This is a genomic window from Massilia sp. 9I, assembly GCF_902506415.1.
Classification (GTDB): domain Bacteria; phylum Pseudomonadota; class Gammaproteobacteria; order Burkholderiales; family Burkholderiaceae_D; genus Telluria.
Genome location: NZ_LR733275.1, coordinates 3,315,617 through 3,369,926, shown reverse-complemented (window position 1 = coordinate 3,369,926; position 54,310 = coordinate 3,315,617). Strand labels below are relative to the sequence as shown.

Here is a 54,310-nt window from a genome sequence, read left to right as displayed (position 1 = left end):
TAATCCCGCTGATTCATGTAATTACCACATCGTAATCTTCAGATCGCGCGGCGAGAAACTAGAACAATATGCTGCGCATCGTCTCCCTGCAATTGATGGCAACGGTAGTCGCAGGCGTCATCGCCGCACTGCTGGGGGGATGGTCTGCGATGTTTTCGGCAGTATTGGGCGGTTTGTGTTGTGTAGTGCCCAACGGCATCATGGCAGTACGGCTGTTCGCCAACGCGCATCGCGCGGGCGGCGCTAATCCTGCAGCATTCTTCATCTGGGAATTTGTAAAGATTGCACTGACGGTCGCGCTTCTGTTCGCGGTCGCAAAGCTGTACCACGAGTTGAACTGGCTCGCCCTGATCGGCGGCTTCATCGTGGCGCTGAAGAGTTACATCATCTTATTATTTAGGCACTGACAATGGCGAATCCAACCGTAGAAGGCGCAGCGCAGCACGCGCCCACCGCTTCAGAATACATCAAGCACCACCTGGGCCACCTGTCGAACCAGCACCAGCATGGTCCGGTTGACTTCTCCGTCATCCACTACGACACCCTTTTCTGGTCGATCGCCATGGGCGTCATCGGATGCCTGATCATGTGGATGGCTGCACGCAAAGCCACTTCGGGCGTTCCGGGTCGCTTCCAGGCTGCCGTCGAGATGCTCGTCGAGATGGTCGAAGACCAGTCGAAATCCATCGTCCACGGCGACCGCAGCTTCATTGCTCCGCTGGCGCTGACCGTCTTCGTCTGGGTCGCCCTGATGAACTCGCTGGACTTCCTGCCGGTCGACATGTTCTCCACCGCCTTCCGCTATCTCGGCCTGGGCGATCCGCATCATCGCGTGGTCCCGACCGCCGACCTGAACGGCACCATCGGCATCTCGCTGGGCGTCCTCCTCCTGATGTTCTACTACAGCATCAAGGTCAAGGGCCTCGGCGGCTGGATCCACGAATTGTTTGCAGCTCCGTTCGGCATCGCCATGGCGCCGTTTAACCTGCTCCTGAACATCATCGAATACGCAGCAAAAATGGTGTCGCTCGGTATGCGACTGTTCGGCAACATGTTCGCCGGCGAGCTGCTGTTCCTATTGATCGCTTTGCTTGGTTCGACCGCCACCGTCTTCGGTTTCGTCGGCCACGTAATCGCAGGCTCGATCTGGGCGATCTTCCACATCCTGATCGTGTTCCTGCAGGCATTCATCTTCATGATGCTGACGCTGGTGTATCTCGGTCAGGCCCATGAAGGCCACTGATCGGCGCCGCAAGCATCGAACAGATAGTGGTTGTAAAGAAGTTGTAGTTTTTAATCTAGTTTTTAAATTAACTTTTGGAGTTACACATGACTGACCTTTCTTTTGTTGCACTGGCTTGCGGTTTGATCATCGGTCTGGGCGCTATCGGTGCTTGCATCGGTATCGCACTGATGGGCGGTAAATACCTGGAAGCCTCTGCACGTCAGCCAGAACTGATGAACACCCTGCAGACCAAGATGTTCCTGCTGGCTGGTCTGATCGACGCGGCATTCCTGATCGGTGTCGGTATCGCCATGCTGTTCGCATTCGCGAACCCGTTCACCGCCTAAGACACACGTCTTGACGTATTGAAGAGCCGAACCGACACCGGTTCGGCATCCGTGTTTCTGTAATAAGGAAAAAACCGTGAACCTTAACGCAACGATGTTTGCACAGCTCGTGGTCTTCCTCATCCTGGCCGCCTTCACGATGAAATTCGTGTGGCCGCCGCTGATGAAAGCACTCGACGAGCGTGCTGAGAGGATCGCGAACGGCCTGGCCGCCGCCGACCGTGGCAAAGCTGACCTCGCCGCCGCCGAAAAACGCGTGCAGACCGAACTCTCCGGCGCCCGTGACGAAGTCCAGAAGCGTATTGCCGACGCTGAAAAGCGCGCTGCCCAGATCATCGAAGCAGCCAAGGCAACCGCCGCTGAAGAAGCAGCCCGTATCGTCGCCGCAGCACAGGCCGACGCCGAGCAGCAAGTGAACCGTGCCCGCGAAGAACTGCGTGGCCAGGTCGCCGCCCTGGCAGTGCAAGGCGCCGAGCAGATCCTGAAGCGTGAAGTGAACCCAGCGGTCCACGCCGACCTGCTGTCGAAACTGTCGACCGAGCTCTGATCATGGCTGAACTCGCAACCGTCGCCCGCCCTTACGCCGAAGCGCTGTACCGTGTTGCCCAGTCGGGCGACATGGCTGCCTGGTCGGCCGCTACTTCCGAATTGGGCCAGGTTGGCGCCAATCCGGACGTGCAGGCTTTCGCCGCCAACCCGAAGGTCACCGCTGCCCAGCTGGCCGACGCGATTGCGTCCCTGGTCAAGTCGCCGCTGAACGCTGAAGCGAAGAACTTTATCGCGATGCTGGCCGAAAACGGCCGCGTCAACCTGCTGCCCGAAATCGCCGCCCAGTTCGCGGCACTGAAGAACGCCAACGAAGGCGCCGCCGATGCGGACATCGTCAGCGCCTTCGAGATCTCGGGTGACCAGCTGGCCCAGCTGGTCGCTACGCTGGAAAAGAAATTTGGCCGCAAGCTGAACCCGTCGGTGACCGTTGATCCTTCGCTGATCGGTGGTGTGCGCGTGGTCGTTGGCGATGAAGTGCTCGATACCTCGGTACGCGCCAAGCTGCAACAGATGCATGTTGCGCTGGTGTCGTAATCGATCGGATCGATAGACACTCGCCAGCCACAGCGCCCTTGCCCTACGCATCAAAAACATTTGGAGTTAGCACTCATGCAACTTAATTCTTCTGAAATCAGCGAACTGATCAAGAGCCGCATCCAGGGTCTGGAAGGTTCGGCTGAAGTTCGCAATCAAGGCACGGTGATCTCCGTCGCCGACGGTATCTGCCGCATCCATGGTCTGTCGGACGTGATGCAGGGCGAGATGCTGGAATTCCCTGGCAACACCTTCGGCCTGGCGATGAACCTCGAGCGCGACTCCGTCGGCGCCGTCATCCTGGGCGCCTACGAGCACATCTCGGAAGGCGACACCGTCAAGACCACCGGCCGCATCCTGGAAGTGCCGATCGGTCCGGAACTGCGTGGCCGCGTGGTCAACGCACTGGGCCAGCCGATCGACGGCAAGGGTCCGATCAACACCGCCCTGACCGCACCGATCGAAAAGATCGCTCCGGGCGTCATCGCCCGTGAATCCGTCTCGCAGCCGATGCAGACCGGTATCAAGTCGATCGACGCGATGGTGCCGATCGGCCGTGGCCAGCGTGAGCTGATCATTGGCGACCGCCAGACCGGTAAATCGGCTGTCGCAGTCGACGCGATCATCAACCAGAAGGGCCAGGGCGTCACCTGCGTGTACGTCGCAATCGGCCAGAAGGCATCGACCATCAAGAACATCGTCCGCTCGCTGGAACAGCACGGCGCGATGGAGTACACCATCGTGGTCGCCGCTTCCGCTTCGGAATCGGCTGCGATGCAGTACATCTCGGCCTACTCGGGCTGCGCGATGGGCGAATACTTCCGCGACCGCGGCGAAGACGCGCTGATCGTCTATGACGACCTGTCGAAGCAGGCTGTCGCCTACCGCCAGATCTCGCTGCTGCTGCGCCGCCCACCGGGCCGCGAAGCATACCCGGGCGACGTGTTCTACCTGCACAGCCGTCTGCTCGAGCGCGCAGCCCGCGTGAACGCCGACTACGTCGAGAAGTTCACGGGCGGTGCCGTCACCGGCAAGACCGGTTCGCTGACCGCACTGCCGATCATCGAAACCCAGGCTGGCGACGTCTCGGCATTCGTGCCGACCAACGTGATTTCGATTACCGACGGCCAGATCTTCCTGGAGACCTCGCTGTTCAACGCCGGTATCCGTCCTGCGATCAACGCCGGTATCTCGGTGTCGCGCGTCGGTGGCGCTGCCCAGACCAAGGTCATCAAGGGCCTGTCGGGCGGTATCCGTACCGACCTGGCGCAGTACCGTGAACTGGCTGCGTTCGCGCAGTTCGCATCGGACCTGGACGAATCGACCCGCAAGCAGCTGGACCGCGGCGCCCGCGTGACCGAACTGCTGAAGCAGCCGCAGTTCTCGCCGCTGTCGACCTCGCTGATGGCCGCATCGCTGTTCGCCGTCAACAAGGGCTACCTGGACGATATCGAAGTCAAGAAAGTGCTGCCGTTCGAGCACGGCCTGCACAACTTCCTGAAGTCGAGCCACGCAGCCCTGCTGTCGAAGATTGACGAAACCAAGCAACTGGACAAGGACGGCGAAACTGCGCTGTCGGCTGCCATTGCTGATTTCAAAAAATCCGGCGCATATTAATCGTCGAGCCGGCGCCGTGGGAACACGGCGCCGGTGCGCGGAAGGAGTAAGGACTCATGGCAGTAGGCAAAGAGATTCGTGGCAAGATCAAGAGCGTAGAGAATACGAAGAAGATCACCAAGGCGATGGAAATGGTCGCCGCATCGAAAATGCGCAAGGCGCAGGACCGCATGCGCGCCGCCCGTCCCTACAGTGACAAGGTTCGTACCATCACCGCCAATCTGGCCGGCGCAAACCCGGAATACACGCACCCGTTCATGGCGCAAGCCAAGGACGTCAAGGCGAAGGCCGTGGGTTTCATCGTCGTCACGACCGACAAGGGTCTGTGCGGCGGCATGAACACCAACGTGCTGCGCCAGGTGACGCAGAAGGCGCGCGAGCTGGAGCAAGCAGGCAACACCGTCGAGGCAGTTGCCATTGGCAACAAGGGCCTGGGCTTCCTGAGCCGCATGGGCATGAAGGTCGTTTCGCAAGTGACCCAGATCGGCGACACGCCGCACCTGGACAAGCTGATCGGCCCGGTCAAAGTGATGCTGGACGCGTACCAGGAAGGCCGGCTCGATGCCGTCTACCTGTGCTACACCAAGTTCATCAACACGATGAAACAGGAACCGATGGTCGAGCAGCTGCTGCCGCTGCCGGCGAAACACCTGGAAAAAGATGCCGGCGGTATCAGCTGGGACTACATCTACGAACCGGAAGCGCAAGTGGTCATCGACGAGCTGCTGGTGCGTTACGTCGAAGCGCTGGTGTACCAGGCGGTTGCAGAAAACCTGGCGTCCGAGCAATCGGCACGCATGGTGGCGATGAAGGCAGCGAGCGACAACGCCGGTAGTGTCATCAGCGACCTGAAGCTGGTCTACAACAAGACCCGCCAGGCAGCGATTACCAAAGAACTCTCCGAGATCGTTTCCGGCGCAGCAGCCGTCTGACGATCAAAGCACAAGAATTTAACTATATCTGAAGGAACGAAAATGGCTGATGGCAAAATCGTTCAGTGTATCGGCGCCGTGGTCGACGTGGAATTCCCGCGTAACGCCATGCCGAAAGTGTACGACGCACTGAAAATGGAAGGTTCGGAACTGACCCTGGAAGTTCAGCAGCAGCTGGGCGACGGCGTGGTCCGTACCATTGCACTGGGCAGCTCGGAAGGCCTGCGTCGCGGCATGATCATCCAGAACACCGGTAACCCGATCATGGTTCCGGTCGGCACCCCGACCCTGGGCCGTATCATGGACGTGCTGGGCAACCCGATCGACGAATGCGGTCCGGTCAGCCACGAGCGCATGGCCTCGATCCACCGCGATGCACCCGCCTACGACGAACTGTCGCCGTCGACCGACCTGCTGGAAACCGGCATCAAGGTGATCGACCTGGTCTGCCCGTTCGCAAAAGGCGGTAAGGTTGGCCTGTTCGGCGGCGCCGGCGTCGGCAAGACCGTCAACATGATGGAACTGATCAACAACATCGCAAAAGCGCACTCGGGTCTGTCCGTGTTCGCCGGCGTGGGTGAGCGTACCCGTGAAGGTAACGACTTCTACCACGAGATGGCGGATGCCAAGGTCGTCGACCTGGAAAACCCGACCAACTCGAAAGTGGCGATGGTCTATGGTCAGATGAACGAACCGCCGGGCAACCGTCTGCGCGTCGCGCTGACCGGCCTGACTATGGCGGAAGCCTTCCGTGACGAAGGCAAGGACGTTCTGTTCTTCGTCGACAACATCTACCGCTACACCCTGGCCGGTACCGAAGTGTCGGCACTGCTGGGCCGTATGCCGTCGGCAGTGGGTTACCAGCCGACCCTGGCCGAAGAAATGGGCCGCCTGCAAGAGCGTATTACCTCGACCAAGACCGGTTCGATCACCTCGATCCAGGCCGTGTACGTTCCTGCGGATGACTTGACCGACCCGTCGCCGGCAACCACCTTCGCCCACCTGGACTCGACCGTCGTTCTGTCGCGTGACATCGCTTCGCTGGGTATCTACCCGGCAGTGGATCCGCTGGACTCGACCTCGCGCCAGCTGGACCCGCTGGTCGTCGGTGAAGAGCACTACAACACCGCACGCGCCGTGCAGGGCACCCTGCAGCGCTACAAGGAACTGCGCGACATCATCGCGATTCTGGGCATGGACGAACTGGCGCCGGAAGACAAGCTGGTCGTCGCACGCGCTCGTAAGATGCAGCGTTTCCTGTCGCAGCCGTTCCACGTCGCTGAAGTGTTCACCGGCTCGCCAGGCAAGTACGTTTCGCTGAAAGACACGATCAAGGGCTTCAAAATGATCGCGTCGGGCGAACTGGACCACCTGCCGGAGCAGGCCTTCTACATGGTCGGCACCATCGAGGAAGCGATCGAAAAGGCCAAGAAACTGGCTGCCTAAGCCGGCTTCTTCACCCTAGGGACAGACATGGCAAATACGATTCAAGTGGACGTGGTCTCGGCCGAAGAGCAGATCTTCTCCGGCCAGGCCGAATTCGTCGCGCTGCCGGGTGAAGCGGGTGAGCTGGGTATCTACCCACGCCACACCCCGCTGATCACGCGCATCAGGCCAGGTGCTGTACGGATCCAGGTAGCCGGCGGCGGCGAAGAGTTCGTCTTCGTCGCAGGCGGTATCCTCGAAGTGCAGCCGAACGGCGTGACCGTGCTGGCCGACACCGCAATCCGCGGTGGCGACCTGGACGAAGCGAAGGCACTGGAAGCAAAGAAGCAGGCCGAAGAGCTGATGCTAAACAAGGAATCGAAGATCGACTACGCGAAAGCCCAGGCCGAAATGGCCGCGGCAATCGCGCAGCTGGCAGCGATCCAGAAGCTGCGTTCGAAAGGACGCTAAGCATCCGCCTCGCGGAACAGAAAGGCAGCCTCAGGGCTGCCTTTTTTATTTGCAGTTGTTTTTGCGCAAGTTCCACGTCTTGCGAATGCAGCGCACAGTTAGCCAACGCACGGGGGCGCGTGCCTTTCCGGCTTAGTATGCTTTCTTCAGCATGCGAAACCGCCGGATCGGACCATGGCAATTCCTCCAGAACCTCGTGAACCGCAAGCCCTGCCGGCCGAAGCGCCGTTCGGCCAGACCCTATACCGTTTCCTCTTCTTCGACTGGCTGTTCCGCGACGTCAGCGCGGCCCGCGATCTCTACGAGCGCCACGCCGCGCACGAACACAACCGGCGCATGAGCCGTTACCTGCCGGTCTACATGCGGCGCTGGTCGGTGCTGGCCGGCTTCGATTTCGCGCTCGGCTTCCTGTTCGAGCGCGTGCTGTCCGCTACCTTGCTGTCGGCCCTGTTCTTTACGGGTTCCTGTGTGACCCTCACCGGGATTGTCGTGATGACGGTGACCTGGCTGTTTTTGAGCTACGCGAAGCTGTCCTGACGCTGACCAGGCCGAGCACCAAGAGACCTGCCAGCGCGAGCCTGCCCTGGGCTGGCTCTGGCACCAGGCTGATCACCTGCAGGCTGGAATAATCCACGCCACCCATCAAGCTGTTCCTGTTCGAATACGAAAGCTCGAAGCTGGTCCAGATGCCGTCGTCGGAATCGAGTTCACGCGGGATCAGCGGCTTGCCCGTGATCCTGTCGATGCCGGGGTAGGTACCCGTAATGCTGTACAGCCAGAGCCGGTCTTCGCCTAGCGCGATATCGACGCCATGATAAAAATACCGGCCGGTGGTGCCAGCATAGGTCCTGAGCGTCGGACCGGCATATTCGAAGGTCTGTCTGTCGATCATGAGCGTCAGGGAGACCTCTTGTCCGAAGGCCTCGAGTACGCCGAGGCTGTTTGCGCCCGGCAGCGAGGTATCGAGCAGCGAACTCATCGTGATCGAGTAAGGGACGTCGCGCGAGGAATCGCTCAAGTCGATGCCGAGGGCGGGAAACACTTGCCGATCCACCGACATCGAGCCCTGGTAGTGGGTGGCTACCCTGACCGGTTCGGCGTGCAGGGTGAGCGGCAACAGCAATAGGGCAAACCAGAGGCGCTTCAACAATGCGGGCATCGCAGGCTCCTTGGGGGTGTGTACATATGCCCGAGTATAGGAAAACGGACTCGGCAGGGCGCGCGCTTGCCTATTAGCATGTTAGGCAGCCGTCCCATTCGCCCCCGGATAGCCACCGCTTGACCCATCCGAACGACCACTGATCGGCTTCCGATTGCGGCGGGACTGGCCACGTACGTACAGTCGCGGCACTCCATAACAACAAAGGAATGCCGACCATGTTGATCCGACCCGCCATGTGCGCCGCCGTGCTGCTCCTGTGCCAGCCGCAGGCCGCTTTTGCCCAGGACAAGGCGCCCGCGACCCGCGGCGCCCAGGACCTCGCCACCCGCCTCGACGCCACCATCGCTCCCTACTTCCAGTCCGACGCCCCGGGCGCCACCGTCATCGTGGTCAAGGACGGCAAGACCGTGCTGCGTAAGGCTTACGGGATGGCCGACACTTCGAAGAACATCAAAATGACGCCGGAGATGGCGCTGCGCATCGGCTCGATGACCAAGCAGTTCACCGCCACCGCCATCCTGCTGCTGGCGGACGAAGGCAAGCTGTCGCTACAGGACGAGATCACCAAATTCCTGCCGGACTACCCGACCCAGGGCAAGAAGATCACGATCGAGCACCTGCTGACCCATACCTCGGGCATCGTCAGCTATACCGGCAAGCCGGGTTATCCACAGCGCGCGCCGCAGGACACCACGGTGGCCGCGCAAATCGACTCGTTCAAGAACGACCCGATGCAGTTCGAGCCGGGCAGCACCTGGCGCTACAACAACTCGGGCTATTACCTGCTGGGCGCCATCATCGAAAAAGTTTCTAGCCAGCCGTATCACACATTCCTCGAGCAGCGCATCTTCGTGCCGCTCGGGATGACGCACACCGCCTACGAAGGCTACGAGCGCAGCGCGTGGCCGACCGCGGCCGGGCATTCCCTGGGCGAGAAGGGCTTCGGACCGGCCCGCACGCTCGGCAAGAACCAGTCGTATGCCGCCGGCGAACTGGTGTCGACCGTGGACGACCTGGCACAATGGGATGCGGCCATCGCCGCCAACAAGCTGCTCAAACCGGCCACCTGGCAGCGCGCGTTCACCTCCTACCGCCTGAGCGACGGCAAGGACAGTAACTACGGCTATGGCTGGGAGATGACCCTGATCCAGGGCGAGCCGACCATCGGCCATAGCGGCTCGACCCGGGGCTTCCGCTCCTATGGCCTGCGCCTGCCTGCGCAAAAGGTCTACGTCGCCGTGCTGACCAACGGCGACAGCGGCACCGTGGTGCCGGACGTGGTGGCGAGAAGGGCGGCCGCCGTCGCCATCGGCAGGCCGCTCCCGGAATTCAAGGAGATTGCGCTGGATGCGGCCAGCCTGGATGCCGTGGCCGGCGTCTACACGCAGGACAAGGACACCCAACGCGTGCTGCGCCGCGACGGCGACTACCTCGCGCTGCAACGCGCGGGCCGCGGGCCGCTGGTGCTCAAGGCGATGTCGGCCAACGAGTTCTTCATCCCGGACACCGCCGACTGGATCGTGTTCCAGCGCGACGCGAACGGCAAGGCGACCGGCATGACGATGTACCAGGACGGCCGGACGCTGGTCCACACCCGCTCGGGCGAGGCGCCGGCCCCGCGCATCGTGGCGAAGATCGCGGACGCCGCTTTTGATGCCCACATCGGCCGCTACGAGATCCAGCCCGGCATGGTGCTGGAGATCCAGCGCGAGGGCAGCCGCTATTTCGTGCAGCCGAGCGGCCAGCGCCGCCTCGAGATCTTCCCGCTGAGCGAGACGCGCTTCTTCGCACGCGACGTCGACGCCGAAATCGCCTTCGAGGCCGCAGGCCTGACGTTCAAGCAGGGCAGCCGCAGCTTCACCGGGCGCAAGCTGTAAGCGCCGGCGCCCCCCTCCATGGTGATAGTTCCCATGGAGGGCAGGGCGGATAGTATGGACGGTACCGACAACGACAAAGGGATTCCGACCATGCTGCTCCGCTCCGCCCTGTGCGCCGCCGTGCTCCTGCTGTGCCACCCGAACGCATCCTTCGCCCAGGACGCTGCCAGGTCCGTGCTCGCCGAGCAGGGCCTGGCCGGCCGCATCGACGCGGCCATCGCTCCCTACTTCAAGGCCGACGCTCCGGGCGCCACGGTCATCGTGGTCAAGGATGGCAAGACCGTGCTGCGCCGCGCCTACGGCATGGCCGACACTTCGAAGAACATCGACATGACGCCCGAGATGGCGCTGCGCATCGGTTCCCTCACCAAGCAGTTCACCGCGACCGCGATCCTGATGCTGCTTGAAGAAGGCAAGCTGTCGCTCGACGACGACATCACCAGGCACTTGCCGGACTATCCGACCAGGGGCAAGAAGATCACGATCGAGCACCTCCTGACCCACACCTCGGGCATCGTCAGCTACACCAGCAAGCCAGGCTACGGCGCCGGCATGGCGCAGAACCTCACAGTGGCGCAGATGATCGACTCGTTCAAGAACGATCCGCTCGACTTCGAACCGGGCAGCCAGTTCCGCTACAACAATTCGGGCTACTTCCTGCTTGGCGCCATCATCGAGAAGGTGTCCGGCCAGAGCTACGCGTCCTTTCTCGAGCAGCGCATCTTCAAGCCTCTGGGGATGAACGACACCTATTACGAGGGCGTTGGCCGCAGCAAGGCGCCGGTGGCGGCCGGCCACACCCGTAGCGGCACCGGTTTCGGCCCGGCGAAACCGCTCAGCATGACCCAGCCCTACGCGGCCGGATCGCTGGTGTCGACCGTGGACGACCTGGCGCGCTGGGATGCCGCGGTCTCCAGTGGCAAGCTGCTCAAGCCGGCCAGCTGGCAGCGCGCCTTCACGCCCTACCGCCTCAGTGACGGCAAGCCGACCACCTACGGCTACGGCTGGGGGATCAGCCAGGTACAGGGTAGCGCCGCCATCGGCCACAGCGGCGGCATCAACGGCTTCTCCACCTACGGGCTGCGCCTGCCGGACCAAAAAGTTTACGTCGCGGTGCTGACCAACAGCGACGCCGGCCCGGCCAACCCGAGCGTGGTGGCGCGCAAGGCGGCCGCTATCGCCATCGGCAAGCCCTACCGCGAGTTCACGGAAGCGAAGCTGGACGCGGCGGCGTTGGATGCCGTCGCCGGCACCTACGAAGTCGAGAAGGGCGTGCAGCGCGTGTTCCGCCGCACTGCCGATGGCTTGGTCACCCAGCGCACCGGCCTGCCGCCGACGCCGGTCAAGGCCGCGTCGAGCACCGAATTCTTCCTGCCAGGTTCGCTCGACTGGTTCGAGTTCCAGCGTGGCGCGGATGGCAAGGTGGTAGCGGTGACGCATCACCAGGACGGCAAGCCGATCGTGAGTCCACGCATCGGCAACGCGCCGCCTGCGCGCCAGGCCATCAAGATCGCCAACGCCTCCTTCGACACGCGCGTCGGCCGCTACGAACTGGCGCCCGGCTTCGTGCTGGAGCTGACGCGCGAGGGCGACCGCTACTTTGCCCAGGCTACCAGGCAGGGCAAGCTCGAAATCTTCCCGATGAGCGAGACCGCCTTCTTCGCGGAGCGGGTCGACGCCGAGATCAGTTTCGAAGGACAGGACCTGGTGCTGAAGCAGGGCGGCCGCAACACGCCGGGCCGCAAGCTTTGATCACGCCGTATATTTGACCCGTAGGGTGGGCGGCTATGCCGCCCACGCGGTGATAGGTGAGCCGAGAGATGACGCCCAGGCTGATCTAGCCCGGTTTGAACGCGTGGGCGGGAAACCCGCCCACCCTACGGTGCGCGCCTGCTCTAGCGGTTCGCGGCCTGCTCACCGGCCAGGCGCAGCGCCACCTTGTGGCGGAAGTAATCCTCCTTCACGTAGCGGTACAGGTTCGCACCCGGGCACACGGTCTTGTCGGAGTGGTCGCGGTGGCTCTTGATGTCGTCCAGCGACACCTTGTACTTCCGTGCCAGCAGCGCCATCAGGTCGACCACGGCGTCGAGCTGCTGCTGGTTCGGTTCCACTTCCTCGAAATTGCCGACCACCTCGATCAGGGCATGCCCGGTGGGGTCGTATTCGGTGTTGGTGTCGCCTGCGAAGTCGATGTTGCGCGCCTCGTAGACGCGGCCATCGAGGTCGATCACGTAGTGGTAGGGGATGTCGAGCCAGCCTTTGGTGGTGCGCGACCAGGTCTGCAGGCGGCGCAGGTAGGCCTGCGGGTCGGTGCCGGGCTTGAACGGCTCGCCCTGGTGGTGCAGGGTGATCTGGCTGATGGTGTGGCGCTTGGCCTTGCTGGCGTCGGCCGGGGTGCCGCCCCAGCTGGCGACGGGAACGATGGCGCGTTCGACGGCGGCCAGCGGTTCGGCCGCGTGGGCGGACAGCGACAAGGCGAGGGCGGCGATGCAGGAGAGGACGGTGGCGCGCATGGAGAGTTTGAAAAGGGACGAGCCCGCATCTTTCCACGTTTGCGCGCGCGGCGCCAGCAGGGGCGCGGTACATGATGCAAATCTGATAAGCTAGTGTCGAACCCTGAATCCACCGAATCCATCATGAGAAGCATTGCCCAGATCCTCAGCGACAGCAAGACCATCGCCATCGTCGGCCTGTCGAACAAGCCCGACCGCGCCAGCTACGGCGTGGCCGAATACCTGCAGGGAGCCGGCTACCGCGTGGTGCCGGTGAACCCGAGCTATGCCGGCGACAGCATCCTCGGCGAGAAGGTCTACGCTAGCTTGCAGGAAGCGGCCGACGCCCTCGCCGCGGGCGGCCAGCCGATCGACATCGTCGACTGCTTCCGCAAGTCCGAAGACATCCCGCCGATCGCACGCGACGCGATCGCCGTGCGCGCCGGCTGCCTGTGGATGCAGCTCGACATCGAGAACCGGGCTGCCGCCGACCTCGCGCGCGCCGCAGGCCTGGACGTGGTCATGAACCACTGCATCAAGATCGAGCACCGCAGCCTGAACGGCTAAGGTCCCGGTCGCGCAGCAGGCTGACGATTTTTTCAGCAGCGTCTGCGTTACAATCGTGGCATTACAATTCAGGGGATGCCACGCCATGTTCAAGACCACCCTCCTGCTCGCAGCCCTAGCTGCCGCGAGCCTTTCCCAGCCGGCCGCCGCCCAGGCGACCAATGCAGCCAGCGCCACGCCGACCGCCGCCCGCGCGCCGGTTGCTTGCCCGGCCATCCTGCACCAGAACTTCAAGCGCCTGCAGGACGAGGCGCCGCAGGACCTGTGCCAGTATGCCGGCAAGGTGGTGCTGGTGGTGAACACGGCCAGCTACTGCGGCTTCACCAAGCAGTACGAAGGCCTGGAGAAGCTGTACGCCAAGTACAACGGCCGCGGCCTGGTGGTGCTGGGCTTCCCGTCGAACGACTTCGGCAAGCAGGAACCGGGCAGCTCGAAGGAGATCGCCGACCTCTGCTTCAACACCTACGGCGTCAAGTTCCCGATGTTCGCCAAGAGCGTGGTCACCGGTCCGGAAGCCAATCCGCTGCACGCGACGCTGACCAAGGCCACCGGCCAGGCGCCGAAATGGAACTTCACCAAGTATCTGATCGGCCGCGACGGCAAGGTCATCGAGCATTTCCCAAGCAAGGTGACGCCGGAAGATCCGGCCCTGGTCGGTAGAATCGAGCAGGCGCTCGCGATGTAACTAGCCTGGCCGCGGGTCGTCCAGCAGGACCGCCCGCAGCGGCCCGCGCAGGGCATTGCAGACGACCAGGTCGTCCGCGTCCTGCAGCATCGCGCGCGTGATCACGCGCTCGCTCGCGTTCCACGCCGGCGCGGCGAGTAACACGCCGCGCATCACCCCCGGCAGCACGCCGCAGGACAGCGGCGGCGTGTACCAGGCCGCGCCGAAGCGCACGAACACATTGCTGCGTCCTCCCTCGGTCAGCTCATCGCGCTCGTTGAAGAACAGGGCGTCGAAGGCGCCTTGCGCCTCGGCGGCGCGCCAGGCCGCGTCGTAGCGGCTGCGGATGCTCGTTTTATGGCGCAGGAAGACGTCGTGCGAGTCCGTCCTCTCCTGCGCCAGCAGCACCAGCACCGGTTCGGCCAGGGGCGCCAGCGGCGCCGACTGCAGGCCCAGCTGGCCGTTCTGGTCCACCGACAGGCGCAGCCGATGCAGCTGGCCGGGCGGCAGGGCCAGGCAGGCCTCGTTCAGCGCCACGCGTGCGGCACCGTAATCGAATGGGTGCCCGAAAAAGCGGCAGGAGGCGGCGAGGCGGTCGAGGTGCTGCTCGATGTGGCGGCAGCCGTCGTCCCAGCTGGCGCGCAGGGTCTCGAAGATTTCCAATTCGTTTACCAGGCCGGTGAGGAAGCGCGCCTTGAGTTGGCATTCGGCGAATTCGGATGCCGCATCGCTGTCGTAGACGATGCCGGCGCCGACGCCCAGTTCTCCCTGGCGCGTGCCGCCTTCCGAGGGCCCGAGGGCCAGGGTGCGGATCGGGACCGACAGGCAGAAGTCCCCGAATGCCTCACCTGCCGGGGGCGGATCGAACCAGCCGATCGCGCCGGTGTAGATGCCGCGCGCCGCGGGTTCGAGTTCGTGGATGATCTCCATCGTGCGGCGCTTGGGCGCGCCCGTGATCGAGCCGCAGGGGTAGAGCGCGGCGAACACCTGTTCCAGCGTCGTGTCCTGGCGCAGGCGCGCCTGCACGGTGGAGGTCATCTGCAGCACGCTGCCGTAGCGCTTGACCTCGAACAGCGCCGGCACCTCGACGCTGCCGGTCTGCGCGACCCGTCCCAGGTCGTTGCGCAGCAGATCCACGATCATCAGGTTTTCGGCGCGGTTCTTGGTGTCCGCAGCCAGCGCTTGTGAGCGTTCGGCGTCGAGCGCATCGTCGCCGCTGGCCGGCGCCGTACCTTTCATCGGACGCGCCAGCAGAACGCCCGCCTCATGACGCATGAACAGCTCGGGCGAGAACGACAGCAGCGCGCCGCCGTCGGGCAGGGCGATCAGGGCGCCGTAGGGCACGCGCTGGCGCGCCCGCAGCCGCGCGTACAGGGCAAGCAATGGGCCGTAAGCGGCGAAGTGCAGGCGGTAGGTGTAGTTGACCTGATAGGTGTCGCCGGCCGCGATGTACTCGCGGATGCGATTGATCGCCTCTGTGAACGCGGCTTCGTCGACGTTGGCGGTAATGCCGGCTACGCCGGCCAGGCCACCGGCCGGCGCACGGGTGGCGATCCAACCCTCGACCTGGCTTGCGTCCAGGTGTTCGCACTGCTCGAACAGCAGCACCTGCGCCAGCGGGCCGTCCATCGCATGGGCGGGCAATCCCTGCAGGTGCGCCCCCAGTTCGTAGGTCAGCAGCGGCACCGCGTACAGGCCGCGTCCCAGCGCCTCCTGCATCTCGCGCAGCAGTTGAGGCCAGCCCGCAACGTCCGTGCAGCGCAGCGTGCCCGCATGGCGGCTGTACAGGCGCGAACGGGCTTCGCCAGCGGCGCCGGCGTCGTCCAGCAGCGCGAAGACTTCCTGGGTATCCATGATGCGGCTATGGGCCCTTTATGCCGCGAGCAGCAGCGACAGCTGCAGGGCCGTGCCTTCGGCCGGGTTCTGTTTGAAGCCGCTCTTGGCGAAGCGGTGCCAGCGTCCGGTCACGTAGCTCACCAGGAGGCTGGCGCGCGCCGCGACGTCGGCTTCCTCGCCATGGCCCTGGGTGACCGCCACACGCAGGGCGCCCTTGAAGGCCATCTCGACCTTGTCGTAGAACTGGTTCATGCGCAGCTGCAGGCGCTCGTCCTCGCCCACCAGCGCGTCGCCGATCAGGACCCGGGTCATGCCCGGGTTGTTGCTGGCGAAGGAGAGCAGCATCTGCAGCATCGCGTGCGCCTGGTTGACGCCACCGTCCTCGCGCTCGGCGATCTGGTTGATCAGGCCGAAGACGCTGGACTCGATGAACTCGATCAGGCCTTCGTACATCTGGGCCTTGCTGGCGAAGTGGCGGTACAGCGCCGCTTCCGATACCGACAGGCGCGCCGCCAGCGCCGCCGTGGTGATCTTCTCGCCCTTGGGCTGCTCGAGCATCGAGGCCAGGGCCTGGAGGATTTGCAGCTTGCGCTGGCCCGGCTTGGTTGCCATGTGATCCCTAGTAGACGGGAACCTCGAGAAACCTACTGCGCGTTGTAATCTCGACCTGCGATGCTCGCTGTACTCTCGTACAGCTGCGCTTCTCGGTCAAGCTTACTGCCGCTCGCGACGGTTTTCGAGGCCCCCTTGGTGTTGTTGGTTTTCTTAGCGCAGCCGGTGCAGTCGCGCCGGTAGCTGCCGCACGGATTTTACTTTGACATCGACGTAACGGGGGCGTTTCAGGGTCCGCGGCAAGGGGGCTTTGCCAATCGGGTCGCTCATGCGCAGGTATTGCGTGACCCAGACCGTGCGCAGCCCCAGGCGGCTGGCGCTTTTCAGGTTGGCCAGCGTGTCCTCGACCAGGATGCAGCGGCGCGCCGCCACGCCGTGCTTGCGCAGCAGGCGGCGCAGCATCAGGCTCGATGGCTTGGGACGCAGCCGGCGGTGCACGTGCATGTGCTCGATCGCGACGTGGTGCGCGAAGTGGCGGCTCAGGCCAAGGTGGCGCATCACGTCGGTGGAGTAGCGCGTCGGGGCGTTGGTGAGCAGGATCTTGCGGCCCGGGAGGCGACGCAGCAGGGTACCCAGGCCTTTTTCGGCGCGCATCAGTTTGTCGAGGGCGCCGAGGTCGTGGGTGACGTGCAGGAAGTCGGCGGCCGACACGCCATGGTGGCGGATCATGCCGAGCAGGGTGGCGCCGTAGCGCCTCCAGTAGCCCAGGCGCGCCGCGTCCACCTGCGCCTGGGTGGCGGGCGTGCTGCCGTCGCCCAGCACGCGCGCGATATAGGTGTTCATGTTGGCGCTAATCGCCGGGAAGATCGCGTGCGAGGCGTCATGCAGGGTGTTGTCGAGGTCGAAGAGCCAGACGGGAGAGGGCAGGGTATGATTCGGCACGGTTCGGATTACAACGGAGGGTGAATGCGACGTCCGATTATAGTGGTGTTCCTCAGCTTGTTCCTGCTGGCCTTCCAGGCGCTGGCGGCGGAACGCGGCGCCCTCTTCAAGCTCAGCGGTAGCGGGCACTCACTTTACCTTTACGGCACCATCCACGCCGGCCGTCCAGATTTCTATCCGCTCGAGCCGCGCATCCGCCAAGCCCTGGCGCAGGCGCCCACGCTGGCGCTCGAAGTCGACACCGCGCGCGACCCAGCGGCGATGACGGCGGCCCTGCAGCAGCACGGCATGTATCCGGCCGGACGTCCCGGCCTGGCGAGCCTGGCGCCCGAGCGCCGCCAGCGCATCGAGGCCGGCCTCAAGAAGCAGGGCCTCGACCCGGCCGCGGTGGGCCAGCTGAAGCCCTGGATGATCGTGATGACCCTGGCCGTGATCGACGCCGCCAAGATGGGCTACGACCCGCGCCTCGGCGTCGACAGCCACCTGGCGGAGCAGGCGCGCGCCGGCGGCAAGACCCGCATCGCCGAACTCGAATCGATCGGCTACCAGGCCGCGCTGCTCAATCGCCTCAAGGACGAGGAGCAGTGGGCGCTGCTGGAAGAAACGCTGCAGAACATGGCGTCGGGCCGCCAGCTGCACGAAGCGCGCGAACTGTTCGAAGCCTACGAAAAGGCCGACCAGGCGGCGCTGGAACGCATCGCGCAGCGCCTGGAAGAAGACGACAGCTTGAGCGGCAGGTTCACGCGCGAACTCCTGATGGACGAACGCAACGGACCGATGGCCGACAAGATCGTGTCGCTGCTGGCGCGCGAAAACAATGCGGTGGTGGCGGTGGGATTACTGCACCTGGTCGGCAAACGCGGCGTGCCGGAGCTGCTGCGCAAGCGCGGCATCAAGGTGGAGCGGATCTACTAAGGGGAGGGGTACTGCGGGAAGAGAATGGTGCCCTTGACGTGGATTGAACACGTGGCCTCTCCCTTACCAAGGGAGTGCTCTACCACTGAGCTACAAGGGCATCTTGTGTTTAATGTGGCGGAAGGTCCGCCACAAAAAATCAGTGAGACCGGATCATAGTGCCAAACGCCTGTTCGGTCAAGACTTCCAGCAACAAACTGTGTTCGATACGCCCATCGATGATGTGGACGGTATTGACGCCCGACTTCGCCGCATCGAGTGCCGACGAAATTTTCGGCAGCATGCCGCCCGAAATCGTGCCGTCTTCGAACATCTCGTCGATCTCGCGCGCCGACAGGTCGGTGACCAGCTTGCCGTTCTTGTCCTGCACGCCGGCGATGTTGGTCATCATGATCAGCTTTTCGGCTTTCAGGATCTCGGCGATCTTGCCGGCGACGACGTCGGCATTGATGTTGTAGGCCTGGCCATCCTGGCCGAAGCCGATCGGCGAGATGATCGGGATGAAGGCGTCGTCCTGCAGCGCCTTGACGACGGCCGGGTTGATCGCTTCGATCTCGCCAACGAAACCGATGTCGAGGAATTCGCCCGGCTTGTCCTTGTCCGGCATGGACATGCGGCGCGCGCGGATCAGGCCACCGTCCTTGCCGGTCAGGCCCACTGCCTGGCCGCCGTAGTGGTTGATCAGCATGACGATGTCCTGCTGGACTTCGCCGCCCAGCACCCACTCGACCACTTCCATGGTCTCTTCGTCGGTGATGCGCATGCCTTGCACGAAGGTGCCCTGCTTGCCGATCTTCTTCAGCGCGTTGTCGATCTGCGGACCGCCGCCGTGCACCACGACCGGGTTCATGCCCACCAGCTTGAGCAGGATGACGTCGCGTGCGAAGCCGTGCTTCAGGCGCTCGTCGGTCATGGCATTGCCGCCGTACTTGATGACGATGGTCTTGCCGTGGAAGTTACGGATGTAGGGAAGCGCCTCGGCCAGGATCTGTGCCTTGATCTGCGGCGATACCTTGGTCAGATCGTTGGGCTGGTCGTCGGAGTTCAGGCTGCTCAAGCTTGCGTTCATGGAAGGTCCAAAATAAATGTCGCGAGATTTTAAGGCAACAGGGTAGTACTTGTGCTGATTATATGGCGTCTTGTTGTATTTTATAGGCTGTATCGCCACCGTACCGAACCATGAGCATCTTTCCACAGGGGAGCACCCCGTGAGTACCTGCACCCGCTGCGGCGCCGAATTCGGCTGCGCCATGGCGGATAACAGTCCCGAGCCCTGCTGGTGCACGGCGCTGCCGCCCGCCGTTCCGGTACCGCAGGAAGCCCTTGGCTGCTGGTGCCCGGCCTGCCTGCGCGCCCATATCGAGGCTGAACTATTGCGGCAAGATCAGCCGACGCGACAGCTGAACCGCTAACGATCACCGCGTGGGCGGGAGACCCGCCCACCTTACCGCTGGGTGCGGAAGAAGCGCATCATTTCCCGGCTCGCGTCCGGGCCCTTGCCATCGGTATAACTGCCGCGCGCGTTGCCGCCCGACCAGGCATGGCCGGCGCCGTGGATCAGCCAGTGTTCCGCATGGACGCTGCCGTCGTCGTGCTGGTGCAGCGTGCGCGTGTAGGCGTGGCCGTCGGGCACCTGGCCCGGTTCGGCGGTGCGGCGCGCGCTGCGCGTGCGGCCGTGCGCCACCAGCGCGTCGCCATTGGCCGGATGCACCGTGGTGTCGCGGTCGCCGTGGAACACGATGATCGGCAGCTGGCGTCCCGGCGCCTGGCTGCGCCGGAAGTCGCCTTTCATTGCCGCCAGCGCCGAGGGCAGGTCGCTGGCCGCGGCGAAGGGCAGGCCGGAATGCACGCCGACGGCGGCGTACAGGTCCGGATACAGGGTGCCCATGATGGTAGCCATCGCGCCGCCGGCCGACAGCCCGGCAACGAAGACCTGGCGCGGATCGACCGGGTGGCGCGCCATCACGTCGCGCGTGATGCCGGCGATGATCGAGGGTTCGCCGCGGTCGCGCTGCTGGTCCGTTTCGTTGAACCAGTTCCAGCAGCGCGAGGGATTGGCCGACTGCGACTGCGCCGGATAGACGACCAGGCAGCCCAGTTCTTCGGCCAGCGCGTTCATCTGGGTGCCATGGGCGAAGTCGTCGGGGTTCTGGGTGCAGCCGTGCAGCATCACCACCAGCGGCGCCGGCGCGTCCGTCAGGGTGCTGGGCACGTACAGTTTGTAGTCGCGGGTGCCGGCTTCGTTGGAATAGCTGCCGGCGCTGAAGCTGCCCGGCCAGGCATCGTTGGCCGGACTGTCGAATTGTCCGCGCAGCGACTCTATGCTGCGCTGCAGGTCGGCCAGCATGTCGGGGGCAGGCGTCGCGCGCTGGAAGGCGCTGGCCTGTTTCATTGCTTCTTGCACGATGGCCGCAGTGTCGAGCGGTCCCTTTTTCATCAGAGCGCGGGTGGCTTTGCGCATTTGCGCAAACAGGTGCGTGTTCAATTTCATGCCTTTCCTTCGGCCGCTGCGCTTACTGGATGCGCCCGGCAAGTGCCGCCTTCACCGCGCTGCTGGCATGCAGCGCGCCGAGGACGACGATGGATTCGATGGTGTCGCGCGCCAGTTCGGGCGTGACGTCGTCGGCGATGCTGGCCAGGCCGAGCACCTGGATCTGCAGGCGCTCGCCGGCGCTGTGCGCACGCTCCAGGTCGGCCCGCGTGTAATGGTGGATGCCGAGTACCAGGCTACGCCGCGCCACGGTCTGGCGCAGCACGTCGGCATGCGCCTGCAGCTGGTTGCGGATCGCCGTGCGGATCAGGTCCGATCGGTTGGCATAAAAGCCTTCGCTCACCAGGAGGTCGATCTGTCCGAGATCGATCGGCCCCAGGTTGATCGTGATTTTCTCGAGGTCCGCCGGCCGCGCCGCTTCTCTTGTCACCAGTTTCGCTATTTCTCGGGTCATGATGCCTTCCGCTTCCTTACGCCACGCTTGCACCATCCAGCTGGATGGTCTATGGAGTGTACGCCCATGAAGCTCAGGGTCAAGGAGGATTCACCCAAATGCGACGGGCTGCGTTAATCTGCCAACATGCGAGCAGAAATACAACTCGGCCATTCCTTCGAATGGCGCTATATCGTCCCGCCGCGGGCCACCGTGCCCGCGCTCTATCACGACACGCCCTTCTGCCTCGACATGCCGGACGTGCTGGCGACCGGCTACCTGGTCGGCATGATGGAACTGGCCTGCCTGCACGGCCTGATGCCCTTCATGGACTGGCCGCAGGAACAGAGCCTGGGAACCATGGTTCAGTTTCGCCACCTGGCGCCGACGCCGCCCGGCATGACCCTGACCATCCGCGGCAGCGTCTTGGCGGTGGACGGCCGCCGCGTGCGCTTCCAGGTGGAAGCCTGGGACGATGTGGAGAAAGTGTGCGAGGGCATACACGAACGCCAGCTGATCGATCCGGCGCGCTTCCGCGACAAGGTGGCGCGCAAGCTGGCGCAATGGCACGCCGGTGCATCCACTGACGCCGCACCGGTTGAGCCGGCCCGCGATGAGCGATAATGCGCGATGTGTTTGCATTTACATATCTTGAATCGCGATGAACCCGGCTGAAACTTCCATGCTGCATTCCCAACAGGCACAGCGCTCGACCGCCATCCCCCTTGTGGTCGACCTCGACGGCACCCTGACCCCGACCGATACCCTGGTCGAGTCGGTGCTGCTGCTGGCAAAGAGCGCTCCGCTCGACCTGCTCAAACTGCCGCTGTGGCTGCTGCGCGGGCGCGAAGCCATGAAGTCCGAGATCGCGCGCCGCGTCAGCATCGCGCCCGAGCAGCTGCCCTACCGCCAGGACCTGCTCGACTACCTGCGCAGCGAAAAGGCCGCCGGGCGCGAACTGGTGCTGGCCACGGCCGCGCACCGCTCGATCGCCGAGCCGGTGGCCGAGCACCTGGGCCTGTTCGACCGCGTGCTGGCCACCGACGCCACGCGCAACCTCAAGGGCAGCAACAAGCTCGCGGCCATCCGCGAAGAAGTGGGACCGGAGTTCGCTTACGCCGGCGACAGCGTGGCCGACCTGCCGGTGTGGGAAGGCGCGCAGGCCGCCGTGCTGGTGGGCGCCTCCGGCGCGGTGACGCGCGCGGTGCGCGCCAAGCACGCCGTCGAAAAGGAATTCCCGAAGCCGGCAGCCAGCCTGGGCACCTGGCGCAAGGCGCTGCGCATGCACCAGTGGGCCAAGAACGTGCTGCTGTTCGTGCCGCTGTTGACCTCCTTCACCTTCGTGCTGTCGGACCTGGCCACCATGCTGCTGGCCTTCCTCTGCTTTTCGACAGCAGCCTCGGCGACTTACATCGCGAATGACCTGTGGGACCTCGGCAACGACCGCATGCATCCGCGCAAGCGCCTGCGGCCCTTCGCCAGCGGTGCGCTGCCGATCACCTCGGGCGTGCTGGCTGCGCTCCTGCTGCTGGTGGGAGCGTTTGCGCTGGCGTTCACCATCAACAAGGGCTTCGTGGCCATGCTGCTGGCCTACGTGGTTTTGACGACCGCCTACAGCTGGTGGCTCAAGGAACGCGTGCTGCTCGACGTGCTGGTGCTGTCGATGCTGTACACGCTGCGCATCGTGACCGGTTCGGTGGCGGTGGGCATCCACACCACCTCGTGGCTGCTGGCTTTCTCGCTGTTCGTGTTCCTCAGCCTGGCCCTGGTGAAGCGCTGCTCCGAGCTGCAGCTGATGCAGCAGCGCGGCCAGGCCAGCGCGCACGGGCGCGACTACCACGTGGTCGACCTGGCCGTGCTGTGGCCGATGGGCCTGGCCTCGGCGCTGGCGGCAGTAGTGGTGCTGGGCCTGTTCATCAACGCGGCCGAAACCGAGGGGCAGTATGCCAGCCCGGTGCTGCTGTGGGGCCTGGCGGCCCTGATGATCTACTGGCTCGGCCGCCTGTGGATCAAGACCGCGCGCGGCGAGATGGACGACGATCCGGTGCTGTATGCGCTCAAGGACCGCGGCAGCCGCGTGGCCGTCGTGCTGATGGTGGTCATTGCCATCTGCGCCCACTACATCGACGTGAAGGCGCTGCTGGCATGAACCCGGAACTGCAAAGCCCCGTGCCTTCGCCCTGCATCAACCTGTGCCAGATGGACCCCGTGTCCGGCCTGTGCAAGGGCTGCCTGCGCACCATCGACGAAATCGTCGCCTGGGGCAGCGCCGGCGACGACTACAAGCGCCGCGTGTGGACCGAGATCCGGCGCCGCGAAGCCGAGATCGACTGGGGTTGAGGTGAGCGCGCGCCTGCCGCCGTCGATGCACGTCTTCGAGCGCGGCTGGCTCTCGTCCAACAACATCCTGTTCACGGGCCGCGAAGGCACGGCCCTGGTGGACAGCGGCTATGTCACGCACGCACCGCAGACGCTGGCGCTGCTGCGCCACGCTCTGAACGGCCGTCCGCTGGAACGCCTGCTCAACACCCACCTGCACTCCGACCACTGCGGCGGCAATGCGCTGCTGCAGGCGACCTATGCCTGCCATACCGCGATCCCGGCGCTGGAAGCGGCCAAGGTGGCGGCCTGGGATGAGGATGCCCTCAGCTACCGCGCCACCGGGCAGCAGTGCGCGCGCTTCGGTTTCGATGCCGTCTTGATGCCGGGCGATGTGCTGCAGCTGGGCGAGCAGCGCTGGAGCGTGATGGCGGCGCCCGGCCACGATCCGCACGCGCTGCTGTTCTTCTGCGAGGCGGAGGGCATCCTGATTTCCGGCGACGCGCTGTGGGAGAACGGCTTCGGCGTGATCTTCCCGGAACTCGCCGGTGAGCCGGGCTTCGCGGAAGTGGGGGCGACACTGGAGCTGATCGGCACGCTGGATGCACGCGTGGTCATCCCTGGCCACGGCGCGGTGTTCAGCGACGTGTCAGGGGCGTTAGGGCGGGCGAGGGCGCGCCTCGACTACCTGAGCGCCGACCCGGTGAGGAATGCGCAGAACGCGGTCAAGGTGCTGCTCAAGTTCCTGCTGCTGGAGCGGCGCGCACTGAAGTTGGAAGCGCTGCCCGGGCTGCTGGGATCGATCCCGTTGGTGGAGCGGGTCAGGAGCGGGCTCCTGCCCATGAGCGCGGACGCGCTGGCACAATGGGCCACTGCCGCGCTGGTGAAAGCCGGGGCTGCGCGCATCGAAGAAAACATGCTGGTCGACGTTTAGAGTCAAGAATCTAGCACGATCGTTCTTTTTTCACGGCATAATGCCCGGAACTGTCCCATCAACCGACAACCGAGAGCCTTCCATGACGCTGCCACCCGTGTTGCAAGACCTGTCCCTTCCCGTCATCGCCTCGCCGATGTTCATCGCCAGCGGTCCCGCGCTGGTGGCGGCCCAGTGCAAGGCCGGCATCGTCGGTTCCTTCCCCGCCCTGAACGCGCGCCCGGCCGAGCTGCTCGATACCTGGCTGACCGACCTGCAGCGCGAACTGGCGGAGTATGCGGCCGCACATCCCGGCGCGAAGGTGGGCCCGATCGCGGTGAACCAGATCGTGCACGCGTCGAACGACCGCCTGGCGCACGACGTCGAGGTCTGCGTGAAGCACCAGGTGCCGATCATCATCTCCTCGCTGCGCGCGCCGCCGAAGGAGATGCTGGACGCGGTGCACGCCTACGGCGGCATCGTGATGCACGACGTGGTCTCGATCCGGCATGCGGAAAAGGCGCTGGAGGCGGGCGTGGATGGCCTGATCCTGGTCGCGGCGGGCGCCGGCGGCCATGCGGGCGCGCTGTCGCCGTTTGCGCTGGTGGGCGAGGTGCGCAAGTTCTTCAAGGGACCGATCGCGCTGTCCGGCTCGATCGCGACGGGCGACGCGATCCTCGCGGCCCAGGCCATGGGCGCCGACTTCGCCTACATCGGCTCGCGCTGGCTGGCGACCAAGGAATCGAACGTGTCCGACGCCTACCGCGATGCGATCGTGGAGTCGAACGCGGCCGACGTGGTGTACACCAACCTGTTCACCGGGGTGCACGGCAACTACCTGAAGAAGTCGATCGTGGCGGCCGGCCTGGATCCGGACAACCTGCCGGAATCGGACAAGAGCAAGATGAGCTTCGGCTCCGGCAGCGCCAAGGCCTGGCGCGACATCTGGGGCGCCGGCCAGGGCGTGGGCTTGATGAACGACGTGCCGAGCGTGGCCGAGATGGTCGAACGCCTCAAGGCCGAATACGCCGCGGCGCGTGAGCGCCTGGCGATTCGTTAAGCGCGTTTAATCGAGGCGCTTCGCGTCCGGGACCGGGAATTCCGGCTCCGGCTCCGCCGCGCTGAGGTCATCCTGGTTGATCGACCACAGCCCCGGCAGGTTGCGCCAGTAGTTGTACACGTCCATGCCGAAGCCGACCACGAATTCGTTCGGCAGCGTGAGGCCCACCAGGTCGGCCTTGATCGGCTTGGCGCGCTTGAGGTCCTTGTCGGCGAAGACCGCGACGATGACTTCGGCCGCGCCCATGTCGAGCAGGCGCTGCTTGACGTGGGCGAGGGTCTCGCCTTCGTCGAGGATGTCGTCCACCACCACGATGGTGCGGCCGGCCACGTCCTGGCGCGGGATCACCTTCCACACGATCTGGCCGCCGCGGTCGGCGTCGCCGTAGCGGCTGACGTGGATGTAGTCGAATTCGAGCGGGAAGTTCAGCTGCGGCAGCAGGTGGCCGGTGAACACCACGGCGCCGCCCATCACGCCCAGCACCAGCGGGAAGGCCTTGTTGTCGGGAGCGCCGAAACGCGCGTTCAGTTCGTCGGCGACGTGCTTCACCGCGGCCTGCACTTCTTCCGGGGTGACGATCTGGGTGGCGTTGGCGAGCAGCGCGCGGGCGCGGTCATGGTGGTAGTCTTGCATGTCGTTCTGTCTTCTGGTCTAAAGATGGCGGTCTGCTTATTTGCCCGATTATGCGCCAATCGGGTTGGCAAGAGCGTTCCTGTTGGGGTCAAGCGGTGATTTCGCGTTGCAGCTTGCGGGTGAGCCTGGCGAACACGAGTTCATAGGAGCGGCGCAGCAGCCCGGCCAGTTCGGCATCGTCGAGCTGCGCCTCAGGCATGACCTTCACCCACTTGGCGCGCGCCAGGTAGGGCGCCGGAATGATGCCCGGCCGGTCGGTCAGCTCGAGGAAGCGCTCGTCGTCGACCTTGAAACTGAAACCCTGCGCAGGCACGTCCTTGTTGGTGGCCGCGAACATCTTGGCGCCGACCGAAAATACCGTGTCGTTCTCCCACTTGGTGTCCTCGGTACAGCCGGGAAGGCTGCGGCATACGTCCTTGGCGGCTTCGAAATCCATGTCTGTCTCCTGTGCCGGCTGCTGCCGGTCGATTCGTCTGCGCGTCATTGTAGCGGATGATGTCATTGCGCAATAAGCAGACGCGCCACGCCGCGGCATTGCGGCGTATCATACGTGGCTTGGATAACAACTGATCGACCGAGCCATGTCCACCCCCGAATTCGAACAAGCCCGTGCGGGCAAGCTCGCCCAACTGCGCAGCGCGATGGCGCGCGCCGGCATCGACGCTTACGTCCTGCCGTCGAGCGATCCGCACTTGTCGGAATACCTGCCCGGCCACTGGAAGGGCAGGGAGTGGCTGTCCGGCTTTACCGGTTCGGTCGGCACCTTCATCGCTACCCGCGACTTCGCCGGCGTCTGGACCGACGGCCGCTACTGGACCCAGGCCGAGACCGAGCTGGCCGGCAGCGCAATCAGCTTGATGAAGATCCCCGGCGCGGCAAGCCAGATGCACGTGGACTGGCTGGCGGCGAATCTCTCGGCAGGGCAGACCGTGGCGGTGGACGCGCGCGTACTGGGCCTGGCCGGCGCACGCCTGCTGTCGGACGCTTTGAAAGCGAAGAACATCCGGCTGCGCACCGATGTCGATCTGCTCGACGAAGTCTGGCAGGACCGTCCCGCGCTCCCTGGCGACGCCGTGTTCGAGCACCTGCCGCCGTATGCGACCGTCAGCCGCGCCGACAAGCTGGCCGCCACCCGCGCCGCGATGGAGCAGCATGGCGCCGGTTTCCACTTCATCTCGACGCTGGACGACATCGCCTACCTGTTCAACCTGCGCGGCGCCGACGTCAGCTTCAATCCGGTGTTCCTGGCGCATGCGCTGATCGGCCGCGCCGATGCGACCCTGTTCGTCGGCGAAGGCAAGGTGCCCGCTGACGTACGCGCGCGCCTGGAGTCGGATGGCGTGCACCTGGCGCCGTATGCGAACGCTGCCACCGCGCTGGCGGCGCTGCCCGATGGCGCGGTGCTGCTGCTGGATCCGCGCCGCGTCACTGCCGGCATGCGCGCCGCGGTCGCCCAGGGTGTCAACGTCGTGGAAGCGATCAACCCGACCACCTTCGCCAAGTCGCGCAAGCTCGATAGCGAAGCGGTCAACGTGCGCGCCGCGATGGAGCAGGATGGCGCGGCGCTGTGCGAGTTCTTCTCCTGGCTGGAGACGGAGCTGGGCAACGCGGCCCGCGCGCCGCTCGATGAAGTCGCGATCGACACCCACATCACCGCAGCGCGTGCGCGCCGTCCGAACTTCATCAGCCCGAGCTTCTCCACCATTGCAGGGTTCAACAGCAATGGCGCGATCATGCACTACCGCGCCGCGCAGGAAAGCTGCGCGGTCATCGAGGGCGATGGCCTGCTCTTGATCGACTCCGGCGGCCAGTACCTGGGCGGCACCACCGACATCACGCGCGTGATCCCGGTCGGCGCCCCATCGGATGCGCAGAAGCGCGACTACACCCTGGTGCTCAAGGGCCTGATCAACCTGTCCTCGACCCGCTTCCCGCGCGGCACCCGCGCGCCGCTGCTCGACGCCATCGCGCGCGCGCCGATCTGGGCCGCGGGCATCGACTACGGCCATGGCACCGGCCACGGCGTCGGCTACTTCCTGAACGTGCACGAAGGTCCGCAGACGATTTCTCCCGCGGTGCCGCCGGACCCGCACACCGCGATGGAGCCGGGCATGATCACCTCGATCGAGCCGGGCATCTACCGCCCGGGACGCTGGGGCATCCGCATCGAGAACCTGGTGCTGAACCAGGTGGTCGACACCACCGAGTTCGGCGAGTTTCTGGCCTTCGAGACGCTGACCCTGTGCCCGATCGACACCCGCCCTTTGGTGCGCGCGCTGCTGCGCGAGGACGAGATCGCGTGGCTGAACGCCTACCACGCGATGGTGCGCACGCGTCTCGCGCCGCACGTCGATGGTGCGGCGCGCGACTGGCTGATGCAGCGCACGGAGGCGATCTGATGGCGAGCTCACGATCCACCCGCGCCAGCGCCGCCGTCGAGCGCCTCAAGAGGCGCACCGGGAACAGCGCGTATTCGATGGCGCGCACCGGCGACGGCCTGTTCTTCCTGTCGGAAGCGCCGGGCGCGCCCGCGCTCAATGCGCCGCTCGAGCTGGACGACTTCGTCGCTTTCGTGAACGGCCTCGGTCCGCAGGAGGTCAAGCGCATCAGCAAGCATGACGAGGCATTCGAAAAGCAGCTGGTGCGCAAGAAGCCGGGAGCGTAACGGACCACCATGCCTGTCGCCCCTCCCAACCACCTGTTTGCCGCCTACTGGTCCGAAGCCAGCATCTACACCAACGGCCTGATCCTGCTGCACCTGGCCGGCGCACTCGCGCTCGGCCTGCTGGTCGGCTACGAACGTGCCTACCATGGCCGCGCGGCCGGCATGCGCACCTATGGCCTGGTGTGCATGGCCTCGGCCGCGCTGACCATCCTGGCCGGCTATCCCGACTTCTGGTACGGCGGCCACGGCGGCGTGCTGGCGCCGGTCGACCCGACCCGCATCATCCAGGGCGTGGTGACCGGCATCGGCTTCCTCGGCGCCGGCGTCATCATGCGCGATGGCTTCAACATCAGCGGCCTGACCACGGCGGCCTCGATCTGGGCCTCGTCCGCGATCGGCATCCTGGTCGGTGTCGGCTTCTACCTGGCGGCGATGGGCCTGGCCTTCTTCTCGGGCATGATCATGATCTACCTGAACCGCTTGGAAACCATCCTGCCCTCGCGCCACGCAGTGGCGGTGCGCATGCGCTTCAAGCCGCAGGTGTTCCCGCGTGAGGACGTGCTGCGCACGGCGGCGCTGGAGCGCGGCTACGAGATCGCCGGCAGCTCGCTGACGATCAGCAGCGACGAAGGCCGCCAGGAATGGCGCTTCGTGGCCCTCGCCCTGTCGCGCAAAAGCGGGGCCTCGCTGTCCGAGCTGGCCGACGAGCTGGCCGCCTTCGAGGGACTGGAAGCCTTCCAGCTCTCGCACGCCCGCAATTAAGTAAGAAACAATAACAATAAAGCTCGTTATTCATTACTAGGGTTCATCAATGCAAGCACAAGACGTTCTCGATTTCTGGTTCCTGCCGGCAGGTAGCGAGGGCCATGGCAAGCAGCGCATCGAGTGGTTCCGCAAGGACGAAGCTTTCGATGCCGCGCTGCGCGAGCGCTTTGGCGCCCTGATCGCCCAGGCGCTCGCGGGCGGCCTGCGCGAGTGGGACGAGGAGGGCCCGCGCGGCACGCTGGCGCGTATCCTCGTGCTCGACCAGTTCACCCGCAACGCCTTCCGCGGCAAGCCGGAATCCTTCGCCGGCGACACCCTGGCGCTGGCCAATGCGCGCCAGCTGGTGGACTCCGGCGAGCACCTGGCCCTGCTGCCGGTCGAGCGCCAGTTCGTCTACATGCCCTTCGAGCACGCGGAAGACGCGCGCCTGCAGGAGCAGTGCGTGAGCCTGTTCACCGACCTGGCGGCCGCGCATGAAGGCTTCGGCGAAGCGCTCGACTATGCGCACCGCCACCGCGGCGTGATCGCGCGCTTCGGCCGCTTCCCGCACCGTAACGCCATCCTGGGCCGCGCCTCGACCCCGGAAGAGCTGGCCTTCCTCGAGCTGCCCGGCTCCAGCTTCTGACGTGAGCTTGACGCTGAACCTGGTCGGCGCCGGCCACGTGGGCCGCGCGCTCGGTCGCCTGTTCGCCGCGAGCGGCGCCTTCACCCTGCAGGACGTGCTGACCCGCAGCCCGGCCAGCGCGCAAGAGGCGATCGGCTTCATCGGCGCCGGCACCGCCTGCGATACGCTGGCGCAGATGCGTCCCGCGCGGGTGTGGATGCTGGCGGTGGGCGACGATGCCATCGGGCCCGCCTGTGCGGCGCTGGCCCAAAGTGGACACGTGAACGGCGCGGTGGTGTTCCACTGCAGCGGCGCCAAGGCATCCGGCGAACTGCAGCCGGCGCGCGATGCCGGCGCTTTCGTGGCGAGCGTGCACCCGGTGCGCAGCTTCGCCGATCCGCAAGCGGTGGCCGCGCATTTCGCCGGCACCTTTTGCGGCATCGAGGGCGATGATCAAGCGCTGGCGCTGCTGGAACCGGCTTTCGAGGCGATCGGCGCGCGTCTGGTGCGCATCGACCCGGCCGCGAAGACGGTCTACCATGCGGCCGCCGTGTTCGCGTCGAACTACCTGGTGACGGTGCTGGATGCCGCGCTGCGCGCCTACGAGGCGGCCGGCGTGCCGCCGGAGGTGGCGCGCGAGCTGGCCAGGCCGCTTGCCACCGAAGCCCTGGCCAACGTGTTCCGTCTCGGCCCCGAAGCGGCGCTCAGCGGACCTGTCGCGCGCGGCGACTTCGCTACCGTGGCGCGCCAGCAGGAAGCCGTTACGCGCTGGGATCCGGCCACCGGCCGGCTGTACGAAGCCCTGGTGCCGCCGACCGCCGAGCTGGCGCGGCGCAAGCGCGGCGAAGCCTGAGTTTTCCCGCCTTATCCCTGCCTTATCCCGGCTTTATCCCCAATTTATTCACAGGATTACTCAATGTTCTTCACTGCCTGGGCCACCCTGGCCGCACTCGGGGTCTATTTCTGGACCGGCGTGAATGCCGGCCGCGCCCGCATCCGCCACGGCATTCCGGCTCCGCTCATGGACGGTCCCGAGGAATTTCAGCGCTGCCAGCGGGTGCAGGCCAATACGCTCGAGCAGCTGCCGCTGCTGCTGGTGCCCTTGTGGATGTGCGCCTGGTACCTGGGCGACGTCTGGGCGGCCGCCGGCGGCCTGTTGTGGTGCCTGGGCCGGATCGCTTATGCGCTTGGTTATTACCGCGACCCGGCGCGACGCGAAGTTGGCTTTATTACAGGAATGTTGGCTTGTGCGTTGTTAATTGGCGGCACTGTTTGGGGTTTATTGCTGCGCTAGACCCAAAAAAGTGCAGACAATGATCGACAAAGTTCCCAGAGGGCAATAAGCTAGGCTGCTGATCAATACAAACCGATCCGCCCGCCACGCATGCCAACCGAGCGCGTGCCGTTGTGCGGGTAACGAAGGAGAGAACATGCTGTTCCTGAAGAGCACCAGTGTCACCAAGGCCCCGGGCATTTACGAAATCGACGTCGCCGCCAAACCGCCTGGCAAGACCTTCGGTGTCTTCCTGGCCACCGATCCGGACAATCCGCCGCAGACCGTGCTGGCGGGCCTGGCTGAACTCGGCTTCAAGAATATCCACCAGCAGAGCTACATCCACAAGGACAAGGGCAAGGTGCTGGACCTGCACTTCCAGAAGGACGGCACAGACCTGTTCAACGGCTGGAAGGCCGAAGAATGCAAGGCCAACCTGGCCGCGATCGAGTCGCTGTTCGGCAACGTCGGCATCACCGTGACCCCGCGTGTAATGAGCCTGGCCGAAGCCTACGCCTGAAAGCGCCCGGCAATTCCCCCGATGGCTGCGTTGCATCGTCTCGCCGTACTAGCGTACTGTCTTCGACGCTGCGCCTTGCCCTCGGGGTTTTGCCAAGCGCTTTAGGCCTGTACCTCGATGTGGTACAGCGCCCAGGGGCAAGCCCCGAAGCGTTCCGCCACCGGCCGCGCCGCCATCTCCGGCACGCGGTCGGCGTCGTACACTGCCCATAAAGGCCCCAGCCCGCCGAGCGCCATCGGCTGGCCGTCCAGGTGCGTTGCCACGATGAAGCGCCAGGACCGCAGCTGGCCCATCGGCACCGCCGCCGCATAGCCATCCACCGCCCGCAGCAGCACTTTCGCTGTGTCCGCCGGCCGCGCGCCGGCCAGGGCCAGCACGTCCCCCAAGAGCGGCCCGCGCAGGCTGTGCGGCTTGCCATCGTATTCCAGCGTCGGGCGGATGCTCACGGCCGACAGGGCCGCGATCGCCGCGAAGTCCAGCGCACAGGCGCGCGTGAACGCCAGCTTCTGCTTGAACATCATCTGGTCGCGCACCGGATCGAGCGCGCCGCGGTTGCTGCGCCCGATAGCGCCGGTGATCGTGAGCAGGGCCGGGCCGCCCTTTGCCGCGGGCGCCGCGATGCCGGTCGCGGGGAGGGCGCCGGAGGCAAGTGCCGCGCCCAGGAAATGACGTTTGTCCATGCGAAAATGCCGTGGTGAGGGAAAGCCCTCATCATAGCCATGAAAATTGCTCAATGGACTTGTTTACCTCAGCTACCACGCTGACATCGATCCCGATCCGCGACGGCGAACTCGCCTTTCTCCCTCAACTGCGGCTGCCATGGCCGAACGAGGAGGTGCTGGCGCGCCTGATTGCGGAGACCGGCTGGCGCGAAGAAACCGTGCTCGTCTACGGCAAGCGCCACCTGCAGCCGCGCCTGAGCGCCTGGCACGGCGACAAGGCCTATCGCTATTCGGGCTTGCAGCTGGCGCCGCTGCCCTTCACGCCCTTGCTCGACACCATCCGCCGGGCGGCGGAAGCAGCGACGGGCCGGCGCTATAACAGCGTGCTCCTGAACTATTACCGGGACGGACGCGACAGCATGGGCATGCACAGCGACGACGAGCCGGAGCTGGGCCCCGAGCCGGCCATCGCCTCGGTCAGCTTCGGCGCCACCCGGCCCTTCATCCTGCGCCACAAAGTGACGAAAGAAACCCTAAGGCTGCCGCTGACTGATGGCAGCCTGCTGTTCATGGCAGGCCGGACGCAGGCCAACTGGATGCATGGGATCAACAAAACCGCGAAGCCGCTTGGAGGACGTGTCAATCTAACTTTCCGTAATATCGCGTAAAGATACGCGATTTTTCATGATCTTTTTGTAAATTATCTAACCACTGAGTCAGTTAAGTTACATCTGCTTACAGTTCTTACGGGTTTTGGGCCTTGAGTTAAGGAATGTGAATGCTATCTTGCCTACATCGCGATTCAACCGGAATCGCGAACCAGACAAGTAAAGGATTCGCGTAATGAAGAAGCTTCTCGTTGTACTGATCGCATCTGCCGCAGCCATGTCGGCCGCCCAGGCCCAGAGCACCAGCGCCCCGCGCGCCTACGTCGGCGCCGGCATCGCGAGTGCGGACCATGACTTCAAACAGTCCGGCGCCAGCAATGTCGATACCGACGGCTGGAAGGCTTCGGGCAAGATCTTCGGCGGCTACGACTTCAACCAGACCTGGGGTGTCGAAGCGGGCTATACGGACTTTGCCAAGTCGGATGTCAACTATTCGATCGGCGGTGTGAATCGACGCGGTGAGACCGACGGCCACGCCTTCTATGTCGCCGGCAAAGCTACCCTGCCGGTGAACGAGCAGTTCTCGGTCTACGGCAAGCTGGGCGCTACCCGTATCAAGAACGAGCTGGAAATCGTCAACGCCAGCATGAGCCGAAGCAAGACCGAAGCTTATGGCGCGGTCGGCGCGGAATACAAGCTGAACCAGAACGTGTCGCTCGTCGGCGAATACGAGCGTTATGGCAAGAGCAAGGACTTCGGCGCCAAGGCCGACGTGCTCACCATCGGCGCCAAGTACGCTTTCTAAGCGTCTCGCGTGATCAAAACAAAAAGGCCCTGCGGGGCCTTTTTGTTTTTCACAAGCGCGCGAATCCGTGCGGCTGCGGGCGGTGGACCCAGGGCGGTACGATCAGTTCCGGCGCCGGCGCCTGGTGGCCGGCACTGATGAAGCGATGCAGCGAGGACCACGGCCATTCGTGCGGATGGCTGCAGAAGCCATGCCGTACCGCGTCGGTGTGGGTGTAGTCGACCAGCGCGGCGTATTCCTGGTCGTCGCCGACCCGGTAGTGCTGGTAGTGGCGTTCCCAGATCGTGCTGTCGTTCGCATCCGGCATCGTGGATTTACGCAGCGCCTTGGAAAAGGCGATCTTGACCGCGCGCCAGCGGCTGGAACAGTCGTGGTCGCCCGGCGGCAGCGTCCAGATCGCATGTGCGTGGTCCGGCAGGACCGCCCAGGCATCGACGTGGAAGGGTTTGCGCACGCGCGCCAGGCGCATGGCTTCGCCGAAGGCGGAGATATGGTCTGTCAGCAGGGTGCTGCCCCGTTCGAGCAGGCGCACCGTGAAAAAGAAGGTCCCGCCCGGGACACGGTTGTTGCGGTAATCAATCATAAGCACTGTCAGCGCAGGCCGCAGAACGGCAGCGCACATCCCTGGCCTACAGGCCCAAACGCGACGATTCTACCCATGACTTTCTAAAACCCGCGTTCCGTTTCCGGGAATAAAAAAAAAGCCCCGCAATGCGGGGCTTTCCATTACGAAACAAGCACTTAGGTCGTGAGCGGCTTGTAGCGGATACGCTTGGGTTTCGCACCTTCTTCGCCGAGGCGTTTCTTCTTGTCGGCTTCGTATTCCTGGTAGTTACCGTCGAAGAAGGTCACCTGCGAATTACCTTCGAAGGCCAGGATGTGGGTCGCGATACGGTCCAGGAACCAGCGATCGTGCGAGATCACCATCACGCTGCCGGCGAACTCGAGCAGGGCGTCTTCCAGCGCGCGCAGGGTTTCCACGTCCAGGTCGTTCGACGGTTCGTCCAGCAGCAGGACGTTGCCGCCTTGCAGCAGGGTCTTGGCCAGGTGCAGGCGGCCGCGTTCACCGCCCGACAGGTTGCCGACCACCTTTTGCTGGTCCGAGCCTTTGAAGTTGAAGCGGCCGAGATAGGCGCGCGACGGCATTTCGAAGCGGCCCACGCTCAGCATGTCGGCGCCGCCGGAGACGTCGTCGAACACGGTCTTGTTGTTGGCCAGTTCGTCGCGGCTCTGGTCGACCAGCGAGACCTTGGCGGTCTTGCCGATCAGGACCTCGCCGCTGTCCGGCTGCTCTTTGCCCGCGATCATCTTGAACAGGGTCGACTTACCGGCGCCGTTCGGACCGATGATGCCGACGATCGCGCCCGGCGGCACGGTGAAGGACAGGTTGTCGATCAGCAGGCGGTCGCCGAAAGCCTTCGACACGTTCTTGAACTCGATGACTTCATTGCCCAGACGCTCGGCCACGGGGATGAAGATCTCCTGGGTCTCGTTGCGTTTCTGGTATTCGTACTCGCTCAGCTCGTTGAAGCGGGCCAGGCGGGCCTTCGACTTGGCCTGGCGTGCCTTCGGATTCTGGCGCGCCCACTCGAGTTCCTTGGCCAGCGCCTTCTGGCGTGCCGATTCGGTCGCTTCTTCCTGCTTCAGGCGCGCTTGCTTCTGGTCCAGCCACGAAGAGTAATTGCCCTTCCAGGGGATGCCCGAACCACGGTCCAGTTCCAGGATCCACTCGGCGGCGTTGTCGAGGAAGTAGCGGTCGTGGGTGATGCCCACCACGGTGCCCGGGAAGCGCAGCAGGAACTGCTCCAGCCACTCGACCGATTCGGCGTCCAGGTGGTTGGTCGGTTCGTCCAGCAGCAGCATGTCGGGCTTGGAGAGCAGCAGCTTGCACAGCGCCACGCGGCGCTTCTCACCGCCCGACAGCACGCTGATCTTCTGGTCCCACGGCGGCAGGCGCAGCGCGTCGGCGGCCATTTCCATCTGCAGGTTCAGGTTGCCGCCATCGGCCGCGGCGATGATCGATTCCAGGCGCTCCTGCTCCTTGGCGAGGGCGTCGAAGTCCGCGTCTTCTTCCGCATAGGCGGCGTACACGGCTTCCAGCTTGGCCTGGGCTTCGAAGGCTTCACCGAGGCCGGATTCCACTTCCTGGCGCACGGTCTTTTCCGGATCGAGCTGCGGTTCCTGCGGCAGGTAGCCGATGTTCAGGCCCGGCATCGGGCGTGCTTCGCCCTGGATGTCGGTGTCGATGCCGGCCATGATCTTCAGCAGGGTCGACTTGCCCGAGCCGTTCAGGCCCAGCACGCCAATCTTCGCGCCTGGGAAGAAGGACAGGGAAATATCTTTCAGGATCTGACGTTTTGGCGGGACGATTTTGCCCACGCGGTTCATGGTATAGACGTAATTGGCCATGCTTTAACTCTGGTGTTGTTTAAGGTGCACAGGATACGACAGAACCCGTGCGCGACACAGGACTTTATGACTTGGTGGCGCGGCTTCGCAGCAGCCCTTCGCCGGCAAACAGCGCCAGTGCGGCCCAGATCATCACGAAGCCGACCAGGCGGTCGCTGCTGAAGTGTTCCTTGAACAGCCACACGCCCAGCAGGAACTGCAGGGTCGGCGACAGGTACTGCAGCAGGCCCAGGATCGAGAGCGGGATCTTGCGCGCGCCGGTGGCGAACAGGAGCAAGGGAATCGCCGTCGTGGGTCCGGCCGCCACCAGCAGCAGGCGGGTGGTGTCGGAAGGCGCATTCAGGAAGGCGTTGTCGCCGGTCGCCGTCAGCCAGACGACATAGGCGAGCGCAAACGGAAACAGCACCATGGTCTCGAACGACAAGCCCTCGAGCGCACCCAGCGACGCAGTCTTGCGCAGCAGGCCGTAGCCACCGAAGGAAGCCGCCAGGAACAAAGCGATCCAGGGCACTGAACCCGACTGCCAGGTAAGCCAGCTGACGCCGAGCGCGGCGATCGCGATCGCGGCCCATTGTGCCGGGCGCATCCGTTCTTTCAGCAGCAGGTAACCCAGCATGATGTTCACCAGAGGATTGATGAAGTAGCCGAGGCTGGCCTCGATCACATGGCCACTGGTCACTGCCCAGATATACACCAGCCAGTTCGCGGAGAGCAGCACCGCCGAGGCGAGGAAGCTGGCGAGTACGCGCGGCTGGCGTACCATGGCCAGCCATTTCCATTGACGGCGCAGAAGGAGCACGACCAGCAGGAAGCCCAGCGACCACAGGACGCGGTGCGCAAGGATCTGCATCGGAGGAACGTCTCCGAGCGCATGGAAATAAATGGGAAACAGGCCCCAGCACAGGAAGGCGAGGGCGGCGGACAGGATACCGGAGCGCATGGACAGAGGGGAGGCGATTGCTGGGCTGACATTATCCCTGATGCGCAATATCTCTGCTGGGCAGGCCTGTTTTCCAGCAGGTGTATGATGCAATACGAAATCTTCTTGCAATTTTCTTGTCGTTATTTTATGGTGCAGCGCACCAGAACAGAACAACGGTGCAACCTTGAGTTCAGACAATAAGAAGAGCAGCGTCGCGGCGCTGACCCTGGCTGCCGTCGGCATCGTCTACGGCGATATCGGCACCAGCCCGCTCTATACCCTGCGCGCGATCTTCGACGAAGAACACGGCCTGCCCCTCACCACCCCCAACATCCTCGGCATCATCTCCCTGATCTTCTGGAGCCTGACGATCGTCGTCTCGCTCAAGTACGTCACCCTGGTCCTGCGCGCGGATAACCGCGGCGAGGGCGGGATCATGGCGCTGATGGCGCTGGCCACCAATTCGGTCACCAAGCATTCGCGCTGGTATTTCCCGCTGATGGTGATCGGCGTGCTCGGCGCCACCATGTTCTACGGCGACAGCGTGATCACACCGGCGATCTCGGTGCTGGGCGCGATCGAGGGCCTGGAAGTGGCGGCGCCCGGCATGTCGCACTACGTGGTGCCGCTCGCGGTGGTGGTGCTGGTGCTGCTGTACAGCGTGCAGCGCCACGGCACTGCCGGCATCGGCCGCTTCTTCGGGCCGATCATGCTGCTCTGGTTCATCGCCCTGGCTGTGATGGGCGTCATCAACATCCTCGAAGCGCCCGTGATCCTGAATGCGCTCAACCCCTGGCATGCGCTGCGCTTCATGATGGAAAACCGGCTGCTCGCCTTTGTCGCGCTGGGCGCAGTGGTGCTGGCCATGACCGGCGCCGAGGCGCTGTATGCCGACATGGGCCACTTCGGCCGCAAGCCGATCCGCCTGGCCTGGTTTTCGATCTGCTTCCCGGCGCTGGCGCTGAACTACCTGGGCCAGGGCGGCCTCCTGATCATGCAGCCGGACGCGGTCGAGAACCCGTTCTTCCACCAGCTCGGCACCTGGAGCGTGTTCCCGCTGGTGATCCTGTCGACCATGGCGGCCGTGATCGCCTCGCAGGCGACCATCTCGGGCACCTATTCGATGACCAAGCAGGCGATCGCGCTCGGCCTGCTGCCGCGCATGCGCATCCTGCACACATCGGAAAGCGAGATCGGCCAGATCTACATCCCGGCCGTGAACTGGGTGCAGCTGGCGGTGGTCCTGATCGCGGTGATCGGTTTCGGCTCCTCGGACAACCTGGCCGGCGCCTACGGCATCGCGGTGACCGCCACCATGATGGCGACCACCATCCTGACCTTCTTCGTCACCCGCTACCGCTGGCGCCTGCCGCTGGCCGTGTGCGTGGGCGCGACCGGTTTCTTCCTGGTGATCGACGTGATGCTGTTCTCCTCGACCACGCTCAAGCTGTTCCACGGCGGCTGGTTCCCGCTGCTGCTGGGCACGGTCCTGCTGACCCTGATGCTGACCTGGAAGCGCGGCCGCGAACTGGTGTTCGAGAACCTGGAAAAGCATGCGATCCCGCTGGAAGCCTTCATGGAATCGCTGTTCGTGGCGCCGCCGGCGCGCGTGCCCGGCACCGCGCTGTTCATGCGCGGCGAGAGCGACGGCGTGCCGCACGCCCTGCTGCACAATCTCTCGCACAACAAGGTCTTGCATGAACGCGTCGTGTTCCTGACCGTGCACATCCGAGAAGTGCCGTGGGTGGCGCGCGAGGAACAGGTCGAGGTGGTGGAACTGGGGCACAACTGCTTCCAGCTCAATGTCCAGTACGGCTTCAAGGACGAGCCGGACATCCCCGGCATCCTGCGCCAGTGCTCCGGCCTCGGCTTGAATTTCGAGATGATGGAAACCTCCTTCTTCATCGCGCGCCAGACCGTGATCTCGGCGCCGGGCGGCGGCATGGCGCCGTGGCGCGAACACCTGTACGTGATGATGTCGAGGAACGCGCGGGCGGCGGCCGACTACTACCAGATCCCGCCGAATCGCGTCATCGAGCTGGGCACCCAGGTCGAGATTTAAGCCTTTACAAAAAAATACAAAGGGCGGACACACAGTGATGAATGGCTGAGGTAAGGTGCGGTGTTTCCCCGAATTACTTTTTCCGCATCCCCCTTAAGGACCATCCATGAAGCTGAAGTTTCTCCTGATCGCCGCCTTTGCCACCATCCTCAGCCTGACCGCCTGCGGCGGTGGCGGCGGTGATTCCGGCACCCCGAATGTGAACAATCCTGCTTCGCTGGTGAAGAAGGACGACACCGTCGGCACCGGCGCCGAAGCCGTCTCCGGCAAGACCGCCACCGTGACCTACACCCTGTGGCTGTACAGCGCCTCGGCGGCCGACCACAAGGGCGCCCGCATCGAATCGAACAGCTTCTCGTACAAGCTGGGCACCAATGCCGTGATCCCGGGCTTCGAGCAGGGCACCACCGGCATGAAGGTCGGCGGCAAGCGCACCATCGAAGTGCCGGCCAGCCTGGCCTATGGCGACCGCGGCTCGAACGGCGTCCCGCCCGGCAATGGCCTGGTCTTCGAAATCACGCTGACCAAGGTGGAGTAACGGTGGAGTAACACCACTGCAGGCAAGAGACCGGGGCGCCGCCCCGGTTTTTTTTTGCGCGCACGCCTGCGCTGGCGCACAGGCCGAGTCTGCCCGATGGCGGATGCTGCGGGTCCGACAATGCTGCCTGTGCGCCCATGACCATCTTCTTTTTTCTCACCGAATCCACTCTCGTCACCCACGCCGCCTGCGTGCCGCTGGCCGCCGCGCAAAGCGAGCCGGACGGCTGGCTGCTGCTGGCGGCCCTGGTCGTATGCACGGCCGGGCGCCTGGCAGCGCATCCGCGCAGATGAGATTTTGGACATTGATATTTATCAAACCTGCTGGGCCGGCTATCCGAGATGCTGCAAGTCCCCTTCACTCAAGCATCAAAGCTCAGTCATGCGTCAATCCCTGCTCGCCCTCCTGCTGTCGTCCTCGCTTGTCACCCCGCTCGCCGCACACAGCCAGACCCTCTACAAAATGAGCTTCCTCCCGCCCAACACCACACCCCAGGCCATCGACGCCAGCGGGCGCATCGTGGGCACCGGACCCGTTGGCCGCGGCTTCGTCTGGTCCCAAGGCAGCATGACGACGCTTGGCACGCTCGGCGGCAACGGCAGTTCGGCCACGGCCATTAGCCCGGCCAACCAGGTCGCCGGTTCGTCGGAGACGAAGAACGGCGTGTCGCACGCCTTCGTGTACGGCGGCGGCGCCATGCGCGACATCGGCATGCTGAACGGCCGCCCAAGCTTCGGCACGGCCATCAATGCGAGCGGCCAGGTGGCCGGGTATGCGCTGGACCGCGCCGGCAATGACCGCGCTTTCCTGTACGCCGGCGGCAAGATGAACGCGATTGGCAGCCTCGGCAGCGGCGTAGCGCGCGCGACCGGGATCAACGGCGCCGGCACGGTGGTCGGCGTGTCCTTCCTGCGCGGCTTCACGGCCCAGCGCGCCTTCGTGTATGCCAAGGGCGTGATGAAAGACCTCGGCACGCTCGGTGGCCCGTCGAGCTCGGCCGCCGCGATCAACGAGCGCGGCGACGTGGCCGGCATGAGCTTCGTGAACGCCGACATCCAGCACGCCTTCCTGTACCGCGGCGGCGCGATGCTCGACATCGGCTCCTTCGGCGGCGCCAGCACCGAAGCGCGCTCGCTGAACAATGCGGGGATGGTGGTCGGCTACTCGACCCGCGCCGGCGACCTGCCCGGCGAGAGCTTCTCGCACGCCTTCCTCTACCGCGACGGCGTGATGCACGACCTGAACGACCTGGTCGCCAAGCGCGGCGTCTGGACCGTGCTCGACGCCGTCGGCATCAATGACAGCCAGCAGATCGCCGCCTACGCCTGCACCGACCTGGGCGATTGCCGCGCGGTGCTGCTCGCACCCTGAACCTCGTCCCCGCCTGAGTTATCGCAGACCGCTTTCGCATGTCTGGCCCATGCTTGCGATATCGATAACTCAACGGGGCGATCATGTCGTTAAAGAAAATTGTTCTGCTGGCGCTGCTGGCCAGCCCGCTCGCAGCGCTGGCAGATCCGATCTACGCGCTGTCCTTTCTTCCCGCGGGCTTCGACGCCAAGGCCATGAACAGCGCCGGACGCATCGTCGGTAATACCAGCGCGGGCGCGAGCATCTGGGACGGCAGTGCGCTCATCAATCTCGCGCTCGGCGCCAACAGCTACGCCTTCGCAATCAACGGCCGCGGCGACGTCGCCGGCGCCCTGAACAGCGAATACGGCCAGCCTTTCCTGTACAGCGCCGGCGCGCTGCGCAACGCCGGGCCGGTGCTCGACGAGTTTCAGACCGGGCGCGTCAACGGCATCAACGAGTTCGGCCACGTGGCCGGCGAATACGCCACCTTCGGTGGCGACCAGCACGCCTGGATGGACGCGAACGGCAGCGTCCGGATGCTCGGCACGCTGCGCGGCTGGGAAACCTGGTCCGTCGCGATGTCGATCAACACGCACGGGCAGGTGGTGGGCGGCTCCACCTACGACGGCGCCGACTCGCCCTGGACCGGGCACGCCTTCCTGTACCAGAACGGGACCATGCAAGACCTCGGCAGCCTCGGCGGCTGGGACAGCTTCGCCAACGACATCAACGACGCCGGGCAAGTGGTCGGCTGGAGCACCGACGAAACCGAAGACATGGTGCCCTTCATCTACACGAACGGCAGCATGCGCCATCTCGGCCCCTTCGAGGGCCAGGTCGCCTTCGGCGAGGCGAAAGCCATCAACAACATGGGCATGGCGGTCGGCTGGGCCCGGTATTCCTGGAGCGAGGTGAAGGATGCCTTCCTCTACACCGACGGCCGGATGGCCGACCTGAACCGCCTGGTGCAAGGCGCGGACGGCTGGACGGTGGTGGAAGCCTACGACATCAACGACGCCCAGCAGATCCTCGGCAAGGCCTGCCGCATGGGCGAGTGCCTGTCGGTGCGGCTGGACCTGGTCTCCGCCGTGCCTGAGCCGGGCAGCTACGCGCTGCTGGCGGCCGGACTGGTGCTGCTGGCGGGACGGCGCAGGGCTGGCAGTCGGGAAAGCGTGCGCTTTTCTTAACGCAGCATGTCGATGTGCATGATGCCGTCTTCGTCGTAGGGTGCGGAGACGGTCTCGAAGCCGAAGCTCTGGTAGAAGCTTTCCAGGTACTGCTGGGCGCCGATGCGGATGCGGTGGCCCGGGTACAGCGCTTCGGCGCGCGCGATCCCTTCCGCCAGCAGTTCGCGTCCGGCCCCGCTGCCGCGCGCGGCCTTGGTGGTGATGACGCGGCCGAGCGACATCTCGTCGTACTTCACGCCCGGCCCGAGCACGCGCAGGTAGGCGGCCAGCTGGCGCTTGCCGTCCACCGCGCGCCAGCCGAGCAGGTGGTGCGCCCGCGGGTCGAGGCCGTCGATGTCGGGATAGAGGCAGGTCTGTTCGAGGATGAACACGTCCTGGCGCTGGGCCAGCACCTCGTACAGGTCGGCGGGGGTGAGCTCGTTGAAGTGGGAGAACTGCCAGTCGATCATGGTTGAGCTTGGGTAGGTGCCGCGCGGCGCAATGCCTCAGGCGGCGGTTTCGAAACCTTCGAGGATGTTCACGACGCCGGCGCCGTGGCCGCCCTCGAAAATGAATGTGGTGGGCAAATCGAGGTGGGCGATACGCTCGCCGATGCGTAGGGCGTCGCCGCCCTGCAGGCCGAAGTTCGGGGCGAGGGCGCCCAGCGAGACCACCAGCGCCTCGGGCCGGAACATGGCCAGCTTGACGCAGGCCGTCTCGAGCGCGGCGAACCACTGGCCGCTTTCACAGTCGGCGGGCAAGGGCAGGTTCATGGTGGCGCCGAGGCCTGCGCCCGACCCCTGTTCGCCGGCATGACCGCTGTAGAAGGGATAGGCATGGCGCGGGTCGAGGTGGATCGACACGCACAGCACGTCGGCGCGCGCGTAAAAGATGTCCTGGGTGCCGGCGCCGTGGTGGCGTGCGATGTCGAGGATGGCCACGCGCCCCAGGCCGTCGTCCAGCAGGTGCTGGGCCGCCAGCGCCGCCGTGTTCAGGAAGCAGCCGCCGCCGAAGCCCTCGGCACGCGCATGCTGGCCGGGACGGGTCAGGGCGAAGGTGGCGCGCTCGCCCACGCGCAGCGCGTGCGCGGCATTGATGGCGCAGTCGGCGCCGGTGCGCGCGGCGATCCAGGTGCCGGCGCCAATCGGCGTACGGCTGTCGGACGCGAACAGGCCGAGACGCGCGAAGAAGTCTTCCGGTTCCGGTTCACATGGGGCGCCACGCGCCGGCCACACCGTCGGCAGCAGCTCCTTTGCCGCATGCGCCGGATCGCGCGCGGTCCACTCGCTCCAGGCCGTGCGCAGGAAATGCAGGTAGCGCGGCGTGTGCACCCGCTCGAGCGAGACCAGGGACACGCCGTGCGGCGTGACGATGCGTCCCAGGCCGCGCCGTTCGAACTCCGCCAGCGTCAGCGCGAGCGCGCCGGGCTCGTCGCCCCACGGGGCCGATGCAGCGCTGCCGGCCTGCTGGGCGTGGTGTTCGTTGTAGAACGTGAGCATGCGGCCGGCAGGTAAGCCGTGTTCAGTGGTTACCGCACAGCGTGCTGCTGTTGTAGGCGGCGACGAAATCGTCGAAGCTGCCGGTGTCGACCTGCTCGACGGCGGCCTGCTCGGCCAGCGACTTCTGCGCCATCTCGTCGAACAGCGCTTCCTCGGCCGGCATCAGGGGGCTCTCGCGGAAGCTGGCCGCATGCAGTTCGCTCTGGCGCAAACCAAAAGCGGTGGCCGAGCCGATGCTCCGGATCTCTTCCAGCACGCGTGCCGACGGGGTCAGGGCCGGGTTGATGATCTTGGCCTTCTGCAGGTTGAGCGAGGACTCGTGCACATTGCCCTCGTTGTGCTGGTCGTCCAGCAGCTGCGCCACCGGGCGGATGCGCTCGACCAGTTCCAGCGCCCAGTCCTTGAGCGAGACCTCATTGCCGTCGCGCGTGAGCGTCAGCGCCGGGTCGCGTCCTTCCTTGACGGTGCGCGCGAAGTTGCGCGCGTGGACCTGGCTCTCGTGGGCGCTGATCAGGGGGCTCTCCTCGAAAGCGCAGAACAGCAGGAAGGCGTCGAGGAAGCGGCCGGTCTCCAGGCTGATGCCGACCGGTTCGAACGGGTCGACGTCGAGACAGCGCACCTCGATGTACTGCACGCCGCGGTTGCACAGGGCCTGCACCGGGCGCTCGCCGGTGCGGATCACGCGCTTCGGACGGATCGTCGAGTAGTACTCGTTCTCGATCTGCAGCACATTGGTCGACAGCTGGATCCACTCGCCGTCCCGCTTGGTGCCCAGCGCCTGGTAAGGCTCGTAGGCAGTGTTCACGGCCGCCATCAGGCTGGTGACGTAGCTCTCCAGGCTGTTTTCGTGCGGGCGCAGGCCGGCCTGGGCGTCGTTCTGGTAACCGAGGTCGCTCATGCGCAGGCTGGTCGCGTAAGGCAGGTAGAGCGTGTCCTCGGACAGCGTCTGCAGGCCGTGCGGGCCGCCGCGCAGGAAGCTGGTGGCGAGGGCCGGGGTAGCGCCAAACAGGTACATCAGGAGCCAGCTGTAGCGGCGGAAGTTGCGGATCATCGCAATGTAGCTCTCGGACTGGAAGTCGCGCAGCGCATGGCGGCGTTCCTCATGGATGCCTTCGCTGGCCGCGACCAGCTTCCACAGTTTTTCCGGCAGCGAGTAGTTGTAGTGGATGCCCGAGATGCACTGCATCGCCTTCCCATAGCGCAGCGCCAGGCCGCGGCGGTAGACGTGCTTGAGCATGCCGATGTTGGAGCTGCCGTACCAGGCGATCTCGATCTCTTCTTCCGGAGGCAGTTCGCCCGGCATCGACACGCTCCACAGCATCTCGCCCTTCAGGCGCGCGTGGGCGTAGCGGTGGATCGCGTCGAGGTGGTTCAGCACCACCGAGATGTCGTGTTCGGCCGGGGTGATGAACTCCAGCAGGGCCTCGGCGTAGTCGGTAGTGATCTGTGGATTGGTGAGTGCCGAACCGAGCTCGACCGGGTGCGGGGTGCGCGCCAGGTGGCCCTGCCGGTCCACGCGCAGGGTTTCGCGTTCGATGCCACGCAGGCCCTGGCCGAGCAGGGCGCGATGGTCGTCATCGTCGAGCAGGGCGAGGCGGCGTTGTAATTGGGTCGACACGGGTGTTTCCTTTCTTATACTGCCAATGCGGATTGGAGCAGAGAGTAACCGAAAAACGCGCAGCGCGCCGGGAGGCCCTTCATTCCTCGCCGGTCGTTCCTTCTGCAGTCCCTTTGGCAGCGCTTTTGGCCGGAAGCGCGGCAGGCTCCGGCGCCGGTCGGGCTGCCTTTTTTTCGCTCAGCACCCAGGCCTCGACCTGGCGCTGCAGCAGGTCGAGCGGCAGGGCGCCGCTTTTCAAGACCGCATCGTGGAAGCGGCGCAGGTCGAAGCGCGGACCCAGCGCGGCGCGCGCGCTGTCGCGGAGCAGGACGATGCGCAGCTGGCCGATCTTGTAGCCGAGCGCCTGCGCCGGGCGGGCGATGTAGCGGTCGACTTCGGCCTCGTTGTCCTGGGGCGGATTGGCGGTGTGCGCGTTCAGGTAGTCGATCGCCTGCTTGCGCGACCAGCCCTGGGCATGGATGCCGGTGTCCACCACCAGGCGCGCGGCGCGCAGCATTTCTTCATTGAGCTGGCCGAAGCGCGAGAACGGGTCGTCGAAGAAGCCGAGCAGCGGGCCGAGGCCCTCGGCATAGGTGGCCCAGCCTTCGCCGAAGGCGTCGAACCAGCCGTAGCGGCGGAAGGCGGGCAGGTCGAGGATCTGGGCGCGCGCCACCTGCAGGTGGTGGCCGGGCACGCCCTCGTGCAGGGCCACGCTGTCGATCTGCCAGATCGGGCGCGTGCCCAGTTGCGTAAGGTTGACCACCAGCGCCGCGCTGCGCTCGTCGCTGCCGGCCTCGTAGTAGGCCACCGGCTGGCCGATCCCATCCTGCATCGGCTTGACCGTGATCTCGGCGGTGGGCACCGTGGCGACCACCTTCGGCAGCTTGGCCTTGGCCCGCGCGAGCGCCTTGCGGTAGCGCCCCAGCAGGGCTTCGGGCTGTTCGAAGAACAGGCGCCGGTCGCTGCGCGCGAAGACCAGGAAGCGATCCAGGCCGCCCTTGAAGCCGGTGCGCGGCACCGTTGCTGCCATCTCGGCGCGGATGCGCGCCACTTCCTTCAAGCCGATGGCGTGCACCTCGGCCGGGCTCAGGCCGGTGGTGGTGCTGCTCTTCACCAGGAAGGCATACCAGGCCGCGCCGCCGGGCAGGCTGGACGCGCCGATGGTCTCGCGCGCGGCCCCCAGGTACTCGCTGCGCAGGAAGTCTTCCAGCCGCCACAGGGCAACCGCGGCATTGGCCAGCGCACTGATGCCGTCGTCGACCAGGTCTTCGCGCACGTCAGGGTCGATCGATGCCGGGATGCGCTGGAAAGGCGCATACAGGGGACCTGCGGCCAGGTCTTCGCGCAGGCGTCGCAGCGCGTCCGGCACCGGCGCCATGACAATCTTCGGCACGGTCCAGCCGGCGCGCATCCCGGCGCGCATCTGCTCGATCAGGCCATCGACGTGGGCCGGCAGCGCGCGCAGGCGTCCAAGATAGTTGCGGTAATCCTGCTCGGTGGCGAAGGGCATCTGCGCGACCAGGCGCGGCAGGCGGATCTGCAGGCCGTCCCAGCTGCTGATCGGCAGCGGGTCGAAGGTGGTGAAAGCGGCGGCGGCCAGCTCGCGTTCGCGCGCGGCTACGAACAGGTCGTAGGAGACGCGGTCCTGTCCCTGCAGCTCGCCGCGCTCGAGCCGGCGCGCTTCTTCCAGTACCTGGCGCGCATGCTCGACGGCCGCCGCGCGTGCTTCGAGCGAGGTGTCGGACAGCTGTCCGTCGTAGCGGTGCACGCCGATGCCGGTCGCGTATTCGGGCTGCTGGCGCAGCTGCCATTGCCACTCGCGTTCGAACAGGCGGCGCGCGGACTCGGTCGTCGTGTCGGCGGCGAAGCAAGCGAAGGGAGCGAGCAGGATGATCGAGGCGAACAGTTTGCGCATGCGGTGCCCGTCCGGGCTGGCGGTCAAGGTCTGGTCATTGTAACAACGGCGCCGGGAGCGCCGCGCAGGCTAGGGCAGGCGGCCGCCGCTGACCCGTTCGATGCCGGCCAGGTCGCGCCAGCTCTGGACCTCGCTGAAACCGCGTGCCTGCAACAAGGCGCGCACGGCCTGCGCCTGGTCGTAGCCGTGTTCGAGCAGCAGCCAGCCGCCCGGCGCCAGGTGGGCGGGTGCGCCCTCGATGATGATGCGTAGGGCCGACAGGCCGTCGGCGTGGTCGGTCAGGGCGCCGCTTGGCTCGAAGCGCAGGTCGCCCTCCGACAGGTGGGCGTCGCCGGCCGCGATGTAGGGGGGATTCGAAGCGATCAGTTCGAAATGCTCCTCGCCGACGGCCGAGAACCAGTCGCTGCGCAGGAAGCGCACGCGGGCGCTGTTGCTAGCCGCGTTGGCGCGCGCGATGGCGAGGGCCTCGTCGCTGAGGTCGAGCGCCGTGACGCTGGCGTCACGGCGAGCGTGGGCGCAGGCGACCGCAATCGCCCCGCTGCCGGTGCCCATGTCGAGCAGGCGGCCTTTCTCGGGTAGGCGTTCGAGCGCCAGTTCGACGATCAGTTCGGTGTCGGGGCGCGGGATCAGCACGCCCGGGCCGACCCGGAAGGGCAGGCCGAAGAATTCGCGTTCGCCGACGATGTAGGCGATCGGCTCGCCGTCCAGGCGGCGCTGCACCAGCGCGCCAAGACCCGCCGCTTCTTCTTGCGTGAGCATGCGCTCGGACTGGGTGATCAGGCTAACCCTCGACAGCCCCAGCGCGTGGCACAGCAGGATGCGGTTTTCCAGCGGGTCGAGCGGGAGCGAGAGCTGCAGCTGGCGCAGGCTGGCGCCGGCTTCCACCAATGCTGTCATCGAACTTGCTTGCCCGGCTTGCGGATCAGGACGAAGGCCAGCAGCACGGTCAGCACCACGAACCACACCGCCGACCATTGCGGGATCGCGAGGCCCAGCAGCGAATCGGTGGCGCCTTCGCACAGGCCGTCGGCGCGGAACAGCCAGGGCAGGTATTCGGCGGTAGGGATCTTGTTGAGGATGGTCTCCATCGGATCGATGCCGCAGCTGAAACCCGGATGGGCGATCACCCACAGGTGCTTGCCGACCGCCCACAGGCCGCCCAGCGCCGCCAGCAGCGCCAGGATCGTGCCTTCGCGTACCTTGCCGCTGATCGCCGCCACCAGGCTGGCAATGCCGATCGCCAGGAACATGTAGCGCTGGATGACGCACAGCGGGCAGGGCAGCATCTGCTGGATGTGCTGCAGATAGAGGGCGACCGCGATCAGCGCGAAGCAGATCGAGGAGATGGCGAACAGGATCTGGCGGTTGGAGGGCAGCATCGTTGGATTCTTATAGGTGTTGTTCGGGACGGTGGCCATTCTCGCATGAAGCCTGTGTGGCCACTTAATCTTTGCTTAACCCGGCCGATCAATCCCCCAGCGCCGCCAGCAGCTCCGCCTGGTGCTCCGCCGCCAGCGCATTGGTCAGCTCCGTCAGGTCGCCATCCATGATGAAATCCAGCTTGTACAAGGTCAGGTTGATGCGGTGGTCGGTCAGGCGGCCCTGCGGGAAGTTGTAGGTGCGGATCCGCTCGCTGCGGTCGCCCGAGCCGATCAGGCTCTTGCGGGTGGCCGCTTCCTTCGATTGCTGCTCGCGCAGCTGCACGTCCTTGATGCGCGCCGCCAGCACCTTGAGGGCCTGCGCCTTGTTCTTGTGCTGGCTGCGGTCGTCCTGGCATTCGACCACGATCCCGGTCGGCAGGTGGGTGATGCGCACCGCCGAATCGGTCTTGTTGATGTGCTGTCCGCCGGCGCCGGAAGCGCGGTAGGTGTCGATGCGCAGGTCGGCCGGGTTGATGTTCACGTCCTCGACCTCGTCGGCTTCCGGCATCACGGCCACGGTGCAGGCCGAGGTGTGGATGCGGCCCTGGGTTTCGGTGGCCGGCACCCGCTGCACGCGGTGGCCGCCCGACTCGAACTTCAGCTTCGAGTACACGCCGTTGCCGATGATGCGCACGATGACTTCGCGGTAGCCGCCCAGGTCCGAAGCGGACTCCGACACCACTTCGACCTGCCAGCGGTTGCGCTCCGCGAAGCGGGTGTACATGCGCAGCAGGTCGCCCGCGAACAGGGCCGACTCGTCGCCGCCGGTGCCGGCGCGGATCTCGAGAAAGATGTTGCGCTCGTCGTTGGCGTCCTTCGGCAGCAGCATCTTCTGCAGCTCGAGGTCGAGCGCGGCGAGGCGCGCCTTTGCCGCCTCGATTTCCTCCTGCGCGAACTCCTTCATCTCCGGATCCTGCGCCATCTCTTGCGCCGCCACGATGTCGTCCTGCGCGGCGCCGTACTGTTTATACAAGGCGACCAGCGGCGACAGCTCGGCGTGCTCGCGCGTCATCTTGCGGTAGCTGTCCATGTTGGCGGTGGCGCCTTCGGACATCAGGAGTTCGTCCAGTTCGACGAGTCGATTGGCCAGTTGGTCCAGCTTGGCCAGCATGGATGGTTTCATGGGATTCGATAGAGTCTTGGTAGCCGCGGGGCGGCCGGAACGCGCTCCAGGGAGAAGCGCACGACGAAAGGAGGAGGGCCGCTAACGGCGGCCGCGGAACAGCTGGGGCAGCAGGCTGGCCAGGCGCGCGCGTTCGTCGCCCTGGGCGTGGTGCAGCGCCTGCTGCGGACCGTGCAGGAACTTGGCGGCCAGGCCCCTGGACAGTGCTTCCAGCACGGCCTCGGGATCATCGCCGCGCGCCAGCAGTTTGCGCGCGCGTTCGAGTTCGGCCAGGCGCAGCGCCTCGCTCGACTCGTGCAGGTCGCGGATCACCGGCACCATGGCGCGGTCGCCCACCCAGTGCATGAAGGATTGCACGCGCGTCTCGATGATGGCTTCGGCCTGGGCCACGGCGGCCTGGCGGCTCTCCATGCCGGTCTGCACCACCTGCGCGAGGTCGTCGACGGTGTACAGGAAGACGTCATCCAGGCGCGCGACTTCCGGCTCGATATCGCGCGGCACGGCCAGGTCGACCATGAACATCGGGCGGTGGCGGCGCGCCTTGACCGCGCGCTCGACCAGCCCGAGGCCGATCAGCGGCAAGGTCGAGGCGGTGCAGGAGATCACGATGTCGAATTGGTGCAGGCGCTCGGGCAGCTCGGCCAGGCGGATCGCCGCGCCGTTGTAGCGCGCGGCCAGCGCCTGCCCGCGCTCCATGGTGCGGTTGGCGATGGTGACCGATTTCGGATTGTGGGCCGCGAAGTGGGCGGCGCACAGTTCGATCATCTCGCCGGCGCCGATGAACAGCACGTTCTGGTCGGCGATGCGGTCGAAAATGCGCTGCGACAGGCGCACCGCGGCCGCGGCCATGGACACGCTGTGGGCGCCGATCTCGGTGGTGCTGCGCACTTCCTTGGCCACCGCGAAGCTGCGCTGGAACAGCTGGTGCAGGTAGGTGCCCAGGCCGCCGGCTTCTTCGGCGGTACGCACCGCGTCCTTCATCTGGCCCAGGATCTGCGGTTCGCCCAGCACCATCGAATCAAGCCCGGAGGCGACGCGGAAGGCGTGGCGCACCGCGCTGTCTTGCGGCAGCATATAGAGATGGGGGCGCAGCTCGGCGAAATTCAGGGCGTGGTAGTGGGCCAGGAACTGGCCCGAGGCGTCGAGCGGATTGGCGACATCGCTGGCCGCATACATCTCGGTACGGTTGCAAGTGGAGAGGATCGCCGCTTCGTCGCCGCTGGTGGTCGAGCCCTGGCGCGCGAACCAGCTACGCGCCGCCTGCACCGCCTTGCCGAGCTGGTCAGGCGCGAGCGCCAGCTGCTCGCGCAGCGAGACCGGTGCGGTGGTGTGGTTCAGGCCAACGGCAAGCAGTTGCATGGTGGGACAGGGTCGACGGGGTTGCACCCATTATACCCTTACGCGAGCAGGGTTTCAGAGGACGGCCGGGGCCGGCCACCTCTGTTAGCGCAATACTATTAGGCGCCGAGTTTTTCCAAGCGGTAACCGTAGCTGTAGACCGGCACCAGGCGGAAACCGTTCTCCGGGCGCAGGCTGAGCTTGTTGCGTACGCGCGAGACGTGGGTGTCCATCGTGCGCGACGGCACGTCGGTATCGCGCACCCACACCGATTCGTGGATGTAGGCGCGCGACAGCGGGCGGCCGATGTTACGGAAGAACAGCAGCGCCAGCGAGAATTCCTTCTGGGTGACGTCGATGATCGAACCATCCTTGAGCAGGCGCCCCGGGCGGGTCTCAAAAGTGAAGGGGCCGAACTGCAGCTGCTCGGCGCTGTTCTGCGACGGGTAGGCGCGGCGCAGCAGGGCCGAGACACGGGCCACCAGTTCGCCGCGGCGCAGCGGCTTGACCAGGTAGTCGTCGGCGCCTGCGGTGACGCCGGCAATGATGTCGTCCTCGGCATTGTTACCGACCAGGAAAATGGTCGGCGCGCTCGACGCCAGCTTTTCCTTGGCGCGGCGCAGCACTTCAGCGCCTTCCAGGTCGGGCACGTTCCAATCCATCACGAGCATGTCCGCGTTTTCCTTGCGGACCTGCGCGAGAAATTCCTTGGCGCTGTCGTAGGCGTGACAGGTATGCCCGGCTGCGGTCAGCACCTGGCAAATCAGTTCCGCCTGGCTGCGGTCTTGCTCAAGAACGGCGATCTTCATAGGACATCTACTGTTAAGGTTGCCCATGTAGGAAGCCTCCTACAAGAGTTAAACCGAATATAGCAGACTTTCACAAAATAGCGCTATGGAAAAATAACGAATTTGCTTCTGGGAACTTTCATCTGTTGTGTTAAGGCGAAATGCCAGAGGGCGTTACACTTGTGCTGACGATGTGAATGGGAGGCGATAATGTTGTTTCGACGCAAAAAAAGAGACGTGGTGGCAACAGACTCCAAACTGGAGCCGGTGAGCGGCGCCGAGATCGAGGTGGCGCGCGAGCGCTGCCGCGAGATGGTGCGCAAGCGCGCCCTGGTCTCGGCCGGGGTGGCGGCGGTGCCCTTGCCGGGTATCGACATCGTGTCGGACCTGACCACCTTCACGGTGCTGGTGGAAGAGGTCAACAAGGAATTCGGCCTGAGCCAGCAGCAGATCGAGCGCCTCCATCCGCGCATGCGGGTGCTGGCCTACCAGGCGGCGGCCTCGGTCGGCGGCATGCTCGTGGGTAAACTGGTGACCAGGACCCTGGTGCTGCAGCTGTTCAAGAAAGCAGGGATCAAGATCGCGGCCAAGACGGTGACCAAGGTGGTGCCGATCGCGGGGCAGGTGGCGTCGGCGGCGATCGGCTTCGCGCTATTCCGCAAGATGGGCTACCAGCACGTGGACGCCTGCGCCAAGGTGGCGCGCGAGCTGCAGAAGGCGCGCGTGATCGACATGGGGACGGCCCCGGTCTGAACCACGCTCTATATAAACAAATGCCCGCTCGAAGCGGGCATTTGTTTATCAAGCCGGCGACATCAGGCGTCCGGCAGCACCACGTTCACATCCAGCACTTCCAGGTTGCCCTGGCGATCGAGCGAGATCTTGATGTCGTCCGCACTGACTTTGGTGTACTTCGAGATCACTTCGATCAGCTCGCGGTGCAGGGCCGGCAGGAAGTCCGGGCCGGCGCGGTTGGTGCGCTCGCGCGCGATGATGATCTGCAGGCGTTCCTTGGCCGCTGTCGCGCTCTTCTCTTTTTTGGGAAAGAGGAAGTTTAGGATTGGCATATCACTTGGCTCCAAAGATGCGCGAGAACAGGCCCGGCTTTTCGTAGGTCGTGAAACGCAGCGGGCGGTCTTCGCCCAGGAAGCGGGCGATCACGTCTTCGTAGGCCTCGGCCACGTCGGTGCCCTTGAAGTGGATCGCCGGGTTGCCCTGGTTCGATGCGTGCAGCACCGATTCCGATTCCGGGATGATGCCGATCAGCGGGATGCGCAGGATTTCCTGCACGTCCTGGTAGGACAGCATTTCGTCCGCGTCCACGCGCTTCGGCGAGTAGCGGGTGATCAGGAGGTGCTCCTTGACCGGCTCCGAACCGCTCTGGGCGCGGCGCGACTTGGCCTGGATGATGCCGAGGATGCGGTCGGAGTCGCGCACCGAGGAGACTTCCGGGTTGGTCACGATGATCGCTTCGTCGGCGAAGGTCAGGGCCATCAGCGCGCCGTGCTCGATGCCGGCCGGCGAATCGCAGATGATGAATTCGAAGCCCATCTGCACCAGGTCGTTCAGCACGCGCTCGACGCCGTCTTCGCTCAGCGCATCCTTGTCGCGGGTCTGGGAGGCCGGCAGGATGAACAGGTTGTCGGTGTGCTTGTCCTTGATCAGGGCCTGGTTCAGGGTCGCCTCGCCGTTGATCACGTTGATCAGGTCATAGACCACGCGACGCTCGCAGCCCATGATCAGGTCGAGGTTACGCAGGCCGACGTCGAAGTCGATGACCGCGGTCTTGTGGCCGCGCAGGGCCAGGCCGGAGGAAAAGCTCGCGCTCGAAGTGGTTTTGCCCACACCGCCCTTGCCGGACGTCACAACAATAATTCGTGCCACAAAAAGGTCCTTTACAGTTCTAGCAGTATCTGCGGTCTATGGGTGATCAAGCACGCGACGCCGGCGCCAGCGATGATATATCGAGGCGGTCGCCGACCAGCCGGATTTGCGCCGGCTGGCGCGTCAGGTCGTTCGGGAACCCATCGTCGAAGGTGCGGTACACGCCCGCGATCGACACCAGTTCCGGCTGCATCGACAGGGCGAAGATGCGCGCCTCCGGGTTACCGGATGCGCCCGCCAGGGCCCGGCCGTTCAGCGGCGCATACACGTGGATGCTGCCGTCGGCGATGATTTCCGCGCCATTGTTGACCACCGCGGTAATGATCAGGTCGCTGCCGCGCGCATAGATGCGCTGGCCGGCGCGTACCGGGGTGTCGATGATCATGGTCGACAGGGGAGCCGGCGCGGCCGGGGCCGCCGTCGGGGCCGGGGTGGGC

General features: G+C 65.2%; 62 protein-coding genes and 1 tRNA gene. 36 read left to right on the top strand and 27 right to left on the bottom strand.

The features are described 5' to 3' along the window. Window positions 1-68 precede the first annotated feature (68 nt). The 10 genes from GV068_RS15080 to GV068_RS15035 all read left to right on the top strand — a co-directional run bounded on the left by GV068_RS15080 (window position 69) and on the right by GV068_RS15035 (window position 7,637). Entirely contained in the window at window positions 69-407 is a 339-nt protein-coding gene (locus GV068_RS15080; protein WP_159699308.1) for an ATP synthase subunit I, read from the top strand. Between the two features lie 2 nt (window positions 408-409). After that, window positions 410-1,243: a F0F1 ATP synthase subunit A gene (gene atpB / locus GV068_RS15075; protein WP_159699305.1), complete on the top strand. Its 834-nt coding sequence runs from the start codon at window positions 410-412 to the stop codon at window positions 1,241-1,243. An 86-nt stretch (window positions 1,244-1,329) separates the two neighbouring features. After that, on the top strand, window positions 1,330-1,572 hold the full coding sequence (atpE, locus tag GV068_RS15070; protein ID WP_159699302.1) for a F0F1 ATP synthase subunit C: 243 nt from the start codon (window positions 1,330-1,332) through the stop codon (window positions 1,570-1,572). A 76-nt stretch (window positions 1,573-1,648) separates the two neighbouring features. Further along, window positions 1,649-2,119, top strand: a complete 471-nt coding sequence (locus GV068_RS15065) for a F0F1 ATP synthase subunit B (RefSeq protein ID WP_159699299.1) — start codon at window positions 1,649-1,651, stop codon at window positions 2,117-2,119. Between the two features lie 2 nt (window positions 2,120-2,121). After that, window positions 2,122-2,655, top strand: coding sequence for a F0F1 ATP synthase subunit delta (locus tag GV068_RS15060; RefSeq protein ID WP_159699296.1), 534 nt, complete (start codon window positions 2,122-2,124; stop codon window positions 2,653-2,655). A 75-nt stretch (window positions 2,656-2,730) separates the two neighbouring features. Beyond that, complete coding sequence (gene atpA, locus GV068_RS15055; protein WP_159699293.1) at window positions 2,731-4,272, top strand: F0F1 ATP synthase subunit alpha; 1,542 nt, start codon at window positions 2,731-2,733, stop codon at window positions 4,270-4,272. A gap of 56 nt (window positions 4,273-4,328) precedes the next feature. Then, a complete protein-coding gene (gene atpG / locus GV068_RS15050; RefSeq protein WP_159699290.1) occupies window positions 4,329-5,204 on the top strand; it encodes a F0F1 ATP synthase subunit gamma in 876 nt (291 codons plus the stop codon). 42 nt (window positions 5,205-5,246) lie between these two features. After that, window positions 5,247-6,650 carry a F0F1 ATP synthase subunit beta gene (gene atpD / locus GV068_RS15045; RefSeq protein ID WP_159699287.1) on the top strand — a complete coding sequence of 468 codons (1,404 nt, stop codon included), beginning with the start codon at window positions 5,247-5,249 and terminating at the stop codon, window positions 6,648-6,650. Window positions 6,651-6,677: 27 nt separating this feature from the next. Beyond that, window positions 6,678-7,100, top strand: a complete 423-nt coding sequence (locus GV068_RS15040; RefSeq protein WP_159699284.1) for a F0F1 ATP synthase subunit epsilon — start codon at window positions 6,678-6,680, stop codon at window positions 7,098-7,100. A 174-nt stretch (window positions 7,101-7,274) separates the two neighbouring features. Then, window positions 7,275-7,637: a hypothetical protein gene (locus tag GV068_RS15035; RefSeq protein ID WP_159699281.1), complete on the top strand. Its 363-nt coding sequence runs from the start codon at window positions 7,275-7,277 to the stop codon at window positions 7,635-7,637. On the opposite strand, the gene GV068_RS15030 is transcribed toward GV068_RS15035, so the two are convergent. Next, window positions 7,576-8,259 (bottom strand): hypothetical protein, encoded by a 684-nt coding sequence (locus GV068_RS15030; RefSeq protein WP_159699278.1) that lies wholly within the window; start codon window positions 8,257-8,259, stop codon window positions 7,576-7,578. The genes GV068_RS15035 and GV068_RS15030 overlap by 62 nt on opposite strands. Window positions 8,260-8,477: 218 nt before the next feature. Here GV068_RS15030 and GV068_RS15025 point away from each other — a divergent pair, with 218 nt between their 5' ends. Both GV068_RS15025 and GV068_RS15020 read left to right on the top strand, forming a co-directional pair. Continuing rightward, entirely contained in the window at window positions 8,478-10,139 is a 1,662-nt protein-coding gene (locus GV068_RS15025; RefSeq protein ID WP_159699275.1) for a serine hydrolase, read from the top strand. A 90-nt stretch (window positions 10,140-10,229) separates the two neighbouring features. Next, window positions 10,230-11,891 carry a serine hydrolase gene (locus GV068_RS15020; RefSeq protein WP_159699272.1) on the top strand — a complete coding sequence of 554 codons (1,662 nt, stop codon included), beginning with the start codon at window positions 10,230-10,232 and terminating at the stop codon, window positions 11,889-11,891. 143 nt (window positions 11,892-12,034) lie between these two features. On the opposite strand, the gene GV068_RS15015 is transcribed toward GV068_RS15020, so the two are convergent. Continuing rightward, entirely contained in the window at window positions 12,035-12,652 is a 618-nt protein-coding gene (locus tag GV068_RS15015; protein ID WP_159699269.1) for a peptidoglycan recognition family protein, read from the bottom strand. 123 nt (window positions 12,653-12,775) lie between these two features. Between GV068_RS15015 and GV068_RS15010 the strand changes: the two genes are divergently transcribed. Both GV068_RS15010 and GV068_RS15005 read left to right on the top strand, forming a co-directional pair. Continuing rightward, complete coding sequence (locus GV068_RS15010; protein WP_159699266.1) at window positions 12,776-13,198, top strand: CoA-binding protein; 423 nt, start codon at window positions 12,776-12,778, stop codon at window positions 13,196-13,198. An 85-nt stretch (window positions 13,199-13,283) separates the two neighbouring features. Further along, window positions 13,284-13,883, top strand: a complete 600-nt coding sequence (locus tag GV068_RS15005) for a glutathione peroxidase (protein WP_159699263.1) — start codon at window positions 13,284-13,286, stop codon at window positions 13,881-13,883. Here the strand turns inward: GV068_RS15005 and pabB are convergent, their stop codons facing one another. From pabB to GV068_RS14990, 3 genes are all read right to left on the bottom strand, one after another. Beyond that, entirely contained in the window at window positions 13,884-15,716 is a 1,833-nt protein-coding gene (gene pabB, locus GV068_RS15000) for an aminodeoxychorismate synthase component I (protein WP_159699260.1), read from the bottom strand. It lies immediately after the preceding gene. An 18-nt stretch (window positions 15,717-15,734) separates the two neighbouring features. Beyond that, window positions 15,735-16,310, bottom strand: a complete 576-nt coding sequence (gene slmA, locus GV068_RS14995) for a nucleoid occlusion factor SlmA (protein WP_159699257.1) — start codon at window positions 16,308-16,310, stop codon at window positions 15,735-15,737. Between the two features lie 153 nt (window positions 16,311-16,463). Further along, on the bottom strand, window positions 16,464-17,192 hold the full coding sequence (locus tag GV068_RS14990) for a pyrimidine 5'-nucleotidase (protein ID WP_159699254.1): 729 nt from the start codon (window positions 17,190-17,192) through the stop codon (window positions 16,464-16,466). 24 nt (window positions 17,193-17,216) lie between these two features. Between GV068_RS14990 and GV068_RS14985 the strand changes: the two genes are divergently transcribed. Continuing rightward, on the top strand, window positions 17,217-18,107 hold the full coding sequence (locus GV068_RS14985; RefSeq protein WP_159699251.1) for a TraB/GumN family protein: 891 nt from the start codon (window positions 17,217-17,219) through the stop codon (window positions 18,105-18,107). A 25-nt stretch (window positions 18,108-18,132) separates the two neighbouring features. On the opposite strand, the gene GV068_RS14980 is transcribed toward GV068_RS14985, so the two are convergent. Together GV068_RS14980 and argB are read right to left on the bottom strand one after the other, a co-directional pair. Beyond that, window positions 18,133-18,207 (bottom strand) — tRNA-Thr (locus tag GV068_RS14980). Between the two features lie 39 nt (window positions 18,208-18,246). After that, window positions 18,247-19,176 carry an acetylglutamate kinase gene (argB, locus tag GV068_RS14975; protein WP_159699248.1) on the bottom strand — a complete coding sequence of 310 codons (930 nt, stop codon included), beginning with the start codon at window positions 19,174-19,176 and terminating at the stop codon, window positions 18,247-18,249. A gap of 139 nt (window positions 19,177-19,315) precedes the next feature. Here argB and GV068_RS14970 point away from each other — a divergent pair, with 139 nt between their 5' ends. Further along, entirely contained in the window at window positions 19,316-19,519 is a 204-nt protein-coding gene (locus tag GV068_RS14970; RefSeq protein ID WP_159699245.1) for a cysteine-rich CWC family protein, read from the top strand. A 32-nt stretch (window positions 19,520-19,551) separates the two neighbouring features. Here GV068_RS14970 and GV068_RS14965 read toward each other — a convergent pair whose 3' ends face one another. Together GV068_RS14965 and GV068_RS14960 are read right to left on the bottom strand one after the other, a co-directional pair. Next, window positions 19,552-20,598, bottom strand: coding sequence for a PHB depolymerase family esterase (locus GV068_RS14965; RefSeq protein WP_159699242.1), 1,047 nt, complete (start codon window positions 20,596-20,598; stop codon window positions 19,552-19,554). A gap of 22 nt (window positions 20,599-20,620) precedes the next feature. Next, the gene (locus GV068_RS14960; protein WP_159699239.1) at window positions 20,621-21,052 is read right to left on the bottom strand and encodes a CopG family transcriptional regulator; all 432 of its coding nucleotides are present in this window, start codon (window positions 21,050-21,052) and stop codon (window positions 20,621-20,623) included. A 126-nt stretch (window positions 21,053-21,178) separates the two neighbouring features. Here GV068_RS14960 and GV068_RS14955 point away from each other — a divergent pair, with 126 nt between their 5' ends. From GV068_RS14955 to GV068_RS14935, 5 genes are all read left to right on the top strand, one after another. Next, window positions 21,179-21,655: a thioesterase family protein gene (locus tag GV068_RS14955; RefSeq protein WP_159699236.1), complete on the top strand. Its 477-nt coding sequence runs from the start codon at window positions 21,179-21,181 to the stop codon at window positions 21,653-21,655. Window positions 21,656-21,713: 58 nt separating this feature from the next. Beyond that, complete coding sequence (locus tag GV068_RS14950) at window positions 21,714-23,180, top strand: UbiA family prenyltransferase (RefSeq protein WP_159699233.1); 1,467 nt, start codon at window positions 21,714-21,716, stop codon at window positions 23,178-23,180. Further along, window positions 23,177-23,371, top strand: a complete 195-nt coding sequence (locus tag GV068_RS14945; RefSeq protein WP_159699230.1) for a DUF1289 domain-containing protein — start codon at window positions 23,177-23,179, stop codon at window positions 23,369-23,371. Before GV068_RS14950 ends, GV068_RS14945 begins: the two co-directional genes overlap by 4 nt. A gap of 25 nt (window positions 23,372-23,396) precedes the next feature. After that, window positions 23,397-24,284 carry an MBL fold metallo-hydrolase gene (locus tag GV068_RS14940; RefSeq protein ID WP_159705064.1) on the top strand — a complete coding sequence of 296 codons (888 nt, stop codon included), beginning with the start codon at window positions 23,397-23,399 and terminating at the stop codon, window positions 24,282-24,284. An 82-nt stretch (window positions 24,285-24,366) separates the two neighbouring features. Further along, window positions 24,367-25,323, top strand: coding sequence for a nitronate monooxygenase family protein (locus GV068_RS14935; RefSeq protein WP_159699227.1), 957 nt, complete (start codon window positions 24,367-24,369; stop codon window positions 25,321-25,323). A 6-nt stretch (window positions 25,324-25,329) separates the two neighbouring features. Here GV068_RS14935 and GV068_RS14930 read toward each other — a convergent pair whose 3' ends face one another. Together GV068_RS14930 and GV068_RS14925 are read right to left on the bottom strand one after the other, a co-directional pair. Next, entirely contained in the window at window positions 25,330-25,956 is a 627-nt protein-coding gene (locus GV068_RS14930) for a hypoxanthine-guanine phosphoribosyltransferase (protein ID WP_159699224.1), read from the bottom strand. A gap of 88 nt (window positions 25,957-26,044) precedes the next feature. Then, window positions 26,045-26,392 carry an MmcQ/YjbR family DNA-binding protein gene (locus GV068_RS14925; RefSeq protein WP_159699221.1) on the bottom strand — a complete coding sequence of 116 codons (348 nt, stop codon included), beginning with the start codon at window positions 26,390-26,392 and terminating at the stop codon, window positions 26,045-26,047. A gap of 145 nt (window positions 26,393-26,537) precedes the next feature. On the opposite strand from GV068_RS14925, the gene GV068_RS14920 reads away from it, so the two are divergent. From GV068_RS14920 to GV068_RS14890, 7 genes are all read left to right on the top strand, one after another. Beyond that, entirely contained in the window at window positions 26,538-28,355 is a 1,818-nt protein-coding gene (locus tag GV068_RS14920; protein ID WP_159699217.1) for an aminopeptidase P family protein, read from the top strand. Further along, the gene (locus tag GV068_RS14915; RefSeq protein ID WP_159699215.1) at window positions 28,355-28,621 is read left to right on the top strand and encodes a hypothetical protein; all 267 of its coding nucleotides are present in this window, start codon (window positions 28,355-28,357) and stop codon (window positions 28,619-28,621) included. The genes GV068_RS14920 and GV068_RS14915 overlap by 1 nt, the downstream gene beginning before the upstream one ends. 9 nt (window positions 28,622-28,630) lie before the next feature. Next, window positions 28,631-29,383 carry an MgtC/SapB family protein gene (locus tag GV068_RS14910; RefSeq protein ID WP_159699212.1) on the top strand — a complete coding sequence of 251 codons (753 nt, stop codon included), beginning with the start codon at window positions 28,631-28,633 and terminating at the stop codon, window positions 29,381-29,383. A 49-nt stretch (window positions 29,384-29,432) separates the two neighbouring features. After that, window positions 29,433-30,011: a DUF924 family protein gene (locus GV068_RS14905; RefSeq protein ID WP_159699209.1), complete on the top strand. Its 579-nt coding sequence runs from the start codon at window positions 29,433-29,435 to the stop codon at window positions 30,009-30,011. Between the two features lies 1 nt (window position 30,012). Next, window positions 30,013-30,843: a Rossmann-like and DUF2520 domain-containing protein gene (locus GV068_RS14900; RefSeq protein ID WP_159699206.1), complete on the top strand. Its 831-nt coding sequence runs from the start codon at window positions 30,013-30,015 to the stop codon at window positions 30,841-30,843. Between the two features lie 63 nt (window positions 30,844-30,906). After that, on the top strand, window positions 30,907-31,284 hold the full coding sequence (locus GV068_RS14895) for an MAPEG family protein (protein WP_159699203.1): 378 nt from the start codon (window positions 30,907-30,909) through the stop codon (window positions 31,282-31,284). A gap of 136 nt (window positions 31,285-31,420) precedes the next feature. Further along, window positions 31,421-31,783: a hypothetical protein gene (locus tag GV068_RS14890; RefSeq protein WP_159699200.1), complete on the top strand. Its 363-nt coding sequence runs from the start codon at window positions 31,421-31,423 to the stop codon at window positions 31,781-31,783. Window positions 31,784-31,884: 101 nt separating this feature from the next. On the opposite strand, the gene GV068_RS14885 is transcribed toward GV068_RS14890, so the two are convergent. Continuing rightward, window positions 31,885-32,463 (bottom strand): molybdopterin-dependent oxidoreductase, encoded by a 579-nt coding sequence (locus tag GV068_RS14885; RefSeq protein ID WP_159699197.1) that lies wholly within the window; start codon window positions 32,461-32,463, stop codon window positions 31,885-31,887. A 53-nt stretch (window positions 32,464-32,516) separates the two neighbouring features. Here GV068_RS14885 and GV068_RS14880 point away from each other — a divergent pair, with 53 nt between their 5' ends. Continuing rightward, window positions 32,517-33,113: an alpha-ketoglutarate-dependent dioxygenase AlkB gene (locus GV068_RS14880; protein ID WP_159699194.1), complete on the top strand. Its 597-nt coding sequence runs from the start codon at window positions 32,517-32,519 to the stop codon at window positions 33,111-33,113. Window positions 33,114-33,288: 175 nt separating this feature from the next. Further along, on the top strand, window positions 33,289-33,858 hold the full coding sequence (locus GV068_RS14875; protein ID WP_159699191.1) for a porin family protein: 570 nt from the start codon (window positions 33,289-33,291) through the stop codon (window positions 33,856-33,858). A gap of 49 nt (window positions 33,859-33,907) precedes the next feature. On the opposite strand, the gene GV068_RS14870 is transcribed toward GV068_RS14875, so the two are convergent. The 3 genes from GV068_RS14870 to rarD all read right to left on the bottom strand — a co-directional run bounded on the left by GV068_RS14870 (window position 33,908) and on the right by rarD (window position 37,207). Further along, on the bottom strand, window positions 33,908-34,441 hold the full coding sequence (locus tag GV068_RS14870; protein ID WP_159699188.1) for a transposase: 534 nt from the start codon (window positions 34,439-34,441) through the stop codon (window positions 33,908-33,910). A gap of 158 nt (window positions 34,442-34,599) precedes the next feature. Further along, a complete protein-coding gene (gene ettA, locus GV068_RS14865) occupies window positions 34,600-36,267 on the bottom strand; it encodes an energy-dependent translational throttle protein EttA (protein WP_159699185.1) in 1,668 nt (555 codons plus the stop codon). A gap of 64 nt (window positions 36,268-36,331) precedes the next feature. After that, a complete protein-coding gene (gene rarD / locus GV068_RS14860; protein ID WP_159699182.1) occupies window positions 36,332-37,207 on the bottom strand; it encodes an EamA family transporter RarD in 876 nt (291 codons plus the stop codon). Between the two features lie 166 nt (window positions 37,208-37,373). Here rarD and GV068_RS14855 point away from each other — a divergent pair, with 166 nt between their 5' ends. The 5 genes from GV068_RS14855 to GV068_RS14835 all read left to right on the top strand — a co-directional run bounded on the left by GV068_RS14855 (window position 37,374) and on the right by GV068_RS14835 (window position 42,329). Continuing rightward, window positions 37,374-39,251: a potassium transporter Kup gene (locus GV068_RS14855; RefSeq protein WP_159699179.1), complete on the top strand. Its 1,878-nt coding sequence runs from the start codon at window positions 37,374-37,376 to the stop codon at window positions 39,249-39,251. Between the two features lie 106 nt (window positions 39,252-39,357). After that, window positions 39,358-39,789, top strand: a complete 432-nt coding sequence (locus GV068_RS14850; protein WP_159699176.1) for an FKBP-type peptidyl-prolyl cis-trans isomerase — start codon at window positions 39,358-39,360, stop codon at window positions 39,787-39,789. A gap of 137 nt (window positions 39,790-39,926) precedes the next feature. Further along, window positions 39,927-40,082: a hypothetical protein gene (locus GV068_RS14845; RefSeq protein WP_159699173.1), complete on the top strand. Its 156-nt coding sequence runs from the start codon at window positions 39,927-39,929 to the stop codon at window positions 40,080-40,082. An 88-nt stretch (window positions 40,083-40,170) separates the two neighbouring features. Next, the gene (locus tag GV068_RS14840) at window positions 40,171-41,160 is read left to right on the top strand and encodes a hypothetical protein (RefSeq protein ID WP_159699170.1); all 990 of its coding nucleotides are present in this window, start codon (window positions 40,171-40,173) and stop codon (window positions 41,158-41,160) included. 83 nt (window positions 41,161-41,243) lie between these two features. Beyond that, complete coding sequence (locus GV068_RS14835; protein ID WP_159699167.1) at window positions 41,244-42,329, top strand: PEP-CTERM sorting domain-containing protein; 1,086 nt, start codon at window positions 41,244-41,246, stop codon at window positions 42,327-42,329. Here the strand turns inward: GV068_RS14835 and GV068_RS14830 are convergent. The 9 genes from GV068_RS14830 to GV068_RS14790 form a co-directional block, all read right to left on the bottom strand. Further along, window positions 42,326-42,778 (bottom strand): GNAT family N-acetyltransferase, encoded by a 453-nt coding sequence (locus GV068_RS14830; RefSeq protein WP_159699164.1) that lies wholly within the window; start codon window positions 42,776-42,778, stop codon window positions 42,326-42,328. The genes GV068_RS14835 and GV068_RS14830 overlap by 4 nt on opposite strands. Before the next feature lie 36 nt (window positions 42,779-42,814). Beyond that, window positions 42,815-43,807, bottom strand: a complete 993-nt coding sequence (locus GV068_RS14825; RefSeq protein WP_159699161.1) for a histone deacetylase family protein — start codon at window positions 43,805-43,807, stop codon at window positions 42,815-42,817. Window positions 43,808-43,829: 22 nt separating this feature from the next. Then, on the bottom strand, window positions 43,830-45,425 hold the full coding sequence (gene gshA, locus GV068_RS14820; protein ID WP_159699158.1) for a glutamate--cysteine ligase: 1,596 nt from the start codon (window positions 45,423-45,425) through the stop codon (window positions 43,830-43,832). Between the two features lie 79 nt (window positions 45,426-45,504). Further along, entirely contained in the window at window positions 45,505-47,319 is a 1,815-nt protein-coding gene (locus GV068_RS14815) for a DUF885 family protein (protein WP_159699155.1), read from the bottom strand. Between the two features lie 69 nt (window positions 47,320-47,388). Further along, window positions 47,389-48,216: a peptide chain release factor N(5)-glutamine methyltransferase gene (gene prmC, locus GV068_RS14810; RefSeq protein WP_159699152.1), complete on the bottom strand. Its 828-nt coding sequence runs from the start codon at window positions 48,214-48,216 to the stop codon at window positions 47,389-47,391. Further along, window positions 48,213-48,698: a disulfide bond formation protein B gene (locus GV068_RS14805; protein WP_159699149.1), complete on the bottom strand. Its 486-nt coding sequence runs from the start codon at window positions 48,696-48,698 to the stop codon at window positions 48,213-48,215. The genes prmC and GV068_RS14805 overlap by 4 nt, the downstream gene beginning before the upstream one ends. 88 nt (window positions 48,699-48,786) lie before the next feature. Next, the gene (gene prfA / locus GV068_RS14800) at window positions 48,787-49,863 is read right to left on the bottom strand and encodes a peptide chain release factor 1 (protein WP_159699146.1); all 1,077 of its coding nucleotides are present in this window, start codon (window positions 49,861-49,863) and stop codon (window positions 48,787-48,789) included. Between the two features lie 81 nt (window positions 49,864-49,944). Beyond that, entirely contained in the window at window positions 49,945-51,222 is a 1,278-nt protein-coding gene (gene hemA / locus GV068_RS14795) for a glutamyl-tRNA reductase (RefSeq protein WP_159699143.1), read from the bottom strand. 98 nt (window positions 51,223-51,320) lie between these two features. After that, a complete protein-coding gene (locus GV068_RS14790) occupies window positions 51,321-52,010 on the bottom strand; it encodes a response regulator transcription factor (protein WP_159699140.1) in 690 nt (229 codons plus the stop codon). A 219-nt stretch (window positions 52,011-52,229) separates the two neighbouring features. Between GV068_RS14790 and GV068_RS14785 the strand changes: the two genes are divergently transcribed. After that, the gene (locus tag GV068_RS14785) at window positions 52,230-52,742 is read left to right on the top strand and encodes a hypothetical protein (protein WP_201303294.1); all 513 of its coding nucleotides are present in this window, start codon (window positions 52,230-52,232) and stop codon (window positions 52,740-52,742) included. A 62-nt stretch (window positions 52,743-52,804) separates the two neighbouring features. On the opposite strand, the gene minE is transcribed toward GV068_RS14785, so the two are convergent. The 3 genes from minE to minC form a co-directional block, all read right to left on the bottom strand. Next, complete coding sequence (gene minE, locus GV068_RS14780; protein WP_159699137.1) at window positions 52,805-53,056, bottom strand: cell division topological specificity factor MinE; 252 nt, start codon at window positions 53,054-53,056, stop codon at window positions 52,805-52,807. Between the two features lies 1 nt (window position 53,057). After that, window positions 53,058-53,873 (bottom strand): septum site-determining protein MinD, encoded by an 816-nt coding sequence (gene minD / locus GV068_RS14775; protein WP_159699134.1) that lies wholly within the window; start codon window positions 53,871-53,873, stop codon window positions 53,058-53,060. Between the two features lie 46 nt (window positions 53,874-53,919). Further along, window positions 53,920-54,310 (bottom strand): septum site-determining protein MinC (gene minC / locus GV068_RS14770; protein WP_159705058.1); only part of this gene is annotated, 391 nt, incomplete at its 5' end.

Bases quoted from the DNA above. Each gene is read 5' to 3' on its own strand.
- GV068_RS15080 (WP_159699308.1), top strand. From the start codon at position 69: ATGCTGCGCATCGTCTCCCTGCAATTGATGGCAACGGTAGTCGCAGGC.
- atpB (WP_159699305.1), top strand. From the start codon at position 410: ATGGCGAATCCAACCGTAGAAGGCGCAGCGCAGCACGCGCCCACCGCT.
- atpE (WP_159699302.1), top strand. From the start codon at position 1,330: ATGACTGACCTTTCTTTTGTTGCACTGGCTTGCGGTTTGATCATCGGT.
- GV068_RS15060 (WP_159699296.1), top strand. From the start codon at position 2,122: ATGGCTGAACTCGCAACCGTCGCCCGCCCTTACGCCGAAGCGCTGTAC.
- atpA (WP_159699293.1), top strand. From the start codon at position 2,731: ATGCAACTTAATTCTTCTGAAATCAGCGAACTGATCAAGAGCCGCATC.
- atpG (WP_159699290.1), top strand. From the start codon at position 4,329: ATGGCAGTAGGCAAAGAGATTCGTGGCAAGATCAAGAGCGTAGAGAAT.
- atpD (WP_159699287.1), top strand. From the start codon at position 5,247: ATGGCTGATGGCAAAATCGTTCAGTGTATCGGCGCCGTGGTCGACGTG.
- GV068_RS15040 (WP_159699284.1), top strand. From the start codon at position 6,678: ATGGCAAATACGATTCAAGTGGACGTGGTCTCGGCCGAAGAGCAGATC.
- GV068_RS15035 (WP_159699281.1), top strand. From the start codon at position 7,275: ATGGCAATTCCTCCAGAACCTCGTGAACCGCAAGCCCTGCCGGCCGAA.
- GV068_RS15030 (WP_159699278.1), bottom strand. From the start codon at position 8,259: ATGCCCGCATTGTTGAAGCGCCTCTGGTTTGCCCTATTGCTGTTGCCG.
- GV068_RS15025 (WP_159699275.1), top strand. From the start codon at position 8,478: ATGTTGATCCGACCCGCCATGTGCGCCGCCGTGCTGCTCCTGTGCCAG.
- GV068_RS15020 (WP_159699272.1), top strand. From the start codon at position 10,230: ATGCTGCTCCGCTCCGCCCTGTGCGCCGCCGTGCTCCTGCTGTGCCAC.
- GV068_RS15015 (WP_159699269.1), bottom strand. From the start codon at position 12,652: ATGCGCGCCACCGTCCTCTCCTGCATCGCCGCCCTCGCCTTGTCGCTG.
- GV068_RS15010 (WP_159699266.1), top strand. From the start codon at position 12,776: ATGAGAAGCATTGCCCAGATCCTCAGCGACAGCAAGACCATCGCCATC.
- GV068_RS15005 (WP_159699263.1), top strand. From the start codon at position 13,284: ATGTTCAAGACCACCCTCCTGCTCGCAGCCCTAGCTGCCGCGAGCCTT.
- pabB (WP_159699260.1), bottom strand. From the start codon at position 15,716: ATGGATACCCAGGAAGTCTTCGCGCTGCTGGACGACGCCGGCGCCGCT.
- slmA (WP_159699257.1), bottom strand. From the start codon at position 16,310: ATGGCAACCAAGCCGGGCCAGCGCAAGCTGCAAATCCTCCAGGCCCTG.
- GV068_RS14985 (WP_159699251.1), top strand. From the start codon at position 17,217: ATGCGACGTCCGATTATAGTGGTGTTCCTCAGCTTGTTCCTGCTGGCC.
- argB (WP_159699248.1), bottom strand. From the start codon at position 19,176: ATGAACGCAAGCTTGAGCAGCCTGAACTCCGACGACCAGCCCAACGAT.
- GV068_RS14965 (WP_159699242.1), bottom strand. From the start codon at position 20,598: ATGAAATTGAACACGCACCTGTTTGCGCAAATGCGCAAAGCCACCCGC.
- GV068_RS14960 (WP_159699239.1), bottom strand. From the start codon at position 21,052: ATGACCCGAGAAATAGCGAAACTGGTGACAAGAGAAGCGGCGCGGCCG.
- GV068_RS14955 (WP_159699236.1), top strand. From the start codon at position 21,179: ATGCGAGCAGAAATACAACTCGGCCATTCCTTCGAATGGCGCTATATC.
- GV068_RS14950 (WP_159699233.1), top strand. From the start codon at position 21,714: ATGCTGCATTCCCAACAGGCACAGCGCTCGACCGCCATCCCCCTTGTG.
- GV068_RS14945 (WP_159699230.1), top strand. From the start codon at position 23,177: ATGAACCCGGAACTGCAAAGCCCCGTGCCTTCGCCCTGCATCAACCTG.
- GV068_RS14940 (WP_159705064.1), top strand. From the start codon at position 23,397: ATGCACGTCTTCGAGCGCGGCTGGCTCTCGTCCAACAACATCCTGTTC.
- GV068_RS14935 (WP_159699227.1), top strand. From the start codon at position 24,367: ATGACGCTGCCACCCGTGTTGCAAGACCTGTCCCTTCCCGTCATCGCC.
- GV068_RS14930 (WP_159699224.1), bottom strand. From the start codon at position 25,956: ATGCAAGACTACCACCATGACCGCGCCCGCGCGCTGCTCGCCAACGCC.
- GV068_RS14925 (WP_159699221.1), bottom strand. From the start codon at position 26,392: ATGGATTTCGAAGCCGCCAAGGACGTATGCCGCAGCCTTCCCGGCTGT.
- GV068_RS14920 (WP_159699217.1), top strand. From the start codon at position 26,538: ATGTCCACCCCCGAATTCGAACAAGCCCGTGCGGGCAAGCTCGCCCAA.
- GV068_RS14915 (WP_159699215.1), top strand. From the start codon at position 28,355: ATGGCGAGCTCACGATCCACCCGCGCCAGCGCCGCCGTCGAGCGCCTC.
- GV068_RS14910 (WP_159699212.1), top strand. From the start codon at position 28,631: ATGCCTGTCGCCCCTCCCAACCACCTGTTTGCCGCCTACTGGTCCGAA.
- GV068_RS14905 (WP_159699209.1), top strand. From the start codon at position 29,433: ATGCAAGCACAAGACGTTCTCGATTTCTGGTTCCTGCCGGCAGGTAGC.
- GV068_RS14895 (WP_159699203.1), top strand. From the start codon at position 30,907: ATGTTCTTCACTGCCTGGGCCACCCTGGCCGCACTCGGGGTCTATTTC.
- GV068_RS14890 (WP_159699200.1), top strand. From the start codon at position 31,421: ATGCTGTTCCTGAAGAGCACCAGTGTCACCAAGGCCCCGGGCATTTAC.
- GV068_RS14885 (WP_159699197.1), bottom strand. From the start codon at position 32,463: ATGGACAAACGTCATTTCCTGGGCGCGGCACTTGCCTCCGGCGCCCTC.
- GV068_RS14880 (WP_159699194.1), top strand. From the start codon at position 32,517: ATGGACTTGTTTACCTCAGCTACCACGCTGACATCGATCCCGATCCGC.
- GV068_RS14875 (WP_159699191.1), top strand. From the start codon at position 33,289: ATGAAGAAGCTTCTCGTTGTACTGATCGCATCTGCCGCAGCCATGTCG.
- GV068_RS14870 (WP_159699188.1), bottom strand. From the start codon at position 34,441: ATGATTGATTACCGCAACAACCGTGTCCCGGGCGGGACCTTCTTTTTC.
- ettA (WP_159699185.1), bottom strand. From the start codon at position 36,267: ATGGCCAATTACGTCTATACCATGAACCGCGTGGGCAAAATCGTCCCG.
- rarD (WP_159699182.1), bottom strand. From the start codon at position 37,207: ATGCGCTCCGGTATCCTGTCCGCCGCCCTCGCCTTCCTGTGCTGGGGC.
- GV068_RS14850 (WP_159699176.1), top strand. From the start codon at position 39,358: ATGAAGCTGAAGTTTCTCCTGATCGCCGCCTTTGCCACCATCCTCAGC.
- GV068_RS14845 (WP_159699173.1), top strand. From the start codon at position 39,927: ATGACCATCTTCTTTTTTCTCACCGAATCCACTCTCGTCACCCACGCC.
- GV068_RS14840 (WP_159699170.1), top strand. From the start codon at position 40,171: ATGCGTCAATCCCTGCTCGCCCTCCTGCTGTCGTCCTCGCTTGTCACC.
- GV068_RS14835 (WP_159699167.1), top strand. From the start codon at position 41,244: ATGTCGTTAAAGAAAATTGTTCTGCTGGCGCTGCTGGCCAGCCCGCTC.
- GV068_RS14830 (WP_159699164.1), bottom strand. From the start codon at position 42,778: ATGATCGACTGGCAGTTCTCCCACTTCAACGAGCTCACCCCCGCCGAC.
- GV068_RS14825 (WP_159699161.1), bottom strand. From the start codon at position 43,807: ATGCTCACGTTCTACAACGAACACCACGCCCAGCAGGCCGGCAGCGCT.
- GV068_RS14815 (WP_159699155.1), bottom strand. From the start codon at position 47,319: ATGCGCAAACTGTTCGCCTCGATCATCCTGCTCGCTCCCTTCGCTTGC.
- prmC (WP_159699152.1), bottom strand. From the start codon at position 48,216: ATGACAGCATTGGTGGAAGCCGGCGCCAGCCTGCGCCAGCTGCAGCTC.
- GV068_RS14805 (WP_159699149.1), bottom strand. From the start codon at position 48,698: ATGCTGCCCTCCAACCGCCAGATCCTGTTCGCCATCTCCTCGATCTGC.
- prfA (WP_159699146.1), bottom strand. From the start codon at position 49,863: ATGAAACCATCCATGCTGGCCAAGCTGGACCAACTGGCCAATCGACTC.
- hemA (WP_159699143.1), bottom strand. From the start codon at position 51,222: ATGCAACTGCTTGCCGTTGGCCTGAACCACACCACCGCACCGGTCTCG.
- GV068_RS14790 (WP_159699140.1), bottom strand. From the start codon at position 52,010: ATGAAGATCGCCGTTCTTGAGCAAGACCGCAGCCAGGCGGAACTGATT.
- minE (WP_159699137.1), bottom strand. From the start codon at position 53,056: ATGCCAATCCTAAACTTCCTCTTTCCCAAAAAAGAGAAGAGCGCGACA.